This window comes from Musicola keenii, from assembly GCF_014855505.1.
In the GTDB taxonomy this organism is placed as follows: domain Bacteria; phylum Pseudomonadota; class Gammaproteobacteria; order Enterobacterales; family Enterobacteriaceae; genus Musicola; species Musicola paradisiaca.
In genome coordinates this window covers 57,672-115,342 of the sequence record NZ_JAAWVW010000008.1, presented here as the reverse complement: position 1 = coordinate 115,342, position 57,671 = coordinate 57,672, and the positions used below count along the sequence as shown (strand labels likewise).

The following is a 57,671-nucleotide window of genomic DNA, read 5'->3' as shown; positions in this document are numbered from 1 at the left end:
CTTCATACTTCTTGAACGGCTGGGCGTAGGAGAATACCAATGGCCCAAGCGGGGACATCCATTGTACGGCAATACCAGACGACATACGGATATTGCCCGCCTGGCTGTAATCAGGTATGCCGGCAGCAATCGAGGCCGCCGTGTTTTCCCAGTGGGTATCCCACACCGTCCCTGTGTCAACGAAGAACGAGGTACGAACGGAACTGGCGTACTTATCGCTGATAAACGGTGTTGGTACGATAAATTCAGCACTGGCAACCGCCATCGCATTCCCCCCTACCGCATCGCTAGACTTGGATACAGGACAGGTGGAGTAAGACGAATCCGAACTGGAACACTGGTAGTAAGCCGCCTTAGGACCGATGGTATTTGAGCGGAAACCACGCACAGTGCTTGAACCGCCGGCGAAGAAATTATCATAAAACGGCACTTCCTTACCGCCCAGACCATCCCCATAACCAACACGGGTACGTGCCATCAACACCCAGTTTTTGCTCTCAGTCAGTGGGAAGTAACTGGCTGAATCAAACGTCGCCTTGTAATACTCGTTATCCGAACCAGGCACCGTCACTTTGACGTTCAACGATGCACGGTTCCCTGCAGTCGGGAAATAGCCGCGATCCAGATCATTGTAGGTCCAGCCCGGCGTCAGGAAGAAGTCATTGGCGGCATAGTTGGAGGTAGACGAATTGCTGCTCGTCACAACTTCCGGATGCGTACCGACTTTATCCAGATAGCGCCACATCCCGACCTGAGGTTTCATGTCCGACAGGTCGTTATGTACATAATCCAGCGCCAGACGCAGCGAGTTGTTCTCGTTGATCGGGAAGCCCAACGTAGAGCCGACCCCATAGCTGCGGTTGGTATAATCCGCAAGATCAGCGTCATAAGCCTTAAAGTTGTTATAGAAGATACGGCCGCCCAGACTTACCCCATCCACAGTGAAATAGGGATCGGTCATCGACAGTTCGACATAGGTCTGGTAAGAGTTGCGCGTACCACTGATCCCGACGGAATTACCGGTACCCAACCAGTTATCCTGCTGGACACCCGCCTGGAAACTGATGCCGCTTTCCGTACCGAAACCAATGCCGAAATTCAGGCTACCGGTATTACGCTCTTTGACCTTGTACACCACATCGACTTGATCGGGAGTTCCCGGCACGCGCTGGGTTTCAACATCAACACTTTCGAAATACCCCAGGCGATTCAGACGCTCTTTACCTTGCTGAACCAGATCATTGCCTAACCAGCCACCTTCCATCTGGCGCATTTCGCGACGTAATACGGAATCTTTGGAGACATCGTTGCCCTCAAAGCGGATACGGTGCACGGTAAAGCGATTACCGGCATCCACATTGATACTGAGACGAACGGTTTTATCTGAATCATTAATTTCCGGCTGAGTCACCACGCGAGGATAGGCATAACCATAACGCCCCAGCAGCTTTTTGATGTCCTCTTCCATGCGGGTCACTTTCGTGCCGTTGTACAGCTCACCTGGCTGAATGCGCGTCAACCCCTCGATTTCCGATGCATGACCAGCCAGATCGCCCCGCACAACAACGCCGGAAAGTTTGTACTGATCGCCTTCGGTAATATTGATGGTGATATAGATGCCTTTCTTATCCGGCGTCAGGCTCACCTGGGTGGAGTCAATATTAAAACGCGCATAACCACGATCGAGGTAAAAACTGCGTAAGGTTTCCAGGTCGCCAGAGAGTTTCTGCTTCTCATACTTCCGATCGCCGACCACGTTCCACCATGGCACTTCGTCACGCAATTGGAAGCGGGAAATCAGTTCATCGGAATTGAAAGACTTATTACCGACGATATTGATCTGCTGGATTTTGGCCGAAATCCCCTCGGTAAAGACCAGTTTAAGGTCGACACGATTGCGGGGCAGCGGTGTGACAACCGCCTTGACGGTAGCGCTGTATTTACCAACGCTGTAATAAAAATCTTCGAGGCCTTTCTCAATATTCGACAGTGTAGTGCGATCCAGTGCCTCACCGACACGAACGCCCGATGCCTCCAGGTTTTCCTTGAGCATCTCCTCTTTCACCGATTTGTTGCCGGAAAAAGTGAGGCTGGCAATGGTCGGCCGTTCCTTAACCTGGATCAGCAGAGCATTACCGTCACGAAGAACGCGGACATCTTCAAAATTCCCGGTCGCAAACAGGGCGCGGATAATGTTACCGATATCTTCATCGGTAACGGTATCGCCAACCCTGACTGGCATACTGAGCAATGCCGCACCGACGGCAACCCGCTGCAGGCCCTCGAAATGAATATCCTTCACTACGAACCCGTCTGCACCGTATACGGTGGCGCTGCCAAACAGCAGCGACGCTATGAGCAACTTTTTCATCGCCATCGTTGTTATGCGTTTTTCCTAACTTAATCCACGCCTACAGGCGGGAGAAATCATTGAAAAGTGCAAGCCCCATTAACATCATCAGCAATACCGTGCCAATGCGATAACTAACGTCCTGCACACGCTCAGAAACCGGCCCGCCCTTCAGCTTCTCTACCGCCAAAAAGAGCAGATGACCACCATCAAGCACGGGCAAAGGGAACAGATTGATGATTCCCAGATTGACACTGATCAGCGCCAGAAACATCAGGTAATACACCAAACCATAATCCGCTGACATTCCTGCACCCTGTGCAATTGAGATTGGTCCGCTCAGGTTATTCAGTTTTACGTCACCAACTATCAGCTTGCCTATCATACTGACCGTCAACTTCACCAACTGCCAGGTTTTATCCCCAGCTTCATAAATGGCGTTGAACGGCCCGTACTGACGCACTGTTCTGTACTCGTCAGACAGCGGCGTTACTTTGGGCACCACACCGGCAAACCCCTCGTATCTACCCTTGCCTACCGATTTACTGTCTGGCGTAAGGGATAATGACTGCATTTTACCCCCTCTCTCAACCTCAACATCCAGTGTTCTACCTGGATTGTCACGTACAGCAAGCACAAACTGCTGCCACTGCGTCAACGGTTGATCACCGACTTTAACGATCCTATCCCCGACGTGCAAACCTGCTTTTTCCGCTGCTGAACGCGCCTGAACCTGTGTCAGAACAGCCTCTACTAACGGACCTTTAGGAACGATGCCCAATGAAACGGCCGGATCCTGTCGTTCCGGGTCAAAATGCCAGTTATGCAAATCGAGACGTCGTTGAGTACCGAAGGACACTCCCGGCGACATTGTGTCAATAACCACTTCCGGATCGCCAATTTTGCCCACCAACGCCAGACGAACGCTATCCCAATCAGGCGTTTCGATACCGTCGATCGCTTTTAGTTCCATGCCTGAAGAAATTTGCGCTTGGGCAGCGATCGAACCGGATAATACTTCGCCGACGACCGGGCGCACGCCAGGCACGCCAATCATGAAAACCAGCCAGTAGGCAAACACGGCGAACACAAAGTTCGCCACCGGCCCCGCAGCCACGATCGCCGCCCGCTGCAAAACCGTCTTATTATTGAAAGCCTGGTGTGCAAGTTCGGAGGGAACATCGCTCTGGCGACCATCCAGCATTTTCACGTAGCCGCCAAGTGGAATCAGGGCGATCACATATTCCGTGCCATGATGATCACGTCGACGCCACAGCGCTTTACCAAAGCCGATGGAAAAGCGCTCCACGCGAACACCACAACGCCGGGCGACCCAGAAATGGCCAAACTCATGGACTGTAATCAATACACCCAGAGCAATAATAAACGCCGCCAAATTCCAGAGAACACTCAACATAGATATCCGCCCCGTAACAGCCCTAAACAGCCTTGAACAACAATAGCATCAGGCAGGAAAATATCGGAATAGCCGCCGTCAGGCTATCAATACGATCCAGAACGCCTCCGTGTCCGGGAATCAAATGGCTACTGTCTTTAATGCCCGCTTCGCGTTTAAACATACTTTCGGTCAAGTCACCGAGTACCGACGCCAACGCCGCTATCACCGAACAGATAAGCAATGTCCGGGTGGAAATGGCCAGCGGCATATAATAACTGAAGAGCAGTGCGATAACGGCCGAAGTCAGCAAACCGCCCACAAAACCCTCCCAGGTCTTCCCCGGAGATACCCGGGGTGCCAGCTTGTGTCGGCCGAATAATTTACCGAATAGATAGGCTCCGCTGTCAGCCCCCCAGACCAGCAACATGACATACAACAGCCACCATGCACCGGTATACGGATTAACGTCATAATCGAACTGGCGCAAGGAAACCATCCCCCAAAAAAAAGGCACGATGGTAAACAGGCCGAAACCGAGACGCAGCAATCGCGACTGCCGCCAGAGCGCGGCGGATGTGGGATAAAACAACACCAAAATCAGCGCGCCTATCCACCAGACCACTGAGACCCAAAGAGAAATAGCGATGGGAAGTGTTGATGCCGAATAGTGATAATCAGGAAGCGTCAATAACATCAACGCCAGGATAAAACCGCAGATAATGGACAACCACACCCGCTGAGTATTGGAGACAAAACCAGCAAACTGTCCCCATTCCCAGGCAGCCAGCATACACACAGCCAGAGTGACCAAAGCAAATCCCAACGGCGACAGAAAGAACAGGGCGGCAATCACCAATGGGATCAATATGACGGCAGTGATTAGGCGATACTTCAGCAAAAGAGCCCCCTACGACGCACGCGCATCAATAGCTTCGGTTCCCCCAAAGCGACGCTCTCGTTGAGAAAAGGCATTAATAGCACCTTCAAAGGTTTGTTCATCAAAATCGGGCCAAAGCACATCCGTAAAATAGAGTTCGGCATAGGCAATCTGCCACAGCAGGAAATTACTGATTCGATGCTCTCCTCCCGTTCTGATCACCAGATCAACCGGTGCAAGATCGCTGAGGCAGACATAGCTGCACAGCATTGACTCATCGATATTATCAGGTCGAATGACGCCTTCCTGTACCTGCTCGGCAATTTTTTTAACGCCGTTGATGATATCCCAGCGGCCGCCATAGTTCGCAGCAACATTCAATGTCAGCCCGCTATTCTTCTCGGTCAGGGATTCGGAACGACGAATACGCTCCTGCAAACGAGCGCTGAAGCGGCTGATATCGCCAATCACACGCAGCCGTACATTATGCTTGTGAAGACTTTTTACTTCACTGTCTAGCGCACGAACGAAAAGCTCCATAAGTGATGCCACTTCCTGTGCCGGCCGGTTCCAGTTCTCACTGCTGAAAGCGTATAGCGTTAACGCTTCCATATGATGACTGACCGCATAGCTTACCGCCCGCCGTACCGATTTCACTCCTGCCTGATGGCCGAAGATCCTCAACCTTCCCCGCTGCTTAGCCCAACGGCCATTGCCATCCATAATAATCGCAACATGCCTGGGACCTTTGGGTAACAAGTTCTGACTGTCTTGTTGATTTTCAGAAGGCATAACGTGTTTTGATTTCCCCAAGCAAGAAAACAATAAATTGCTGTAGCTACCGAGTCTGATGCCATAAAAAAAGCCGTGAACCCGCACAGCTTTTCATCACCGTGATTTTACTGGCATCACTACCGGTATTGCGGCGCAGACTATACCATTTCAAGGGCATGTGAACAAACATGCCGACATCCGCTTATTGATAATGCTGCAACGCTTTATTGGCGTATTTCCGTGCCCAGCCGTCGATCGCCAGCACATCCTCAACACTGTCCGGCTCCGGCAACGACAAGCGCTCCAGAACATGACGATTTACCGCCGCAATATCCGTAAACCGTATTTCTGAGCGTAAAAATGCCGCGACGGCAACCTCATTGGCCGCATTCAACGTCGTTGTTGCTGCCTGCCCTTGATTACAAGCCTCAATAGCCAAATTCAGGCAAGGATAACGTTGATAATCCGGGGCCGAAAAAGTTAATGCGCCGATCTGGCAGAAATCAAGCGTTGCCGCACCCGAAAAAAACCGTTCAGGGTAAGCCATGGCATGAGCGATAGGAATGCACATATTCGGCGAGCCCAATTGCGCCAAAACGCTACCATCACGGTAACGCACCATCGAATGAATGACAGATTGGGGATGGATGATAACTTCCATCTCAGCTTCCGATGCATTGAACAACCACCGGGCTTCGATATATTCCAGCCCCTTGTTCATCATGGTGGCGGAATCTACGGAAATCTTGCGTCCCATGGACCAATTGGGATGCGCGCAGGCCTGATCTGGCGTAACCGAAGTCAGCGCCGCTACCGGTGTTTCACGAAATGGCCCGCCGGAACCGGTAAGAACAATCCGCTCAACCCCGTGTAACGCCAAAGAAGCAAAACCCAAGTGGCGTTGTACCGGTTCGGGCAGCCCCTGGAAAATGGCATTGTGTTCGCTGTCGACAGGCAATAACCGAGCACCATGCCTCTGGATCTCATCCATGAACAAACGCCCGCAGGTCACTAGAGACTCTTTATTGGCCAACAAGATCTGCTTCCCAGCCCGAATAGCGGCAAGCGTCGGCATCAGCCCGGCAGCGCCGACAATCGCCGCCATGACCTGATCCACATCCGGTAACGCAGCCAACTCGCAAGCGGCCTGTTCGCCTGATAACACCTCGGTATGGCACCCTTGCTGCCGCAGACATTGCCGCAACTCTCTTGCATCTGATTCATTAACCATTGAAGCGAAAGCAGGTTGAAATTCCAGACACTGCTCCAACAGGCGGGAAACATTACGGCCAGCTGCCAGCGCCTTTACCGAAAATTTGTCCGGATTGGCCCTTACCACCGCCAGGGAGCTGACGCCAATAGAACCAGTGGAACCAAGAATGGTCAGTTGCTTCATGAGTATGCTCTGAGAAACTGCGTTTGATTACGGGCGTTGAGCCAGTCTGTAGCGCAAGCGTCGAACTGTCGACTTCTCACATTCTGAAATGCGTGGCGTTACACAAAACGCAAGTACGGGAAACGAAAAAAACAAAGCGCCGTGGAAGGAAGGCACACAATTCCCTTCCCACCAACGGCGCACCGGACTACATCAATTAGAAGTCCATCAACTCTTTTTCTTTATCGGCAAGTGCCGCATCGACTTTCTTGATGAAGCTATCGGTCAGTTTCTGGATTTCATCCTGAGCACGACGTTCTTCATCCTCACTGATAGTTTTGTCTTTTAACAATACCTTCAACTTGTCGTTGGCATCGCGGCGAACATTACGAACCGAGACTCGACCCTGTTCGGCATCGCCACGCACAACCTTAATCAAATCTTTACGACGTTCTTCCGTCAGCGGCGGCAGTGGAACACGGATAACCGTGCCGGCAGACATCGGATTCAGACCCAGATCGGAAGCCATGATGGCTTTTTCCACCGCCGGCCCCATAGTGCGGTCAAAAACCGTCACCGCCAGTGTACGGGCGTCTTCAACTACGATATTCGCCAGTTGGCGCAGCGGAGTCGCACTGCCGTAATACTCGACATGGATACCATCCAGCAGGCTGGGAGAAGCGCGGCCGGTACGGATTTTACCGATCTGGCTCTTGAAAGCCTCTACGCATTTATCCATGCGTGTTTCAGCATCTTTTCTGATTTCGTTAATCACGTTTATGAGCCCTTGAAAACTGATTGGCCTGTCAGGTCACGCTTCGGCATGACCCGGTGAATCATTTCCGCCAGCATGACTGGCGATGCCTGGCGCCGCATTATGTCGCCAAAACAGGATATTACCTTAAAATAGACGTCAGCCGTTATTACTGATCAACGTCCCTTCTTTTTCGCCCATCACGACACGTCGCAGAGCACCCGGTTTATTCATGTTAAAGACCCGGATCGGCAGGTTATGATCGCGGGCCAGAGTAAAGGCGGCCAGATCCATCACTTTCAGCTCTCGCTCCAAGACGTCCTGATAAGTCAGAAAATCATGGAGGACTGCGGAGGGATCTTTCACCGGATCAGCGGAATATACGCCATCGACCTTAGTGGCTTTCAACACAACGTCAGCTTCGATTTCAATACCGCGCAGACAGGCGGCGGAATCCGTCGTAAAGAACGGGTTGCCGGTTCCCGCAGAAAAAATAACCACACGGTTGTTGCGCAACAGGCTGATCGCCTCCGCCCAACTGTAGTTGTCGCAAACGCCGTTCAGCGGAATGGCGGACATCAGGCGGGCGTTCACATAAGCACGGTGTAAGGCATCACGCATCGCCAAGCCATTCATTACTGTCGCCAGCATACCCATGTGGTCGCCCACAACACGATTCATCCCCGCCTTGGCCAGGCCCGCGCCGCGAAACAGGTTGCCCCCGCCAATCACTACACCGACCTGAATACCCAGTTCAACCAATTCTTTAACTTCCTGAGCCATGCGATCAAGAATGCTCGCATCAATACCGAAACCTTCGGTTCCCTGCAGCGCTTCGCCACTGAGCTTGAGCAGGATACGTTGATATACGGGTTTTGCATTGGTTGCCATGGTGTATTTGTCCTAACAGGCTGTCATCGTATTGGGGATTTGTTACTGCCATACCCGGCGAAGGAGAAGGGATCGCCAGATATATGAAATTCAGTTTGGCTGGATAAAAAGGAACCGCCAACTGGCGGCCCTTTTTTTGCATCTTAAGACTGCTTGCTCATCGCCGCGACTTCGGCGGCAAAATCAACTTCAGCTTTCTCGATGCCTTCACCCACTTCGAAACGCACGAAGCTGGTAACAGACGCATTGCTTTCTTTCAGCAATTGGCCAACGGTCTTGTTCGGATCCATAACGAAGTTCTGGCCGGTCAGAGAGATCTCACCGGTAAACTTACGCATACGGCCTTCAACCATTTTTTCTGCGATTTCACGCGGTTTGCCGGACTGCATGGCGATATCCAGCTGAATCTGGTGTTCGCGAGCAACCACATCGGCCGGTACGTCATCTGCATTAACGTACTCGGGTTTGCTGGCGGCAATGTGCATGGCGATGTGTTTGATCAGCTCTTCATTGGCGCCGGAAGCAGAAACCAGAACGCCAATGCGCGCACCGTGCAGATAAGCCCCCAAAGCATCGCCAGTCTGAACGGTGATACGACGAATGTTGATGTTTTCGCCGATCTTAGCCACCAGAGCGGTACGCTGTTCTTCAAATTTCGCTTTCAACACTTCGACGTCGGAAACGCGCTCATTCAGAGCAGCGGTAGCCACTTCTTCGCCAAAGGCTTTGAAGCCGGCATCTTTGGCTACGAAGTCAGTTTCGCAGTTCAGTTCAAGGATGACGCCGTATTTGCCGTCTGCTGCAATTTTAGTCAGGATGATACCTTCGGCAGCGACACGACCTGCTTTTTTCGCAGCTTTAGCCTGGCCAGATTTACGCATGTTGTCGATAGCCAGCTCGATGTCGCCATTGGCTTCAACCAGAGCTTTCTTACATTCCATCATGCCTGCGCCGGTACGTTCGCGCAGTTCTTTTACCAGGGCAGCGGTAATTTCAGCCATTATCTTTTCCTCGGTTATCTCGCGTGAGAGATAAGTAAAAAAGGGGGCCATAACAGGCCCCCTAACCAACATATGTATACCTGGTTAATAAGGGCTCAACAGAGCTGGCCTTATTATTCGGCTTCGACGAAGCTCTCTTCAGCCTGTTCAGCCAGATCCTGAGAACGGCCTTCGCGAACAGCGGTAGCCACAGCGCTCAGATACAGGGTGACAGCACGGATGGCGTCATCGTTACCAGGGATAATGTAGTCAACACCATCCGGATCGGAGTTGGTATCGACGATGGCGAATACCGGAATGCCCAGGTTGTTTGCTTCTTTGATGGCGATATGTTCGTGATCGGCATCAACGACAAACAGTGCGTCAGGCAGGCCGCCCATATCCTTGATACCACCCAGGCTGTTTTCCAGCTTATCCAGTTCGCGAGTACGCAGCAGCGCCTCTTTCTTGGTCAGCTTGTCGAACGTGCCATCCTGAGCCTGGGTTTCCAAATCTTTCAGACGCTTGATGGACTGACGAACGGTTTTCCAGTTAGTCAGCATACCGCCCAGCCAACGGTGGTTCACGAAGAACTGATCACAGTTGACGGCCGCTTCTTTTACCGCTTCACTGGCTGCGCGCTTAGTACCAACAAACAGAATCTTGCCCTTACGGGAAGCAATTTTGCTCAATTCAGCCAAAGCTTCGTTGAACATCGGTACCGTCTTCTCAAGGTTGATGATGTGAACTTTGTTACGAGCACCGAAGATGAACGGTTTCATTTTCGGGTTCCAGAAACGAGTCTGGTGACCAAAGTGTACGCCCGCCTTGAGCATATCGCGCATGGAAACAGTTGCCATGATTACCTCTATAAATTAAGTGTGGGGTTATGCCTCCACGTATCCCATTCGCCGACCCTGATAAAACGCCACCTGGGCACCCCGGCGGATGTGTCGATACGTGTGTGTTATACACATAGTGAGTTCAGTTCGAACCAGCAGATAAATCCAGACCGAAGCCAGAAAAATAGCCGCCGGATCACCGGCGCGCTTTATACCATAAACCATCACCAGACACCAACTTTTGTTGTATGTTACCGAGCGATAGGGCGAGTCATATGACAACCGCGTGAAAGAATCATGTTTGGCAGCATCCGGCAGGGCTGATACCATAAATCACTAACTTACCGATTTTTCGTTTTCGATGAAGAAAACGACACCTGCGGACAACGTTCAATGGCAATATCAATCAAAACCTCTGAAGATATCGAAAAAATGCGTGTGGCCGGCCGGTTGGCCGCCGAAGTGCTTGAAATAATTGAACCCCATGTAGTGCCGGGCGTCAGTACCGGGGAGCTGGACAGACTCTGCCATGAGCATATCGTCAATAAGCAGCAAGCGGTTTCTGCCTGTCTGGGATACCACGGTTTCCCGAAATCCGTGTGTATCTCCGTCAATGAAGTAGTCTGCCACGGTATCCCCAGCGACGACAAAATTCTCAAAGACGGCGATATCGTGAATATCGACGTCACCGTCATCAAGGATGGTTTTCACGGCGACACCTCAACCATGTTCATCGCCGGCAAACCGACTATCCTGGGAGAACGGCTTTGCAAAGTCACGCAGGAAAGCCTGTATCTGGCACTGCGCATGATCAAACCCGGCATTCGTCTGCGTTCGCTGGGGCGCGAAATCCAGAAGTACGTAGAAGCTCATGATTTTTCCGTAGTGCGCGAATACTGCGGCCACGGTATCGGCAAAGGATTCCACGAAGAACCGCAGGTACTGCACTATGACGCCGATGACGGCGGCGTGGTGCTGCAACCGGGCATGGCGTTCACCGTGGAACCAATGGTTAATGCCGGCGACTACCGCATTCGCACCATGAAAGACGGCTGGACGGTAAAAACCAAGGATCGCAGCTTGTCGGCGCAGTACGAGCATACTATTGTGGTGACAGAAAACGGCTGCGAAATAATGACGTTGCGAAAGGACGACACCATTCCCAACATCATCACGCATCAGGAATAAAACTAAGCCGGCGTCCGCCGGCTTTTTTATAACCATAATCCTGGCTGCCTTCCCGCCGGCCGTATACGGCAAACACATCCACACGACTCCTGGCCATCTTAACGAGCTGTATATCATGATCGACAGAGACCTTTCGCATGAACTTCCCGGCACCACGGGTTCGATCAATCCCCCGCCCGCCTCACCGTTGACGTTCAGCGACGACATGCTGGAATGCCAAATACTGAGGCAACATCTGGAAACGTTCCAGAACTGGCTGGCCGACGAATTCAAGGCCGGCATCAGCGCCGAAAACTTGGTGGACGCACGCACCCTGTTTATCGATCACCTGATGCAGCGCCTGTGGCGATTCTACGGTTTTGAACATGTGCCACAGACGGCGTTGGTGGCCGTCGGTGGTTACGGACGCGGCGAGCTGCACCCGCTCTCGGACATCGACTTACTGGTGTTAAGTCAGCACAAATTGACTGAAGCCCAATCGCAAACGATTGGCGCCTTCATCACCCTGCTGTGGGATCTTAGACTGGAGGTCGGGCACAGCGTGCGCACACTGGAAGAGTGTCTGCAGGAAGGCATCGCCGACATTTCCGTAGCCACCAACCTGATTGAGTCCCGCATGATATGTGGCGACGTGGCGCTGTTCCTTTCCTTGCAGAAACAGATATTCAGCGACGATTTCTGGCCTTCGGAAACGTACTTTCCCGCCAAAATCGCCGAACAGCGGGAACGTCATCAGCGTTACCACAGCACCAGCTACAATCTCGAACCTGATATCAAAAGCAGCCCCGGCGGGCTGCGGGATATCCATACGCTGCTCTGGGTCGCTCGCCGCCACTTCGGCGCCACCTCGCTCAACGAGATGGTGGGTTTCGGTTTTCTTACCAAAGCGGAACGAAACGAACTGAACGAGTGCCAGAGTTTCCTGTGGCGTATCCGTTTCGCCCTGCACCTGATACTGAACCGCTACGACAACCGCCTATTGTTCGATCGCCAGTTAAACGTCGCTCAACTCCTGCAATATCAGGGGGAAGGCAACGCACCGGTCGAACGGATGATGAAAGATTTCTATCGCGTCACCCGCCGAGTGGGCGAGTTGAACCAAATGCTGCTGCAACTGTTCGACGAGGCGATCCTGGCGCTGGAGACCAGCGAAAAACCGCGCCCGCTGGATGACGAATTCCAGCTCAGAGGCACGCTGATCGATTTACGCGACGCCACCTTGTTCGAGCACAAGCCCGAATCCATTATGCGTATGTTCTATCTAATGGCTCGCCATCAGGAGATCACCGGTATTTACTCCACCACGCTGCGTTTGCTGCGCCACGCGCGTCGCCACCTCAAACAGCCGCTGTGTACCATCCCGGAAGCACGCAATCTATTCATGACTATTCTGAGTCACCCTAAGGCTGTCAGCCGGGCGCTGTTGCCGATGCACACGCACAGCGTACTGTGGGCCTATATGCCGCAGTGGGGAAATATTGTCGGCCAGATGCAGTTCGATCTGTTTCATGCCTATACCGTGGACGAGCACACCATCCGCGTATTATTGAATCTGGAAAGCTTCTCCGAAGAAGCCACCCGCAAGGAACACCCGCTGTGCGTTGAGCTTTATCCGCGGCTACCGCAGCCGGAGTTACTGTTGCTGGCCGCCCTGTTCCACGATATCGCCAAGGGTCGGGGCGGCGATCACTCAGAGCTGGGCGCGAAAGACGCCCTGGAATTCGCTGCGCTGCATGGCCTCAACTCCCGTGAAACACAGTTGGTTTCCTGGCTGGTGCGCTGCCACCTGCTGATGTCAGTCACCGCGCAACGCCGTGATATTCAGGATCTGGCGGTCATCCAGCAATTCGCCGAACAGGTACAAAGCGAAACCCGTTTGCGCTACCTGCTCAACCTGACGGTAGCGGATATTTGCGCCACCAACGAAACATTGTGGAACAGCTGGAAACAGAGCCTGTTGCGCGAACTCTATCTGGCGACCGAAAAACAGTTGCGCCGCGGGATGCAGAACTCCCCGGATCTACGGGAGCGCGTGCGGCACCACCGTCTGCAGGCCATGGCGCTACTACGGATGGACAACATCAACGAAGAGGCGCTGCATGCCATCTGGAGCCGTTGTCGGGCAGACTATTTCCTACGGCATTCGCCGAATCAGTTGGCCTGGCACGCTCGCCATCTGCTGGAACACGATGCCAACAAACCGTTGGTGCTGATCAGCCATCAGGCCAGTCGCGGCGGCACGGAGATCTTTATCTGGAGCCCCGACCGCCCGTATCTGTTTGCTGCGGTGGCCGGCGAGCTGGATCGCCGCAATCTGAGCGTTCATGATGCCCAGATCTTCACCAGTCGTGATGGTATGGCGATGGATACGTTCATCGTGCTGGAGCCAGACGGCAGCCCGCTGGCCCCCGATCGCCATGACATGATCCGGCATGCCATCGAGCAAGCGTTGACGCAGCGGGACTATCAACACCCCCGCATTCGCAGGCCTTCCCCCAAGCTGCGTCATTTCAGCGTGCCGACCGAGGTCAGCTTCCTGCCGACGCATACCGATCGCCGTAGTTACATGGAGTTGATCGCGCTCGATCAGCCCGGCCTACTGGCGCGGGTAGGCGAAGTCTTCGCCGACCTCAATCTGTCGCTGCATGGCGCCAGGATTTCTACCATAGGGGAACGAGTCGAGGACTTATTTATTCTGGCAGATGGAGAAAGACGGGCATTAAGCCCCGAATTACGTCTCAAACTGCAGCAACGGTTGACAGAAGCCCTCAACCCAAACGATAAATGATCCCTGACTTGAATGTCTGGCCGCGCCCGGTATGAGATGCAACTTGCGACTCATGCATGACGTGGCCTGTTTTTGTTAATTACGAAAGAGAAACAGGATGCAGCAATTACAGAACATCATCGAAACCGCGTTTGAACGTCGCGCAGAAATCACTCCGACCAGTGTGGACAACGTAACGCGAGAAGCGATCAATCAAGTTATCAGCCAGTTGGATAGCGGCGTGCTGCGTGTGGCTGAAAAAATCAACGGTCAATGGGTCACTCACCAGTGGCTGAAGAAAGCGGTTCTGCTCTCTTTCCGCATCAACGACAACCGTCTGCTGGAAGGTGCGGAAACTCGCTACTATGACAAAGTGCCGATGAAATTCGCCGACTACGACGAAGCGCGCTTCCAGCGCGAAGGGTTCCGCGTCGTACCTCCCGCTAGCGTACGTCAGGGTGCCTATATCGCTCGTAATACCGTATTAATGCCCTCCTACGTCAACATCGGCGCTTATGTTGACGAAGGCACCATGGTAGATACCTGGGCGACTGTCGGCTCTTGCGCGCAGATTGGTAAAAACGTTCATCTTTCCGGCGGGGTCGGCATCGGTGGCGTACTGGAACCGTTGCAAGCCAATCCGACCATCATCGAAGACAATTGCTTCATTGGTGCACGTTCCGAAGTGGTGGAAGGAGTGATCGTAGAAGAGGGTTCCGTCATCTCCATGGGCGTATTCATTGGTCAGAGCACCAAGATTTACGATCGCGAGACCGGCGAAATCCATTACGGTCGCGTACCGGCGGGCTCCGTAGTGGTTTCCGGCAACCTGCCCTCCAAAGATGGCAACTACAGCTTGTACTGCGCGGTAATCGTGAAGAAAGTGGACGCCAAAACCCGCGGGAAAGTGGGAATTAATGAGTTATTACGCACCATCGACTAAACTAATTGGCGGGTAATAACCCGCCATTTTTTACGGCCTCAGGCCATCACACCCACACGGCGTTCAGCCATTTAGCTTACGGCCAACGAAAACAAAAAAGGTGGTGCTATGTACGACAATCTGAAAAGTCTGGGGATTACCAATCCGGAAGATATTGATCGCTATAGCCTTCGTCAGGAAGCCAGCAACGATATTCTTAAGATCTACTTTCGCAAGGACAAAGGGGAGTTCTTCGCTAAAAGCGTCAAATTCAAATATCCGCGCCAACGAAAAACCATTGCAGCAGACAACAATGGCCAGGGTTATAAGGAAATTGACGAGATCAGCCCCAACCTACGTTATGTCGTCGATGAACTGGATCAACTCTGCCAGCGCGATCAGGCTGAAGTGGATTTAAAACGCAAAATCCTGGCGGATTTACGCCATCTTGAAAACGTTGTCACTAATAAAATCAATGAAATAGAATCAGATCTGGAAAAGCTGACCAAACGCTGAGACGGCATCGAACTACCGTGTGAGGCACCACACCACGCCTCACACGAATCCTTCCACTTGTTGATTTTACGACACCAACGATGCCCAGCTTTCTACCCACGGACAAGAAATGACCTCCGGCTCAGGGTGCTCCGTCGCATCAATTTCCAGCACCTCGCCGACACGTTTGGCGCCCATTTCCTGCAATTGAGCATCAAACAAACGGCCTCCGCCGCAGAAATGTTCATAGCTGCTATCGCCCAGTGCAATCAGGCCGTAGCGGACTTCAGGCTGATAACCGATTTTGTCGCGCAGCGCGCCATAAAGAGGAATGAGGGATTCCGGCAATTGCCCCTGCCCAGTAGTAGAAGTCACGACCAGAATGACGTCATTGCGATAAGCCATCCAGTCATCAAGCGCAGCCTCCTCAAAGACTTTCACTTCATGTCCGTGCTCGCGCAGAATATTCTCCGCCTCCTCCGCCACCAGCAACGCATTGCCGTAGACAGTGCCAACAAAAATACCGATTCGCGCCATAACGCCTATTCTCCCGTTTTATGCTGACGTCAGCCCGCTATCCTGCCGCCAGTCAGATCCAAACTCAACCCTTTCAAGATCAGGGATACCGCCCTGCCAGCCAAACTGCGACATAACCCCCTGCCAGCGTTGATCCCAGCGGGCATAAATATCCAGAGGAACATGGGTGATCGGATGGTTCAGACACAAACGGCTGGCGTGCAGCATCAGTCTGGAACAGGAAAAATGCGTGGCCATACCGCGATTCTGGCGCAGATCGCCGTGCGTGGTATCGCCGATAATCGGGTGGCGGATATGCGCCATATGACGCCGTAACTGATGCTTGCGGCCAGTTTTGGGGTGGAGTTCAAGCAGACTGTAACGGGAGGTCTCATACCGCCCAATCGCAACCGGCATTTCGGCTCTCGCCAATGCGCGATAAGCGCTGACGGCAGGCTGAGGGGCTTTATTCGGATCCGCGTACTTATCCGCGATGCGATCCAGCTCCTCGGTCAAGGCATAATCGATGATCCCCTCATCCGCCACATATCCGCGCACAACGGCATGATAGGTTTTCTCCATCTGATGCTGCTCAAACTGTAACGCCAGCATCCGAGCCACTTCCGGCGACAAAGCCATCAACAACACACCCGATGTAGGCCGATCGAGACGATGAACCGTAAACACATGCTGACCAATCTGATCGCGCACGGTCTGCATGACAACCACTTTCTCTTTGCGATCCAGCCAGCTCCGGTGCACCAGCCATCCGGCCGGCTTATTAACGGCGACCAGATAGTCATCCTGATAAAGTATTTCCAGCATCGGCTTACCCAGTAAACAAGTCGTCAAACCGACGCAGCTCAGCCAACAGTGGCGTGATACTTTCGGTTCGGCCGTCAAATGCCGCTTCGAAATACGGCAGAATCGCGACACGTTCAGGCAGTGGTGCATCACCGTCCAGCAGCGCGTGCATTCTTGGCAGGAGCACCCATTGTAGCCACTGTTCCGCCTGCATACTGTCAAGACAAAAAGGTTGAATGCTGGTGAAAGCCGCGTCGTCCGGCGGGACACTCTGCCATAAAAGGCTCGCTTTCAGCGCTTGTTCAATACCAAACAGGGATTGCCGAACCTGGATTTTGGGATTACTCATGCGGGATCTCATCGAGCTGAAAAGGCGGCAGAGCATAGCACTATTCATGTTTTCAGACATACTGAAACAGAAAAAAGGGGGTACTGAATCAGTACCCCCTTTTAGTCTGCTGCTTTACAGCACTCCCGCTATAAAATTGCGTCCCTGCTCATCCTTGAAAAAAATCTCCTTTTGGTTTTCCTAACCCGCGATCCTTGCTGACGATCCTTCTTTCATCCTGACAATCGATCCTTCTTGATCATCCATGACCTCATTCCCTTTTTAGGCTCCTGCCCCACCGGCATTCCCAAACCGGCTCTCATTCTCCGTCCTGGAGGTGTCCCTTATTTCATCCTGAAAAAAGAGTCTGGTCGTAACCAGGCACCTCACTCATCATCCTGATGAAACCAGAGATACTTCGTTACTGTGTTACGAAACTGAATAATAAGATGTATTAATTGAATCGAATCGGCAAGCCACCTAAATAGCGCAATCTCCCGTTGAAAGAACGTATCAGAGGCTAACTATCATTAATTCATTAATTAATAATAAAAAATTAAAATCTAAACCTTAGCTTAATATTAAATATGAGAGATCGCTTACACACAATGTGAGAGATCTCTTACAAACAGAAAAGCGAAACACGATTCCGGATTACATAATTATTGGCTGAAGCTTATACAAAAAGTCAGTCAGGCTGGGAGCAAGCACTTGCCGCTGAGACGTACCGAACTCCTCCAACAGCACCTCACCGCTGATATTACACAGAGAGATAAGCGTCATTTCTGAATCCGTACTGGCAAGAAACAGTGTCGGCGACAATTTAAGGCGTTTTTGCGTTAGCAGGTGGCCGATAAGATTTTCCTGCATACGTATAAAATCCCCTTCGTTCCAGGCTTGCAGCAACGAACAGCGGATATCGCCGAACTCGGCATCCATGTCACCGGCATATTGGTAGGAGAAGAACGTATGCGCGTCAGGATGCACGCTAATGTCCAATGCCCGCTCCACGCCATCAAGGCAGTATGTGGCGACCGGTAATTGCGGCAACCAGAAAACGCACTCATCGCCGTTGTCCGTTATGCAGGGAGAAGGAACGCCATATAACGCCGCGCTGGCCGGAGGATGCCCGGTTTCCCGACGCCACAATTCGATATAACGTTGGGTAAACGCCTGCAGTGCCTGTGATACCTGATGTTCCATTAAGTCCCTCGTCAATTTACCCGCACCCTTTCATCAGGCGGAACCGCCCGCAGCAATCGCCCCATTCGGGAGCACGAAAATCATTTTATCCCGACAACACCCGCCAACGTCGACAAATACCATGAGAAAATGCGCAGCGTCGCGCAACTTTATCGGCCGAACTTTGCTTCCCTTGGCAAAAAGGTCTGCCGCACGTTAAGGTGAAGGGGTCGATCCGACTCGTGTTGGACAACGGCCGAAACACATTGCGTTATCAGGGAGTAGCATGATTACACATATCAGCCCGTTGGGTTCCATGGATTTACTGTCGCAGCTGGAAGTAGATATGCTGAAAAAGAGCACAACCAGCAGCGATCTTTATCGATTATTTCGAAATTGTTCTCTCGCCGTACTGAACTCCGGCAGTCAGACGGACAACAGCAAAGAGTTACTCTCCCGCTACGAGGACTATGACATCAACGTGTTGCGTCGCGAACGTGGCGTAAAACTTGAATTGGTCAACCCACCGGAAGACGCCTTCGTCGACGGTGAGATCATCCGCGCATTGCAGGCCAACCTGTTCGCCGTCTTGCGGGATATTCTGTTCGTCAACGCGCAGATCACCACCTCAGGCCGCTACCAGAACCTGGAACTGGATCCGGAAGACTCTGTTCACATTACCAATCTGGTGTTTTCGATTCTGCGCAACGCCAGAGCACTGCATGTGGGTGAAGAGCCTAACATGGTCGTATGCTGGGGCGGGCATTCCATCAATGAAACGGAATACCTTTATGCCCGCAAAGTCGGTAGCCAGTTAGGTTTGCGCGAACTGAACATATGTACGGGTTGCGGCCCGGGCGCGATGGAGGCGCCGATGAAAGGCGCCGCTGTCGGGCATGCCCAGCAGCGCTACAAGGATGGCCGTTTCATCGGGATGACCGAACCGTCGATCATTGCGGCAGAGCCACCAAATCCACTGGTGAATGAATTGGTCATTATGCCGGATATCGAGAAACGCCTTGAGGCATTCGTTCGTATCGGCCACGGCATCATCATCTTCCCTGGCGGCGTGGGAACCGCAGAGGAGTTCCTCTACCTGCTGGGGATAATGATGAATCCGGAGAACAGCGAACAGGTACTGCCGATCATTCTCACCGGACCACAGGAAAGCGCCGATTACTTCCGGGTACTGGATGAGTTTATCGTCAGCACGCTGGGCCGTCAGGCTCGCCGCTATTATTCGATCATTATCAACGACGCGGCGGAAGTCGCGCGGCAGATGAAGAAAGCCATGCCGTTGGTGAAAGAGCATCGCCGTCATACCGGCGACGCTTACAGTTTCAACTGGTCTTTGCGTATCGCACCGGAACTGCAATTGCCGTTTGAGCCGACCCATGAAAACATGGCAAGTCTCAATCTGCATCCGGATCAACCCTCGGAGCAGTTGGCGGCGACGTTGCGTAAAGCGTTCTCCGGCATCGTTGCAGGTAACGTCAAGGAAGCGGGCATTCGTGCCATTGAGAAACTGGGCCCTTACAAACTGCGCGGTAATGCGGAAATCATGAAAGAAATGGATCGTCTACTGCAAGGCTTCATGTCTCAGCAACGGATGAAGCTACCGGGCAGCATATACGTTCCCTGTTATGAAATCTGTGCCTGATTTCTTCCCCTATCGGCAGCGGTGATTTCCCGCTGCCATTTCACTGCGAATGCCGGATTATGCCTGTACACCTGCTGATTGTTGATGCCCTTAACCTTATCCGTCGGATCCATGCCGTGCAGGGCTCACCTTGTGTGGCCGCTTGCCAGCATGCGTTGAAACAGTTGATTCGGCACAGCCGGCCTACCCACGCAGTCGCAGTCTTTGACGACGAACAGCGCACGCAAAGTTGGCGGCATGAACTGCTGCCAGACTACAAAGCAGGCCGTCCGTCTATGCCGGAGAATCTGCATCAGGAACTGCCACAAATCAAAGACGCTTTTCTGGGGCTAGGCGTCGATAGCTGGCACTCGCCGGGTAACGAAGCAGATGACCTGGCGGCTACACTGGCCAGCAAAGTCGCGGCACAGGGCCATCAGGCGACGATCATATCCACCGACAAGGGTTACTGCCAACTATTGGCGCCGACCATTCAGATTCGCGACTACTTTCAGAAACGCTGGCTGGATGTGCCCTTCATCAGGCAGGAATTCGGTGTCGAACCCAGGCAGTTGCCGGATTACTGGGGGCTGGCGGGGATAAGCAGCAGTAAGATCCCCGGCGTGAGCGGCATTGGCCCCAAAACCGCAACGAGCTTACTGCACCAAGCTGGATCACTGGATGCGCTGTACCAGCAGTTAGAACAAATCCCTGAAAAATGGCGACGCAAACTGGTGGAACAACAGGAGATGGCGTATCGCTGTCGTCAGGTCGCCACGTTAAAAATCGACCTGGAACTTAATGGCAACCTGCAACAGCTCAGGTTGCCAATCGGGGAATGACACACACTCAGCGTTCGTCGCGACGCCCGGGAATCGCACTCCAAATCCGCCGCACATGCACCGTCACCTCTTCTCGGTCATGGTACAACTGCTTGGCGTGAATCTCTGCGTTAATGCCGCCCTCCAGTAAACGCTGAGTCAATTTTTCCAGATTCAGCGCGACTTCTTCATAGCGCTTTTTCATCGGCAGTTTGAGATTGAAAATCGCTTCCCGGCACCAGCCGTTTACCAACCAGTCAGCCATGCGGCTGGTGACTTTAGCCGGTTTTTCCACCATATCGCACACCAGCCAGTAGATGTTATTGCGCGGCGGCTCAAAGCGAAAACCATCCGCCTGATGATGAATAACCTGTCCGGTATCCATCAGGCTCTGCGCCATCATGCCGTTATCCACGGCATGCACCATCATACTGCGCTTCACCAGTTGATAGGTCCATCCGCCCGGACAAGCGCCGAGATCCACTGAGTACATTCCACTTGCCAGCCGCTCATCCCACTCATCCGCTGGAATAAACACATGAAATGCCTCTTCCAGCTTAAGCGTCGACCGGCTTGGCGCATCGGAGGGAAACTTCAGACGGGGGATCCCCATGTAAAACGGTGAATGGTTGTTGCTGTAGGAGTAGCCGACGTAACAACAACCAGGGGCGATAAACAGTACATGAATCACTGGCCGGTTAGGTTTCTCCTGCGCCAGCAGAATCTTGTCGTTCCGCAGCGCGGTGCGCAGTGGAACCGTAAACTTGCGGCAAAATTTCATCAGTTCCTTGCACTCATTGGTATCAGGAACCTCGACCCGCAATTCTCCCGCGCGATCCACCACGCCAGTCAGCATACCTACGATGGGTGTAATGCGATCTTCCGACGGCAGATCGCGCAGCAACTCGCCACACACCATCATTTGACGAGCAAAAATCAGATCGCGGAAAGGTAATTCACGCACCAAACGATCAGCGTCTTCATGCTGATAACACTCGAAAATTACATAACCGCTGTTATCTTTTACCCGCACAAAACCATAAATATCGCGGCGCCCCGCTTTGTCGGTAATCTCCGCCGCGCACTCTTTCTCAAATCCCGGCCGACAATACAAAATCACTTTATTCATGCTACTCAGCCTTCTTCTTCAGGCGAAACGCCCCAATCAGCAGCAAAAGCCACCCAGTCAGAAAACAGACGCCGCCTACCGGCGTAACAAATACCCACATTCTCAAGCTGGACAACGCCAGGCAGTACAGGCTGCCGCTGAACAACACAATACCCAACGCCAGGGAGACCGAACTCCAGTAAAACCACACGTTGGCGCGTTGGCTCATGGCGACAGAAAGCACCAGGATCACCAACGAATGAAAGGCCTGATATTGCAGGCCGGTATGCAGCCAGCCCATTTCGGCGTCCCCCAAAGACTTACTCAATACATGGGTGCCGAACGCGCCTAACGCCACGTACACAAAACCGCTGACGGCGGCAAATATCAGCATGAAACGACTGTTCATCAAGCGCTCCATTATTAAAAAAAGAAGCTGAGCCCGGGAGCTCAGCGTGAACCGTTATCGTAGCGAAAGCGAAACTTCTCCTGTTCGCCGGCCGCTCGCGCCAGAATCCACTGGCGAAAGGCGGCTATTTTACCCAGTTCAGCCTGACTGTCATGACAAACCAGATAAAACGCATTCTTGCTGACCAGCACATCGTTGAACGGGCAAACCAGACGACCGGCTTCAATCTCAGTCTGGGCCATCACGTTGTTAGCCAACGCCACCCCTTGCCCATGAATAGCCGCCTGCAACACCATCGCACTATGGCTGAAAATCGGCCCTTGCTGGACATTAATCTGCGAAATGCCCAACTGCCGGGTATAAGCCAGCCAGTCACGTCGGGAAGCATCGTGCAACAATGTGTGCCATGCCAGATCCGCCGGTGTCTTGAGCGGATGTTCACCGGTCAGCAGCAAAGGTGAGCAGACCGGCAGCAGATACTCGGCATACAATTTTTCCACTCTTAATCCCGGCCAGTTGCCGCGTCCGTAGAAAATCGCCACATCCACATCATCCGATAAACGCTCCTCCTCCCGATCGACAGCCTGAATCCGCACATCAATGCCCGGGTATTCGGAATTAAAACTCGACAGGCGCGGCACTAACCAGTGGATCGCGAAGCTCGGCAGCAAGCTGACTGTCAGCGCGCCTTTGGCGCTACGAGCCTGCAACTTGCGAGTCGCCTCATTTAAAGCAGAAAAAATTTCTTTTATATCAAGAAAATAACTTTGTCCTTCTTCCGTCAACAGCAACGAGCGATTGCGTCGACGGAACAGCTTCAACCCGAGAAAATCTTCCAGGGATTTGATTTGATGGCTAACGGCAGCTTGTGTCACAAACAGCTCTTCTGCCGCTTTGGTAAAGCTGAGATGCCGGGCCGCGGCATCAAAAACACGCAACGCATTAAGCGGCGGTAATCGTTTCGACATACATCAGATTCTTTAAGCAGGGCCAACTTCAGACGGAGACAAACGTGGTTTGCCATTAGTTTTTATAATCCGAGGCATTATAAATTGTCCGTTGAGGATGCACCAGCAAATACCTATAGTAGCGCCACTTCCCTGAGCCGGAACGAAAAGTACCGATGATTGCCTGACGTGCTTTTGGCTTGTGGTTGTGATGTTGTGTTTGCTATTTGTTTATTGTCTGCATTTCAGACGCGGTAGCCTAGCTACCTATATTTCCTGTACATTTACCCTGTCTGTCTTAAGTCTTTATACAGCACCGCATTTGCGGTGCTTTTTTTGTTTGTGACAACCCTATTTCACCCTCTCAATCTGCTTCACATTGTCTTTATTGAGCTGCTGTTGACGTCCCCAGGCATCAGTAAAAGCGATCATACCGGTCTCTTCGTCAACTCTGGGTTTGCCTTCGGCGATAATAGCGTCGCCGTCCTGGGTCGTCAGCACATAGTTACTGGCACAGCCAGCGATTAGGAATGGAGCCATCAGCACCACAGCAGTCAATACTTTATGCTTCATAAAGTTCCACTTTCCATTGCTAATTTCAGTAAAAATAAAATTTTTGAGATAAAATTTCACTATTAAGCATAGCAACGTCTTCGTTGCTCGCAGCAGAATCAGACTAGGGATCGTCCTAAACTTGTTTCAGCCGATAAAATGGGACAGGATCGAAGCCTCAACAGAGGACAGCCATGACACCGTTTAACCTTCACCATTTCCGCCAGCAGTTTCCTGCGCTTCAGCACCCCGGCGTTTATCTTGATAGCGCGGCAACTGCATTGAAGCCGACTGCGGTAATCGACGCCGTTCGGGATTGCTATGCCAGCCCATCCGGCAATGTGCACCGCAGCCAACACCATGCCGCTCGCGCGCTTTCCGATGCTTTCGAACAGGCGCGAGATGATGTCGTCAGGCTTCTGGGCGCAGAGAGTCGCCGCAATATTATCTGGACGCGCGGCGCAACGGAGTCCATCAATCTGGTTGCCCAAAGTTATGCCCGCACCTACCTTCAACCCGGAGATGAAATTCTGGTCAGCGAAGCGGAGCATCACGCCAATCTGGTTCCCTGGCTGCTCATCGCGCAGCAAACCGGCGCCAGGGTGATTAAGCTGCCGTTGGATGACCGCTATCTGCCTGATATCCGCCGTCTACCCGCTTTACTGACGGAAAAAACCCGACTACTGGCCATCACGCAGATGTCCAACATCACCGGCGGCATGCCTGATTTGCACCAGGCCGTCACGCTGGCGCATCAGGCAGGGGCAGTGGTCATGGTTGACGGCGCGCAAGGGATAGTACATGGCGCAGTGAACGTCGCCGAGCTGGATATTGATTTCTATGCTTTTTCTGGCCACAAGTTATACGGCCCTACCGGAATTGGCGTCTTGTATGGCAAATCCGAATTGCTGGAACAAATGCCCCCGTGGCACGGCGGCGGAAAAATGATGTCCAGCGTCTCCTTCGAAGGGTTCGAAGCCTTGACAGCACCACAGCGTTTTGAAGCTGGAACGCCGCATATTGCCGGTGTGATCGGTCTGGCGGCTGCGATTAACTGGTTGCAACAGCAGGACAGGCCTGGCGCAGAACGGCACAGCATCGCCCTGGCCGAAAATGCCGAACGCCAGCTAAGCCAACTGCCCGGTTTTCGCAGTTTCCGCAGCCCGGACGCCAACCTGCTGCCTTTTATCTTTGAAGGCATCCACCACAACGATCTGGCGACGCTGCTTTCAGAGGAAGGTATCGCTCTGCGGGCCGGGCATCATTGCGCGCAGCCGATGACGGCTGCACTGGGCGTTACAGGCACGGTTCGTGCCGCCTTCGCGCCTTATAACAGCACCGAAGATGTCACTCGGCTGGTTGCTGCGACACGCAAAGCGCTTGAATTACTGATGGACTGAACCAATGACCACCCACACCCCGCAACACCCATTCGGCACTGCCGTTGACGAAAACTCGCTGCTGGAACGCTTTGGCGCCTGCCGTTCCTGGGAAGAACGTTACCGGCAGATTATCCTATTGGCTAAAGCCTTACCGACGATGGCGGATGAATACCGGCAGGAGCAGATTGCGCTTTCAGGCTGCGAGAATAGGGTCTGGCTGGGCTACGAACGGCGTACCGACGGCACGCTGCATTTTTATGGCGACAGCGATGGCCGTATCGTACGCGGCCTGCTCGCCATTCTGCTCACCTCGGTGGAGGGCAAAACCGCTGCCGAACTTCGCCAGATGGACCCACTGGCGCTGTTTGAACGCCTGGCGTTGAAACAGCAGCTCAGCGCATCCCGCGCCGGCGGGCTAGCGGCGCTGGCCGCCAGGGTCCGCGATATCGCCGGCCAGGAAGACTAGCGGCGTTCAACGGTGGGGCTAGCGATTACCCGCTGCTGCCCCATTGCATCCTCTCAACTCTCAACCGCCGATTTCTCACCTGATTATACGGTTCGTTAAGCCCAATTGCGGCTACATATCGGCAGAACAACGCCAATTTCAGGCAACGCCGGTCTCCGATAACGCCTGCCGTTGTGCCTTCGCCATCATTTTTTTCAGCGCGTGGGACACCGCGACAAAACCAAACGTCGCGGTCACCATAGTGGCGGCGCCAAAACCAGCGGCGCAATCCATCCGTTTGACGCCGTCGGCCGTACTGCGGGATGCGCAAACCGAACCGTCCGGCTGCGGGTAAACCAGCGGCTCGCTGGAAAACACGCAGTCAATACCCAGTTTGCCCTTGCTGTTCTTCACGATGTTAAAGTCATGTTTCAGTCGCTCGCGCAGCTTGGCGGCCAGGGGATCCTGAATGGTTTTGGCCAGGTCGGCGACGTCAATCCGGGTAGGGTCGATCTGCCCGCCAGCGCCGCCTGTCGTCACTACCGGCACCTTGTTGCGACGACACCAGGCCAACAGTGCCGCTTTCGGACGCACGCTATCAATGGCATCAATAACATAACTGAAATGCTGATCGAGCAACGTCTGAACGTTATCGGCGGTAATAAAATCATCCACACACGTCACCCGGCACTCCGGATTAATCGCCAGAATACGTTCGGCCATCACTTCCGTCTTCGGCTGGCCGGTATGCTGACGCAGAGCATGGATTTGCCGGTTGGTATTACTTACACACACATCATCCATATCGATCAGGGTAATCGCGCCAATGCCGGTTCGGGCTAATGCTTCCGCCGCCCAAGACCCCACGCCACCGATGCCAATCACACAAACATGGGAATCGGCGAACAACGCCAGCGCCTTTTGACCATACAGCCTCGCCGTTCCGCCAAAACGTTGCAGATAGCTTTCGGATAATTGCGTACTCATACACCACCTTCACTCGGTCACAAACGGCAGCGATGATACCCCAGCCGCTAAAAATTGCAGAGAAAATTGCCGTATCGGGAATCATGCTCGCATTTCATAACACGATGCGGCGATACACCTTTATCTTCAGCGAATAATTGCGACACAATCGGCGCTGTGGCAACGTAAATGGTCATTGTTAACGGAGAAGATTATGCACCTTGAGCTGCTGCCGGCCACCGAGTCCGACATCAACTATCTGCTTCATCTGAGAACATTGACGATGAAGCGCTACCTGGAAGATGTCGGCGCGCCAACCGATAAGGAAACCTTCCTGCAACGCATCCGCCATGAGTTTGCACACGCCAATATCATCATGGTAGACAGTCAACGCGCAGGGCTGTTCAAATACCGCTTCATTGCAGAGCAACAACACTGGTATCTGTTGCAAATTCAGGTTCACCCCGACTATCAGCATCGGGGCATCGGCGGCATGCTGATTAGCGATGTTATCGCCCGTGCTGCCAAGCATCACCATCCCGTGGTGCTGAGCGTGCTGAAAAGCAATCCGGCCAGAAAGCTCTATGAACGACTCGGCTTTCGTATTACCTCGGAAGGCGCACAGGAATTCATCATGACCCGCACACCGGACGACTCCGCTGCCGCAAGAGAACACACATGAACATCGCCATACTCGATGACTATCAGGATACCGTTCGGCATCTCTCCTGCTTCTCGCTGCTGAGCGGCCATCACGTACACATATTGAACCAGAGTTATGCTGATCCCGCCGCCCTGGCGGATAAACTGCGTGATGTCGATGCGCTGGTTCTGATTCGGGAAAGAACCCGCATTACCGATGAACTGCTGTCCCGTCTTCCCAGGCTGGCGCTGATCAGCCAGACCGGGAAGATAAGCAACCATCTGGATATCGACCTGTGTTCAAGTTATGGCGTCGCGGTCGCGGAAGGTACCGGCTCACCGGTGGCACCGGCTGAATTGTGCTGGGCGCTGATCATGGCCGCGTCGCGCCGTCTGCCGCAGTATGTTTCCCAATTGGCCACCGCGCGATGGCAACAAAATGGCGGGCATCAGCTGGGGCGCTCGCTGGAGGGCCTGACACTCGGCATTTGGGGGTACGGTAAAATAGGGCAGCGCATCGCTCGTTACGCTCAAGCCTTCGGGATGAAAGTAATCATATGGGGTAGTGAATCCTCAAGGGCTCTGGCTAAACAACACGGGTTGTTGACCACCGAGAATAAGGCCGATTTTTTCAGGCAGGCGGACATACTGTCATTACACCTACGTCTGAACGCAGCCACCCGCCACTGCGTGGCTTATGAAGATTTGGCGCTAATGAAACCGGATTCGCTGTTCGTCAATACCAGCCGGGCTGAACTCATCGAATCCGGCGTACTGTTACGCATACTGCAAGAACACCCCGGCCGGATGGCGGCGCTGGATGTTTTCGACTATGAGCCGGCCACCCCCGACGTCGAACCGCTGCTGTCGCTACCGAACGTATTGGCGACTCCGCATATCGGGTACGTGGAACAAAACAGCTACGAATTGTACTTCAGAACCGCATTCGAGAACGTCAACGCATTTGCCGAGGGGCATGCGCAAAATCTGGTCAACGGCGATAGCCTTAGGCAATGCGCTCAGTTTGAAATAATTCACAGACCGGAGCAGCGATGAAGCACCAAGCTATTACGATAAGAAAAGCACGCCGGGATGATGCGCCGGCAGCATTTGATATCCGCAATCGCGCTATCCGGCACGGCTGCCGCAATGATTATTCTGCGGAACAACTGCAACGCTGGACAGACGGCCCGCTTAGCGAAGGATTTGCCAATATTGTTACTCACCATTTTTACGTTGCTGAAATCACAGGCGTCGTCGTAGCCACCGGCATGATCAACCTTTATACCGGCATGATTGATGCCCTATTCGTCGAACCGGAGGTGATGGGAAAAGGCGTCGGCAAACAAGTGCTGCATCATTTGGAAACGCTGGCCCGCACCGCAGGGCTGAGGGAAGTCCGGCTCGACGCATCCTTGAATGCCGCGCCGTTTTACCGTGCCCAAGGCTTCTCAGGCGAAAAAACCAGTCTATACCATTCACCCAGAGGATTTTCACTACCTTGCATCCCGATGATCAAAAGTATCGGCTGACACTTCACGTTAACTTGTTATTCTGATCATTCCGTTATTTCATCGCCGGGGAAGCCATGAAAGAAATAATCATCAGAAGGGCGGAAGCCCAGGATGCCGCCGCCGTTGCTCGTATCTATAGCGGCATTCACGCCTATTCCGGAACGCTGCAATTGCCATATCCCTCGCCAACCCAATGGGAAGCCCGTCTTGGCAAGCTCCCAGACAACATATATGCGTTTGTCGCGGAATCCGACGGAGAACTGGTCGGCAATTTGGGTTTCGAAATCTTTAGCAACCCGCGTCGACGCCATGTCGGCACTCTCGGCATGGGCGTCAGAGACGACTATCAAGGCCGGGGCATCGGCAGCGCGTTACTGGCCGCACTGGTGAACCTGACCGATAACTGGCTGAATATTCGTCGTATCGAACTGACGGTTTATTGCGACAATCTGCCGGCGCAAGCGCTATACAAAAAATTCGGCTTTATCGTTGAAGGGGAATCCAAAGACTATGCGTTTCGTGACGGTCGTTACGTTGATGCTTTCCACATGGCGAGAATACGCCCGGACAGATATACATAATCCGACGATTAACAGGCGCGGGCATATCCAGCGCCTGATGCATATTCATCAATTGCTTTGTGGGGATAGTACCTCTCCGGCATTGGCGCTGAACAACATCCCGCTTTGCGCCTGCGCATTACGCAGCACCCAAACCCGACCATAGTGGTTATAGTACCCTGCCGCATGGCCGGCCTCTGGCCCAATCCCTTGATAAATATCAAAATGCTGCCCCTTGATGGCGCCACCGACATCCAGCGCAACCATCAACCGCATCTCATACTGACCGGTGAATTTACCCTGATTATCCAGCAGCGGCACCTCCGCCAACAGCGTCGTACCCGCCGGGATCAGCGATCGATCGGATGCCACCGACGCCTTAGCCACCAGCGGTACGGCACTCGCCCCCTTTACCGGCATAGATGCCATGGGTTTGAAAAACACAAACGACGGGTTCTGCTCCAGCAACCCACGCACTTCCGTTTCCGAGTGCCGTTCCGCCCACTGGCGAATAGCCTGCATGGACATCTCTTCTTTCGGCACTTCGCCCCGGTCGATCAATACTTTGCCGATGCTGCGATAGGCATGACCGTTCTTACCGGCATAACCGAAGAACGTCAATGGGCTGCCATCGCCAAAATCGACATAACCGCTGCCTTGCACTTCCATCATGAAGTTATCCATCAGCGAATTGGTCCAGGCAATCGCCAGGTTGTCACTCAAGGCACCGGAATAAATCGCAGCGCGATCGGGCAGTCGATGATTACGCGACGTTCTCGGCATAGCATAAAGCGGATAACGAAATTCGCCCTGACGATAATGACGCGCCTGCACCACCGGCGTGTAATAGCCGGTAAATTGCACGTTACCGAAGTTATCGACACCCTCCATCTGCCAGGCATTCAGACCGAATCGCGACAATTCGCGCGTATCGCCGCCCGCCTGAACCCAGTTACGAATGGCCTGAAACGTGTCGCTATTGCGATAATAAAGGCTGGGAGAGGCACTCTGAATTTGGCTGATCTGATGGGTAAAATCACCGGCATTAACCGGTTTGCCATTGGCGTTCGGCTCGTTAACCAGCGCCAGCGGCTGGTTCAGATGCCCATCTTTATACTGCTGCCCGCGATCGGTGGGCCGCGACTGACATCCCGCCAGTACCACGATTACCACGCCGGTCAACACATATTTTCTCCACCATCCTTTCATCTGCGTTCTTACTCTCTCTGACCATCAATAGCGAAATAACGGAGGGAACGATAACAAACCCCCCTGGTGAATTAAACGCATCAGGGTCAAAAGCAGAATCAATCCGTGCAAAAAAACATCCTTGCGGCGATAAATTCACCACAACCAAACAAAATAACAAACTATTTGCAAAAAGAGGTTGCATCACCGCTCACGGGGAGTATAGTGCGCATCCACGGACGCGGGGTGGAGCAGCCTGGTAGCTCGTCGGGCTCATAACCCGAAGGTCGTCGGTTCAAATCCGGCCCCCGCAACCAATTGAAAAAAGAAGCAATTTGTCAGAAAGACGCTACGGACGCGGGGTGGAGCAGCCTGGTAGCTCGTCGGGCTCATAACCCGAAGGTCGTCGGTTCAAATCCGGCCCCCGCAACCAAACAAGAACACCCTAACGGGTGTTTTTTGGTTTTTAGGGTATCCTCCCGGCAACCCCATCCGAACGCAGTGAGCATGTTGCCGACGCTTTCTATGCGTACATCTTGGAGCGTTCCCGGCAAGTCAACATGAACGTCGTTGAAAACGCGCCCCACGTTCTTAATTCCATCGCCGGTGCCTGGGTCTCTATCTTTTTAACGCCGCAAAATACGCTTTGATGCCTTCCAGCAAGGATTGTGCAATCTGCTGTTGGAAACGACTGGTACGCAACTTACGTTCCTCATCAAGATTACTGATAAACGCCGTTTCCACCAGAATCGATGGAATGTCCGGTGCCTTCAGTACCGCAAACCCAGCCTGATCTACCTTATTTTTATGCAGATAATTGATTTTCCCCAGCCTGCTCAGGATCTCTTTGCCGAACTTGAGGCTGTCGCTGATAGTCAGGGTCTGCACCATGTCGAACATCGTGTGATCAAGATAACGATCGCCGCTCATGCTGACCCCGCCGATCAGATCCGACTCGTTTTGAGTCTGCGCTAGAAAACGCGCGGCCGAACTGGTCGCGCCTTTTTTTGACAACGCGAATACCGATGAACCACGCGCGGCCGGGCTGGTAAACGCATCGGCGTGAATAGAGATGAATAAATCGGCCTGCTGCCTGCGCGCCTTGGCAACACGCACCTTCAACGGAATAAACACATCTTCATTGCGCGTCATATAGGCTTTCATCGTCGGCTCCCGATCGATCATGGCCTTCAAACGACGAGCAATCTGCAATACTACATCCTTTTCCCGCGTCCGCTGGCGCCCGATGGCACCGGGATCTTCACCACCATGTCCAGGATCCAGCATGACTACCAGCGGACGCCCACGCCTGGCGCCGCTCTCTTTTATCGGCGACTCGGGCGGCAACGAGCGTTCAAGCTCTCCCCGGTTGTAATCCTCGAGCAGCGCCAACAACGGATCCTCCGCGTTATCGTAACGGCCGACAACCGGATACAGATCCATTACCAGACGATTGCGAAAACCCGCCACCGGTGCCAGCGTAAACAGGCTCGGATTGATTTTCTGCCGTAACTCCAGCACCAGCCGAACGGTATTCTGGTCAAACTGCCCCGCCCGCGCGGTTTTGATAAAGGGATCGTCAGGCGCAAACTGCCGGTTGGCGTTTTTCAATACACTGTTCAGCGATGCGTTTTCGATATCGACGACCAATCGATCGGGATTGTCCAGCAAGAATTGCCGGTATTTGAGCGGATGGCTGGATTCCAGCGTCACTCGGGTATAGGCGGAAGAGGGCCAGACACGGACAGCGATAATCTGGGGCACCGCAGCCATACCAGCCCCGCTGATGCTTAGCAGCCAGGTAGCCGCAGCTCCCTGCAAAAGACGTCGGCGACTCAGAGGCGTTTTTGGATCGAACATGTCACTCCGGTTTACTTGCTATGAAACGGCAAAACCATCCGACACGCTCCATCATTGTTTCACGCCGGGCAGCATGGCGGTAACAGTCATTACCACGTGGGGAAGCGCGCCGTCAGGCTAGGGCGCCAAAAACTTTAACCAATCAGTCTCTGACTGTCATGAAAAAATCACTGTCACCCTTTATAACGGCGTTAGAGCGTCGCACCGCACAAGCAACCATTCAGGAAAGTTATCACTTGCCTTTTCACCAATGAAGAATAAAAATACGGAAATATCGAATAAAAATTCAAGAGGGCTCGCAGTGAAGGAACGTAGTACAGAACTGGTTCAAGGCTTCCGCCACTCAGTTCCCTATATCAACGCGCATCGCGGTAAAACTTTCGTGATCATGCTGGGTGGAGAGGCCATCGAACATGAAAATTTTGCCAATATCGTCAATGATATCGGGCTGCTGCACAGCCTGGGAATCAAATTGGTGGTGGTCTACGGTGCCCGTCCCCAGATTGACGCCAATCTGACGGCCCATAACTACGAACCCTATTACCACAAACATACTCGTGTTACCGACAGTGCCACGCTGGAGCTGGTCAAACAGGCCGCCGGCACGTTGCAGTTGGACATCACCGCCCGTTTGTCGATGAGCCTGACCAACACGCCGCTTCAGGGTGCGCACATCAATGTGGTCAGCGGTAATTTTATCATTGCACAACCGCTGGGCGTGGACGATGGCGTCGATTACTGCCATAGCGGCCGTATCCGTCGGATTGACGAAGAGGCCATCCACCGTCAGTTGGACAGCGGCGCGATTGTGCTACTGGGGCCTGTCGCCGTCTCCGTGACGGGAGAAAGCTTCAACCTGACCTCCGAAGAAGTCGCCACGCAGCTAGCCATTAAACTCAAAGCCGAGAAGATGATCGGCTTCTGCTCCACTCAGGGCGTCACCAATGACGACGGCAATATCATTTCAGAAATGTTGCCGGAAGCGGCTCAGCAGCGCATTCAGTCTTTGGAAGAGTCCGGCGACTATAATTCGGAGATCGTGCGTTTCCTGCGCGGCGCGGTCAAAGCCTGCCGTAGCGGCGTCCAACGCAGCCACCTGATCAGCTATCTGGAAGACGGCGCCCTGTTGCAGGAACTGTTCTCCCGCGACGGCATCGGCACCCAAATCGTTATGCAGAGCGCCGAACAAACTCGCCGGGCCACCATCAATGACATCGGCGGCATTCTGGAGCTGATTCGTCCGCTGGAACAACAAGGTATTCTGGTGCGTCGCTCTCGCGAGCAGTTGGAGATGGAGATCGACAAGTTCACCGTCATCGTGCGGGACAACCTGACGATCGCCTGCGCGGCGCTTTATCCTTTTGTCGAGGAAAGCATCGGCGAGATGGCCTGTGTAGCCGTGCACCCGGAATACCGCAGCTCATCACGCGGCGACCAACTGCTGCACCATATCGCCGCACAGGCCCGCCAGCAGGGGCTAAAACGTCTGTTCGTGCTCACCACGCACAGCATTCACTGGTTCCAGGAAAGAGGTTTCCTGCCTGCGGAGATCGCTGTGCTGCCCCGCCGCAAACAGGAATTGTACAACTACCAGCGCCGTTCAAAAATTCTGGTGACAGACCTCTAAACTTCCGAGTCTTCCCGCTCCCGCATACTTTGTGCGGGGGCCGTTTCCCGACTAGCACCGACATTCCTTGCAGTGGTGGAAAAACGCTACTGCGCCAGCATTAGAATACGCTGCGCCAGGCCGCTATAACGCCGGGTAGCGGCGCACACGGACTGACACAAAATGTCTTCGTCGGCAAATATCGACAACTGCTGGCGTGCGCGAGTTATCGCGGTGTAAATCAATTCTCGGGTCAGCAGAGGCAGCATCATGTTGGGCAACACTAATGCTGTATGTTCAAACTCAGACCCTTGCGATTTATGCACCGTCATGACAAACGCAGTTTCATGCGCGGGCAAACGACTGGGCGGCACCGGTTTGACGCTGCCATCCGGCAACGGGAAACAGACCCGCAGTTCACCCTGCGCATTCAGCAATGTGATACCGATATCGCCGTTAAACAGCCCCAGAATAGTGTCATTACGCGCGATCATCACCGGCCTTCCGACGTACCAACGAGAGCCATTGGCGGGTAACGCGGGGAGCAACCTGGCGCTGCGCAATGCCTGCTCGATTCCCTGATTCAACCCCTCTACGCCGAACGGCCCTTCCCGCAGCGCGCAAAGCAGGCGAAATTGCTGGAACGTGCGCAGTACCACCACCGGTTCCGCGCCGTCGTCGATCGCCTGTAGATAGCGTCGATACTCCGTCACCGCCAGCGTCAACAACTGTTGATAATCCGACGCTTCCCGCAACGGATGGCATCCGACGTCGCTATAGCCGCCGTGCCAAACGTCTTTCACCCGCCGTTCATCTCCCTGATTCACCGCCTGCGCCAGCAACCCGATGCCTGACGATGCGGCAAAACGGTAGCTTTTACGCAACAGGCAGATGCTATCCGCCACGCTGGACGCCTTTGGCGATGGCGGCGGCAACGCACACCCGGTCAAACGTTGTAGTTGTTCGGTACGAGCCGGGCTATACCCCTGCCCGGTGAAATGACAGATATCGCCCAGCACCGCGCCCGCCTCCACGGACGCCAACTGATCGCGATCCCCCAGAAAGATAACGCGGGCATGCGCAGGCAACGCCGCCATCACATGCGCCATCATCGGTAAATCCACCATTGAGGCTTCATCCACCACCAACAGATCAAGATGCAGGGGATTCTCACGATGATGACGCAACTGCTGGCTATCCGGCATCGCGCCTAGCAAACGATGCAATGTGCATGCGGCTTGCGGAAAACTGCGCAACTGCGCCTCACTCAGCGTCAATTGGCTAAGCGCAACGCCCAGAGATTCCGTCAGACGGGCGGCAGCCTTGCCGGTCGGCGCAGCCAGTTGGATACGCAATGGCTGGGCGTCGCCACGCAACTGAATCAGCGCCGCCAGCAGTTTGGCGACCGTCGTGGTTTTCCCTGTACCGGGGCCGCCGGAAATCACCGCCATGCGGCTGGTCAACGCCACGGCAGCCGCAATCTTCTGCCAGTCGACCTCTTTTCCCAACGTCGGGAACAGAACATCTAGTACCTGACGGATATGACGCTCATCTATATCCGTCGTCAGTTGTCCATTGGCGATAAAATGCGCTACCTGACATTCGTTCCGCCAACTGCGCTGTAGATAGAGCATATCCCTCTCCAGCACCAACGGCGTCGGCCGATGACCATCGTCGACCGGCTCACACCGCTGCAACTCGCTACGCCAGCGCTCCACATTTGGAGAGCCGAGCAACTGCATTATCTGACGAGTCAACACGGGGTCACGTCCGTCAAATAAACGATCACCCTGTAACTGCTCCAAAGGCAGGCAGACATGCCCCGCCCCGGCATGATTGCTCAGACATGCCGCCGCCAGCAGCAGGTAGGGTTCATTCCCGGCCAGCATGTGGGCGAACTGCACATCCAGCGGGCGCAACAGATGCCTGCGCTGAGCCTCAAGCAGTAACTCAAGCATTACCGGCGCCCTCGTCGTCCATCATCGTCATATCGCCCTGAAACAGCAGATCCAGCCCATCCACCAGTCGCTGCGCCGGTTTGGTAAAAAACACACCATGTCCCGGATACGCTGCGCTGATTCCACGCAAAAACAAATAGATAACACCGCCAAAATGGCGCTGATAGTCATAACCAGGAACACGATGGCGGAGATAACGGTGCAATGCCAACGAATAAAGCTGGTATTGCAGATCATAACGATGCTCGACCATCGCCCGGTGCATAGCCGGCTGCGTGTAAGCACCCGCATCCGGCCCCAGCCAGTTAGATTTGTAATCCAGCAGGTAATAACGCCCCTGCCAGAAAAAAACCAGATCAATAAAACCTTTCAGCATGCCTTTCACCTGCTGAAAATCGAGTGCAGGACAATCAGCCGACAACGGATCGTGAGTTTTCGCCAGTCGATCCAACTTACCGGCATCCAGCATCGAGGCTATCGGCAGGTAGAATTGCAGTTCGGACTGACGGAAACGGCTTTCCAGTGCCGACAGCTGGATATGCTCCGGCGTCAGCGGCGTATTCAGCACGGTTGCCAACCACGTTTTCACAACAGGTTGCCACTCCTCCGCCATACCTTGCTGCCGAAGTTGCTCCAACAGCCATGGCTCATCAATGGCAGCTGTAAACTCCAGTTGTTCAAACAGACTGTGTAGAAAAGTGCCGGGCGCTGCGCCGCGCGGAAAGGTGTGCGGCGTGAATGCCTCGTCCGACTCCTGCGCCTCCTCGCCCTTCGTTTCAAGATCCAATCGGGGAAACAGTTCCTGTATCGCCGATGCGCCGTGTTGCTGTAACCCGGAATAACTGGTGACTCGCCAGCGATCGTGCAATTGCCGATTATTCTGACGCACCTGCAGTAAAGGCGCGGTTTCCAAAGCTGGGTGCCAGGGCTCCCCGTCTTCAGCCGCCACATCGGCGATATCGATGTCATCCCCGGCCATCGCTTCCAGCGCCGCCACCAACACATCGGCTGGCGCTGCGGCCCCCCGTTGCAAGAGATAACCCAGCGCACTCGAATGCATATCGCTGTTTCCCTCTTTCTTCTGCGAGCGTAAGTAGAGCGGAGCCACCCCCACTGCACAGTGGTAAATGGAGCGGGTCAGCGCGACATAAAGCAAGCGCAAATCTTCCGCCAAACGCTCTTCTTCCGCCAACGTGCGGCTCTCCTCGCCGCCATCGAGATCCAATGTCGGCAGCAAGGTTTGGCGATCGTGGTAAACACCCTGTGGCTGCGCCCTAAAATTGCAAATAAACGGCAACCACACCAGCTCATATTCCAACCCCTTTGACTTGTGGATCGTCACGATCTGCACCAGATGGCGATCGCTTTCCAGTCTCAATTGTTGGCTTTCCGACTGATTATTAGGTTGGGCAATCTGTTGCGCCAGCCAGCGCACCAGCGCGTGTTCGCTATCCAGCGCGGCGGAAGCTTCCTGCAATAATTCGCCAATGTGCAAAACATCCGTCAAGCGTCGTTCGCCTTCCGGGCTGGCGAGCAGGTTTTCCGCCAGCCGATGCTGCTGCATCAACCGTCTTAGCATGGGCAAAACACCGCGTTGCCCCCAAATATGCCGATACCCGGCGAACTCATCGACCAACGCATCCCACTGCGATTCATTGCGGCATAGTTCATCCAGCGCCGCAGCATCCATCCCCATCAGGCTGGTCGCCATCGCACCACGCAGCAACCGCTCCTGCTCCGGTGCCAACACCGCCTGTAACAGCCACAACAATTCAGTGGCCTCAGACGCGGCAAATACGCTATCGCGATTAGAAAGATACACCGAAGGAATATTCAGCCGTCCCAGCGCCTGGCGGATGAGCGCCGCTTCATAGCGGCTGCGCACCAACACCGTGATATCCGACGCGACCACCGGCCGACGCATTTCACCACGAGTTAACCAAGCCTCACCGCGCTGCCCGGCGCTGAGCCAACTACAGATACTGTCGGCGCACTGGCGCGCCATCGCCTGTTGGTAATCGCCAACGCCCACGCCTTCCCGGCCAGTCAGCCAGAATCGCATCGCCGGCATGCGACTCCCCTGGTATTCAAACGTTAGCGAGCGGTTCTTATCAGCGGCATTGACCGGCAAAAACGGGATCTGCGAAAACACAAACGGTGTGTCGGAACATTGAAACAGGCGGTTGACCGCATCGACCATCCCAGGCGTCGAACGCCAGTTGGTATCGAGCGTATAGTGCGACGGCACGTCTTCCCTGGCACGCATATAAGTGAAGATATCTGCGCCACGAAAGGCATAGATTGCCTGTTTGGGATCACCGATCATCAGCCAGCCGCACTGTGGCTGGTCGGCATAAATGGTACTGAAAATCCGGTATTGTTGAGCATCGGTGTCTTGAAATTCATCGATCATCGCAAGCGGATAACGCTCACGAATCGCTTGCGCCAACGCCTGGCCGGCGTCCTGTTGCAACGCCTCATCCAATCGGGATAACAAATCATCAAATCCCAATTCGGCTCGGCGCTGCTTTTCCTCACGGATCGACAATCGCACCTCGGACAATGCCAGACTGATCGCCAGATCGCGTAGCGTCAGCGATGACTGCAGCAGGTCATCCACAGCCAGGAAGATAGCGTGTTGCGGCGGTTCACCCTTGATGGTTCGCTGATTCAGTTCCCGTTGTCCAAAACGCTCCAGCTCTTTGGGCACCTGATAATTGCACGTCGGCTGCTGCGCCCATGCCGTTACATTGCTTAGCCACAACGGCAGATAGCGGCTGCTGTAACGCCGCTTGTCGACGCCGGAACTCCCGATCAACGCATCCAGCTCTTTCGCCACGCCCAGCCAGGCGCCCTTGAACGTCTCCAGTCTGGCAATAATATTCTGATGCCGCGCCAGCAGAGTTTCATCCGGGTCAGGGGGCCGACGCAATAACGGCATCTCGCCATGTAAATAAGGCATCAAGTCCTGCATCAACGCATCCGGCCCCGCCCATTCACGTCCCAACTCACTGGCCACCGATAACGGCAACGGATAGCAAAATCGACGCCAGAAATCCGCACATGCCTGACGGTAAAGCGGCGTTTCATCCTCCACCAACTGTTGTTCGAACAAAACCCCGGATTCAAAAGCGTTGGTCGCCAGCATACGCTGGCAAAATCCATGAATGGTGTGGACAGCCGCTTCGTCCATCTGCCGTTCCGCTCGTAGCAAAACCTGAGCCGCCTCAGCACGAAACGCATCCGGAATTTCCGCCAATAACAGCTTGACCAGCGGTTCATCACTTTCATTGCGCAAACAGGCGAGATACAAACTGTGAATCTTATCCCGGATACGATCCCGCAGTTCCTGCGTCGCTGCTTCGGTGAACGTCACAACCAGAATCTCTTCCACCGATAAAGGCCGCGGATAAGCGTTTTCTCCCCCCAGCCCCAGCAATAGCCGGAGATAAAGACCCGCAAGAGTATAGGTTTTCCCTGTTCCCGCCGACGCCTCTATCAACCGCTCGCCCAGCAGCGGTAACGTCAACAGGTTTAACGATTCTGACCGACGTTCGTTCATTGCGACACCGCAACGACGGCTGTTTCCGGTTTGGTCGGCGGTGATGACGGCAGTACCGAGACTACAGCGCCTTCCGTGCGGATATTCAGCGTCTGCTGTAGCGCCGAAGTGGTGGCATAAGTTCGCCAACCAGCAGGCATGGCATAATCAGACCGCCCCTGGCTACTGCCCGAAACCTGCGACAAAATCGCCAACCCCTGCGGCTGTAGCGCCTGCTGAAAGAAATTCGCCAGTTGATCCACTGTAATCGCTGACAGACGGGTAATCAGTTGCTGACGGGTATCGAACGCGAAGTTCTCGCGCTCCAGGTCGCCGCGCAGACGCCCAACCTCTTCCTCTAGCGTTTGCGGCGGCTGACTGATGGTATTAATCAGGCCCTGCTTATTCTGCGCAAAACTCTCCGGACTCATGGCCCGCAAACGCGGAATGGCTTTAGCGAAAAAATCCTGATAGCGCTGATACAAATAGGCCGGCTGCTGACTGTTGCTCTGCATCAGAAACCCAATCCCCCACTGCCGATCAACCATAATCGGCATAGCAAACACCGCATAACCTAACTGTTCCTCCGTGCGCAATTGATTGAAAAACCAGGGATGAATAATCTGCCCCAGCAATTTACTGTAGGCAGCGCCCTGAATCTCGTCATACCCGGTTGGGATATATGCCGCCGCCAGCGCCGAATCTGTACTCGCGCCCATCTTTTGCACCAGTGCGCGCTGCGACTGATCAATGCTAATCTCCGGTGCCTTCCACCAGACCGTGCCGCCGCAACCGAGTCGCTCACGCAGCATCCGCGCCAGAGCCGTTACCCGTTCCGCCGGCAGATTACCCACAACCAGCATCTCCGGCGCGGCGTGCTGCAGCAATTGAGCGCGATACGCCATCAATTCCTTAAGCGTAATGTCATTCAGTAGTTGTCGACGCTCAGAACGTTCACTGTAAGGCACCCGAGACAACCCCTGTATCGGATGCATCGCCTGTTCATAGGCTTTGGCCTTGTCTGCAGCATCCAGTTGCTCGGCATACCAGGATTTCGCCTGAGTCAGTTGCTCTTCGGTGATGCTAAAACCGGCATACTCACTAACCAGATTAAGCAGCAGTTCCGGCAAATGCTGGGTATAGCCACTGGCTTTCATCACCAGCCCGTTATTGATTCCGGTGGAAAAATTGATCCCGCCCACAGAGGCCTGATAGCTCAACGCATCCAGCGCCAGCCCGGCAAGATAGTCATTTAGCGCAAACAGCACCTGATGACGGGCAGTATCACTGGAGATCTGATTGCGCAACATCAGTGTGATATCGGCTTTGGGTTCGTTGGCGAAATAACGGCTCGGCATATAAAACAACCGTAGCCCAGGTTCATTGATCAACACACTCGGATGGGTGATGGCCGCATCGGCGGTGATCAGTGAGAAATCATCCGGAATATAGGGATTCGTCGCCGGCAGGTTGAGCGCAAGTGTCTTTTCCCGTTGCCGCCACGCTTCGATACGCGCCGTACTAATGCGATCCACCTGATAAGGAGCATCAACGAAATAGGCGACCCGATTGTGCGGCTGTTCAGGGCTTATCACCCAGATACGGGCTTTTTCCGGCGTCATGTCATCAAGCCGGGCGGCTACCGACGCCGGGTCGAACTTATCGGCGAGGTAAGGTGCCGCCAGCGTATATTCGACCGGTACGCGCAGCATAGTATCCACCAGCCATTCAACATACCCCATGTCACGACTGATGGACGGGTAACGAAAATCGACGTTCAGCATTCGGGAGATTTCATCAAAATAGCGCTGCTGGATACCGTCCCGGCGAATCTGCTTCAGATAACCGAACACGGCGGCGATCACGTCATCCTGCTGCGCCAACCCTTTGTCCGTCAGATCCACCGTAATGGTGAATACGCCGCTGTTGCGCTCGGACATAGGATCCGCGCCGGCATAAACGGATTCGGCCAACCCCTGTTTCTGCAACCATTCAGACAGCGTGTTCTGGCTGCGGTTGCCAATCAGATAACTGATGTAGCCATCTGTTTTACTGCGGAAAAACGGGCTGTTGTCATCAATACGGAACTCAAGCCGCAATTGTTTGTTCGGACGGGCGGGCACGTAATGAATGAACAAGCCGCGTTGCTCGTCGGTCACTACCGGCACCGCCATTTTAGGGACGCTGGCCTGCCGATTGGGGATACGGCCAAAGGTTGAAACGGCAATCGACGCCATTTGCGGCAAAGGCAGATTGCTGTAGATAACACCTTTCATCAGATTGGCTGAGTAGTAGTGCTGGTAAAAACGCAACAATTCATCATGCAGCTTGCTGCCCGGTTTATCGCTCAGCGTTTCCAGATTTCCACCGGCAAAGCGCGAGCCGGGATGGGCGGGATTGATGGTTTCCGCCCCTACCTGCGCCATACGCAAACCATCGCGGGAACGGGCCATGGTCAATTCGGCATTGACCGCGTTGCGTTCTTTATCTGCATTAACGGGGTCAAGCAGCGGCTCGGCTATTGCATCGGCCAGACGGTCGGTCGCTTGTTCCAGCGCGGCGTTTTCCACTTCCAGATAAAATGCGGTGCGGTAGGAGGCCGTGCTGGCGTTATGGCTGCCGCCGTGCATTTTCAGAAACTCCGACAAACTTTCCGGCTGAGGGTAACGGTGTGACCCCATCAGCAGCATATGTTCCAGGTAGTGCGCCAGCCCAGGCTGCTGAGGCGGGTTATCCAGCGAACCGATAGGTAATGCCAGCGCAACCAGCGACTTGACGGCCTGCGGGTCCGACACCAGCAATACCGTCATGGCGTTATCCAACCGGATAGCCTGATATTGACGCGGATCCTGCTCACTTTTCCGGATCGTTTCAGGCAACGGTTGCCACCCTTCGGCCGCCTGGCTGAACGGCATCCAGAACAACAACAGCGCCAGGCTCACCCAGCTAACGGACTTTCGCATGCCTTTCTCCACTCGCTTACACCTTTTATGACCGACAACCACTCGTTACCCACCCCATTGCGGGCTGTGCGAAAATCGCCGCCCGCTACGCCATCCGTTTTATACACAGGCGGTCGCCCACTGCGCGAATAAGCCGGATCATGGCCCAACACAGCCTAACACTGATTCATTCTCAGCGGCGGCAGTAGCCAGATTTTTGCCGCGTCCATCACCTGCACGATACGTTCGTCATCCATAGCGCGAACAATACGCCGCAGGTAGTAATCTTCACTTTCACCACTGACTATCTGATTTCCCTGCCAGGCATCCAGCAACTTTTGCCGTGCTTTGCGTTGCACCGTTTCATCCTCAAGCATACGGTCAGTATCGCGATCGTAGACTGCCTCCAACCAGGCGCCGCCAGTACGATTAAGCAACAACAACGGCCGGTTCATTCCCTGACGGTAGCCGTCGATCAATGACGCCATCTCATCCCCGGCCTGCTGCTGGGACATGGCGGGGAAACGCCACCCCGTCGATTGACGACCATAGATTCGGCTTTCACCCTGCCCGCCGGCCAGGCACCAGGCAAGATGCTCCAGCCATAGCATCATGCCGTCCGTCATGGACAATTTCCCGGGCCGCCAGCGCAGCAGTCCGTCGTCCTGAACCTGTTTTAACCAACCGCTGAGCCTGACGCCGTTTATCGTCAGATTCAGCTCGCGTGTGTGGTGGGTTTCCGGCCGCCACTCTCCCCGCACCCGCTCTGCCAGTTCTCGGATGTCTTCCTGCTGGGTTTGCCAGTAGAGCTCACCGAACGCGCCATACGGCAAACCACCCGCCGCGCGCATGCGTCGATACAAAGCATCCGTATCACCTTGTTCTATCAACACATTAAGCAACTGTACATTCATCTGATAACGGCTGAGGCTATCCACCTCGAAAGGCTCTTGATCCTGCATTTCCTGATCGTCGAGCTGAAAATAAACGCCAAGGCGTAGCTGAAAAAATGCGCGTACCGGATGACGATAAAATCGTTGCAGGTCATCCAGCGTGATGTCGCTGTCATAACGCTCCGGCAAGGCGCGATCGAAATCAGGTTGGCATACCCCCTTGCCTCCGGCAGCCGGCAGCCATTCCGCCGCGAAACTTTGCGGCTCCGGGGCACAAAAACCGGCGGGATCGAACGGCATACGCGCGTGCTCATGACTCAGCGCCTGAATGACGCGCTCGCTGCTGGCGTCAAGATCCAGGCTTTCATCTCCCGGCAAGCAGTAGCTTTGGCCGATATAATTCATCAGTTCCGTTACCAGCACTGAAGGGTAACGCTGGGTGTTGTCCTGTATTGAATGACCCATGAAGCTGATGTAGAGACGCTGCCCAGCGGACAAAAGCGCCTCCAGAAACAGGTAGCGATCGTCTTCGCGGCGGCTGCGATCCCCCCGCCGACGGGAGCGCGCCATGAGATCGAACCCCAGCGGCGGCAGGACACGCGGATACACGCCATCGTTCATGCCCAGCAGGCATACCACCCGAAAGGGAATAGAACGCATCGGCATCAGAGTACAGAAGTTGATGGCACCGGCGAGAAAACGCTGGCTGAGGCGTTCACTCTCCAGACGAGCAGCCAGCTCGTCGCGCAACGTACCGACAGGCACATTCTGCGCGTATCCCGTCAACATGGCGGTAGACAGAATTTGTTGCCATTGGGTTTCAATCAGCGTCAACGCCGCTTCGGTATCGGCATCCGGCAGAAAAAAGCAGTCTAACAACTGGCGGCATAACGGCTGCCAATCCGTCAGCGAGCGCGCTTCCTGCAAACGCTGTTTCCACTGACTGAGCTGCATCAGAAAATCCGCCAGATTGCCGGCCAGTTCAGCAACAAGACCACTCGATTCGTCGTAAGGCAACACACCTAACCAATCACCCGCTCGACTCTCCATCGCGTAGCCCAGCAACATCCGGGTCAGGCCGAAGCGCCAGGTGTGCTGCCCCGTCACCGGCAACATCAGCGCTTGTACATTGTCATCATCCAGTCCCCAACGTACACCGGATTCGGCCACCCACATCCTTAAGCGCCGTAGCCCTTCTTCGTCGATGGTGAATTTGCCCGCCAACGACGGCACCTCCAGTAATGCCAACACCTGTTCGGCCGTGAAACGGCTATCCGGCAACGCGAGCAGCGACAACACCGCCTGCAGCGCAGGGTGAGCGTGACGCGCACGCTGATCCGACAATGCAAAGGGTAAATAGCGATTTTCCGGCGCATTGCCGAACACCGCCTGAATAAAAGGGGAATAGCTATCGATATCCGCCACCATCACAATGATGTCCCGCGGCATCAGGGTACTGTCCTCCGCCATCATCGCCAGCAATTGATCATGCAACACTTCCACTTCGCGTTGCGGGCTGTGGCAAGCGTGCAACGACACCGAGCGATCCGCTGGCGAAAGCGTGCGTTTACGGCTGCTGCTCGCCAGCGTTATGCCGTCCGTAGCGATAATGCGGCTATCCTCCAGTTCCAGAATATCCCTCTGCAGCGAAGCCAACAGCGTATCGGAACCCATGTCGGCAAATGCATCAATGCCTACTGTTTCGTCCAGTTGCTCCAGCAGAAACAGATTATCTCGCCCCAGTTTTCCCCACGATGCGAGCAGTGGATTGCCCATCTGTTGTTCGCCGTCATCGCCGAATAGCCCATCGGCACACTCCGGCTGACGAAACAACGGCCGCACATCCGATGTCACCTGTTTTTCGCGATAACGCTGCCACTGCCGCGTTTTCAAGCGGGAAAGGAAAGACTCATCCTGAATATCTCCCCAATAGTAGCGACATGGATTGGTGAACAGCAGGTGGATATCGATGTGTTTGCCCAGCGCTTTCAAGGCTTGCAGATAGATGGGCGGCAAAGCGGCAATACCGCAGATGAACACCCGCTCTGGCAAACCAGGCGGGCAAGTATCAGCCCGTTCCAGACGACCGATAAACTGCTGATACAGGCTGGAATGGTGCCACTCCGGTTGCCCAAGTTGATGGGTATGCGCGACCAACGCCCGCCACAGTGGTGCTTGCCAGCGCTGCGCCTCTCCGGCGTCCTCCACCCATGCGCCGCGTTGCCAGGCGTTAATCCAGTCGGGCCGATAAATCAGATACTGGTCGAACAGATCCGCCACGCGGGCGGACAATTGATGCAATTTGCGCCCGTCGGCATCATCCCGCAGGTAGTTGGCGAGCAGCGCAAAGTCAGGCTCCGCAAGCTGTTGCGGCAGCAGGTGCATCAGCTTCCAGCCCATCGCCGCTTTACTGAATACGCTCTCTTTGGGGATATCCGGCATTAGGCGTCGGCACATATCCCACAAAAAGACCCCCGGCAGCGGAAACTGAATATTAGCGGCAATGTGAAAGCAATTCGCCAGTTCAATCTGTAGCCATTGCGCCATACCGGGGCTTTGCACCAGTATCATTTCAGGCTCGAACGGATCCCTGATCGGATGCCGTTTCATCAGCTCAACCATCAGTTCTTTCAACACATCGAGTTGATTTGAGTGGTAGACCCTGAACATGCAAACTCCCGACCCTGCGGTCACTGTGATGATGTTTCCGTTTCCGGTGCCGCGACAGGCGGCGTTTCGCAAAACCAGCGCCCAAGTCTGGCCTGATAGTGATAAGGCGTCGCTACCGTGATCGTGATTTTACGGCAGCCTGCCGAAACCCGTGTTTCGCTCTGCTTTACCGTCCAGCCGTCCGGCGCCTGCATCAGTGCATCAGCGCCGCCGGCCTCATAAACCTCCAGGTACTGATGGGCCAACCGCCAGGCCTGCCGTTGCAGCCGCAGATGCTGCCAGGACTGCTGGAGCACCTGATGATATTGCAATAACCCTGCCAGAGAAACTGCGAACAACAACGCCGCCGCCAATGTTTCCAGCAAGCTGAAACCTCGCTGCGCATGCGCCGTCGACAGACTATTCTGCCGGCCCACAATTCTGCGCTCCCGCTACCGGACACACATCCAGCCAGCCGCCGGCGATCGGCTGTATGATCGGACGATCGTTGATGAGCGCAGGCACTACCCGATAGTAAAACGCCGCCGGGCGCGCCACTCCGGCAGCGAGACGTTCCCCTCTCAGCAACCCGATTCGCCCTCCTGCGTTCAAACGCAGGCAAGCCCGTAAAGCATCGACACCGGCGGACTGACATTGCCATCCATCGTCATCAATACGCCATTCCAGTGTGAGCCCCCATTTCAGTGCGGAACTCGCCAGGTTAAAGTCCTCCAGCGCCCGTTGTTCATCCCGATCCTGCAGCATTTGCGCCTCCAACTGCCGTTGCAGCCCACTCAATATCAGCATCCCGATGACCAACATCAGCATCGCCATCAATACGGTGCTCCCTCGTTGCGGATTAACCGGCATCGTTTCTCCCGGCAACCCAGCGGGTGACGTTGAGGCTTATCGCCGGGTGAGACGTCCAATGCCCTTCCAATGTCAGGAAATACAGCCTCTGATGCTCACCGGCCTGCCGTTGCACGATAAACCGGGTTAGCTTAATTTCGGCCGGATCCAGCAGTTTTTCCCAGCGGCTCCCCTGGCAGCCGGCGCCACCGGTTTGTACCTCAAGAGCGCCGTTGCGTAGACGGTAGCCATAATGCTCCGCGTCGCCTTGCTCCCCTTGTTCCCACTGGCCGTTGGCGTTGATGTCATACGCCAGTGAAAAACATAACGGTTGCCCATCCTCCCCTGTATTCAGCGTCACGGGTAAGCCGCCGCACGCCCCTGCGCAAAAACCGGCTCTGCGAACATCCTTTTCTATGGTGAACAGCGCCTGACTAAGCGCCTGTTCCAGACGAAAATAGCTCGCGCTGCTCTGAACTCGTGCGTGCAATACCGGCAATACGCCAGCGGCGGCCAGTATGATCAGGCTGCCGAACCCCATAGCCAGCATCACTTCCGGCAAGGTAAAACCCCTCTGTTTTTTCATAACGTTCAGCATGCGGGAATCGCCAACAACAGGCCGGACTCGCCGCACAACCGCAGGCGGCCACGAACCGAAACAACCAAACGTACCCGACCAGCGCCGTTGCCCAGTGTGATATGCCCAGACTGCGAGGTATTGCGGACACCATAGAACACCAACCGCTCGCTGGTTGTTTCCACTAGCGCGACTGTTTTCTCCGGACGTGTGAATGTCCGGTTGCCGTCCGGCGGGCACTGCAATGGCGGTTCGCCGCTCCCCACACACCAACGTTCAGGCTGACGGAACAACCACAGGGTCTCGTTGCGGTTATACCAGTAAGCGCTCATCTGTACCCCGGACATAAAATGCAACAGCTGACGCGCCTGCTGTTCTAGCGTTATCGCTTGCTGCTGCGCCAGCCACCCACGAACGCCGATGTTTAGAACCAGTGCGACGATGACCATCACCATCATCAACTCCGCCAGGGTGAACCCCTGCTGCCATCTATGGTTTCTTTTCATGGCGTTATTGTAGACAGCAGGTGATGACAAAGAAGTTCGGTGATGGAGATCCCTGAAGCGCTTCGCAACCTATCGTTGCGGGGTGGAGAAGCATGCATAAAATTGCGGAACGCTTCGCACCCCGAAGCCAGCGGAAAATATCTCAGCGAAGAAAGAGGGATAAGTCGGGAAAAATCCTCCCCAGAAAATGGGGAGGGGGGAGAGAACGGACGAGTATGTACCGCGCCTTATCGTCAGGCCGCTAAATTGTCAGATGGCAACCGGCGCCTTGATCGCCGGGTGCGGGTCGTAACCGTCGATGTCGAAATCATCGAACTGATAGTCAAACAGCGATTCGGGGCGGCGTTTGATGACCAGTTTCGGCAATGGACGCGGTTCACGCCCGAGTTGCAGGCGCGTCTGTTCCAGATGGTTGCTATACAGGTGCGTATCGCCGCCCGTCCAGACGAAATCACCCACATCCAGATCGCACTGTTGCGCCATCATGTGCACCAGCAACGCATAGCTGGCAATGTTGAACGGCAACCCTAGGAAAATATCGCAGGAACGCTGATAAAGCTGGCAGGACAGCTTACCGTCCGCCACGTAGAACTGGAAAAACGCATGACAGGGCGCCAGCGCCATCTGATCCAGTTCGCCGACGTTCCAGGCAGAGACAATAATCCGGCGGGAGTCGGGGTCTTGCTTCAGTTGACGCAACACCGTCTGCAACTGGTCGATCTGACGTCCGTCCGCAGCGCCCCAGGCACGCCATTGTTTGCCGTAGACCGGGCCTAGGTTGCCGTTTTCATCCGCCCATTCATCCCAGATAGAGACCTGGTTATCGTGCAGATAGCCGATGTTGGTGTCCCCATTCAGAAACCACAGCAGTTCATGGATGATGGAGCGTAAATGGCAGCGTTTGGTGGTAACTAGCGGAAAACCTTCCTGTAGATTGAACCGCATCTGATGGCCAAAAATCGACAGCGTGCCGGTGCCGGTGCGATCGTTCTTCGGCGTTCCCTCTTCCAGCACCTTCTTCATCAGATCCAAATACTGTTTCATACCACCTCACCTACTTTATTTTGTTATGCGCTATTTATTGCCGTACCGGCTGACGGCGATAGGCCCAGAGCATCATGAGCAAACCGATCAACACCATCGGCACCGACAATATCTGCCCCATGCTGATGCCGCTGAACAACCCCAGTTGGGCGTCCGGTTGACGGAAGAATTCGATAATAATGCGGAAAATGCCATATCCAACCAAAAACAGCCCGGATACGCTGCCCATCGGACGCGATTTGCGGATGAATACATTCAGGATGATGAACAACACAACCCCTTCCAGCAGCATTTCATACAGTTGTGACGGGTGACGGGGCAACATACCGTACTGGGCAAAAATCGGTTGCCATTCCGAATGGGAGGCTGCCAGCGCCATGTCTTCGCCGCGCGCGCCAGGAAACAACATCGCCCAAGGCGTGTCCGTGGTGACGCGCCCCCACAATTCGCCGTTGATAAAATTCCCCAGACGCCCGGCGCCTAGACCAAACGGGATTAACGGCGCAATGAAATCGGAAACCTGGAAAAAAGTTCGGCGAGTGCGATGGGCGAACCAAGCCATTACGGTAATCACGCCCACCAATCCGCCGTGGAAGGACATTCCGCCATCCCACACCCGGAACAAATACAATGGATTATCAAGGAACAGAGGAAGCGCGTAGAACAGAACATATCCCAGACGCCCGCCGACAAATACCCCCAAGAAACCGAAATACAGCAGATTTTCCACTTCATCTTTCGTCCAGCCGCTGCCCGGTTTATTGGCCCGTCGCACCGCCAACCACATGGCGAAGACAAAACCGACCAGATACATCAGCCCATACCAATGCAGAGCAGCCGGCCCTATCGAAAAAATCACCGGATCAAACTGCGGAAACACCAAATAGCTCGTCGTCATCGATCACCACATTCGTTATTTTGTCACTGATTTCAGGGCGATTTACCCACTAAGCGCAGAGTCATACCCGCCGTTGTTCGCGGCTGCGCATGATACCACAGAGCAGGCTACATGATGACGACAGCAGGAAAAGAACTGTAAACAAATATCGACAGGTTTAGCGGCCGCCGCGGATCAAACCGCCCAGACCACGTTCCTCAATAAAGATGGACACCCATTGGCGCACTTCGCTGGCAGTTTGCGCATTAAGCACCTTGAGTGCCAGTTGCTGCGCCTCATGCTGACCGATGCGCCGCAGCAGATATTTGATGCGGGCCACGCTGCGACCGTTCATGCTGAGCGTCCGATAACCGAGGCCAATCAGCAGCAAAGCCCCCATAGGTTCCCCCGCCAGTTCGCCGCATACGGATACCGACAGCCCATGCTGTCGACAAAGCGTCACCACCATGTTCAACGCCTGTAAAACCGCAGGATGCAAGCTGTCGTACAAAGACCCTACATGCGGATTATTGCGATCCACCGCCAGCAAATACTGCGTGAGGTCGTTCGTTCCCACGGAGACGAAATCAATACGGGAAGCCAAATGCGGCAACATAAATAGCACCGAAGGCACTTCAATCATGATCCCGATACGCGGCCGTGGCTGCGGAGCCCCAAGCATCTCTTCGACTTCCCGCGCGGCACGGTCGATCAGCCGCCGGGCCTCGTCTATCTCATCCATGCTGTTGATCATCGGCAGCAGGATACTCAGATTGCCGACCTGAGCATTGGCGCGCAACATCGCCCGCACCTGGATCATGAAGATCTCCGGCTGATCGAGCGTAACGCGGATGCCACGCCACCCCAGACAGGGATTTTCTTCGCTGATGGAAAGATAAGGCAACTGCTTATCCGCGCCGATATCCAGCGTGCGCAGCATCACAGGACGGGAAGGATACAGCCGCAGCATCGCCTCATACTGGGAGACTTGTTCTTCTTCAGAAGGAAAGCCGCTTTGCAGCATGAAAGGGATTTCCGTGCGATACAATCCCACGCCATCCACCAAATTGATAAAGCGCTTTTCATGTTCGGAACTCAAACCGGCATTCAGCATCACCTCGACCCGTTCGCCGCTTTTCAGTTCAGCCGGGCATGAAACATTGTCCTCCGCCAGCCGGGTCAACTCATTCTCTTCACTGAGCAAACGCTGATACTCTTGCACCAGCACGGGTTCCGGATCCACCAACAATTCGCCGCGATAGCCATCCAGAATCAGCAAACGCTGATGCAACAATTCAGGCTGAATATCCGCCCCCATTAGCGTGGGAATACCCATGGCACGCACGATAATGGCGGCATGGGAATTAGCGGCGCCATCGTAGGCGACAACACCGGCCAGACGATCATGCGGCACCTCAGCCAGCAGCGTAGCCGTAAGTTCATCGGCCACCAAAATGAATCGTTCCGGCCATTGAGCGCTGTTTTGTGCATTATCGCCAAGATGGAAAAGCAAACGCTGCCCCAATGCCCGCAAGTCGCCGGCCCGTTCCCGCAGGTAGGTATCCTGCAAACTGGCGAACTGGGCGGCAAACCGCTCGATCACGACTTTTACCGCCCACTCCGCGACACTGCCGGTATCAATCTCCTGCAGCAACTCGCGTTTCAGCCGCGCGTCATTCAACAGATGAATGTAGAAATCGAAGATAGCGGCGCTTTCTTTCTGCGCGCTGGCGCTGAAACGCTTGCTAAAACGCCGGAATTCAACGCCCGCCTCGCCAATCGCCGCCAGTAGCCGGGCTCGTTCCCGATCGCTGTCCAGACTGGAGGCGGGAAAAACCAGTTCCAAAGAGGGTTGACTGCGATCCTGCCAGCCGGTGGCAATCGCTACGCCAGGCGCAGCAGGCAACGCCTTGATGCGCGTCTGACGATATTGCCCAAACAGGGCTTTCATCTGTGACTGCGACAGGGTGGCGGCCATCTGGGTCGCCAGCGTCACCATGAAGGATTCTTCGTTTTTATCGAACTGACGGTGCTCACGCTGTTGCACCACCAGCACGCCCAACAACTGACGTCGGTGGATAATCGGCACGCCGAGAAATGAACGGAAATGCTGCTCGCGCACGGCAGGAATGAACTTAAAACTGGGATGGCTTTGAGCATCCGCCAGATTGATGGGCTCAGCGCGTTCCCCCACCAACCCCACAACCCCCTGGCCAAACGCCAGGGTAATGATGCGCCCGCGCGGTTTCTTCAGCCCGCGCGTCGCCATCAGGTAATAACATTGACGATCATGATCCGCCAGATAGATGGAACAGACTTCCGTATCCATCGCCAGGCAAATCTCGTTCACCAGAATCTCCAGCGCATCGCTCAGCCTGGCTGTTGCCGCAACCTTTTCAATGATTTCTCGCAGTCGCGTGAGCATGATGTGCCAACCTATCCTCTTTTTCGTCGCGGGCCTGATGACATCCGGGCAGCCGTATTCTCCTGTAGCTGTATCACTGAGGTGACGAACTCCTTCATCACCTTCCGGTAAACATCACGCTTGAAAGACACCACCTGACGCACCGGATACCAATAACTGACCCAGCGCCACCCATCGAACTCCGGCGTACCGCTGCTCTGCATATTGATGTCTGATTCGTTACACATTAACTGTAGCAGAAACCATTTTTGCTTCTGGCCGATACACACCGGTTTTGTATCCCAACGCACCAAACGTTTTGGCAATTTATAGCGCAGCCAGCTTCGGGTTGAAGCCAGAATACGAACATCCTTTTTCCGCAGCCCCACTTCTTCGAACAGTTCGCGGTACATAGCCTGTTCCGCGCTTTCTCCGGGATTAATCCCTCCCTGAGGAAACTGCCAGGAGTGCTGGCCATAACGACGGGCCCACAATACCTGACCCTGCCGATTACAAATTACGATACCAACATTCGGGCGGTAGCCATCATCATCGATCACCGGACTACCTCGATAAACTGAAAATGCAAGATGACTTGATTGTTTCACACTCCCGCAAAACGGTAAACTCCCGCTTCACATTGGGTTCTTTCTAATAAGATGACGTTAACCCACAGATAAAATCGAAGTTATGAACACGCTCAGGTAATCAGCGGCAGTTTATTCACTTTTTCTGTGGACATCTTTGTGCAGAACGTCATGAAAAAGTGAGTAAAACTCCTCGCATGTCACATACCCCAAAAATAGACCAGAGAAAATAGTTATATATTTTCAAACAATTAAACCACTTTTCCCCATATAACGCCTCTATACACAACAGCCTTGAACAGGATCTTTCTCAGAGTGGCGAAAGATCGCTCTACCACGATGTTATCCACAAGACCGTTGCGCAAACGAGCTAAAAAATCAACGAAACCAGCAAAAAAGCGTGACGTCAAGGCTGTAAATGGAAACAGTGCTCTCAAATTATCCCGGTTATCCCAAAAAACTGTGGATAACATGGTGTAAAATCCTGTTCATTCCCGGTGTCTTATCATGAACAACATGCCGGGCAAAATCTTTCTCTCGCAACAAGATAAGAAAAAAACCAGCATAATCATGCTATTATTATTTTTTTCATCGAGAATTAATAGGATCAGGGTTATCCCCGCCCGACACTGTTCCTTTTTTAATCACATCATGGCCCGGCATACATGAATATTCCAATGATCCACAATGACTCACCGCACAGCGAGCAGGCGTTGGCGCAACGCGCGCAAGCGCTGGCAGGCTACACGCTGGGGGAACTGGCGCGCATCGCACAATTACCGATCCCGCCGGATCTGCGCAGAGATAAGGGATGGACGGGGATCTTGCTGGAGCGTTTTCTCGGCGCCAGCGCCGGCAGTAAACCAGAACAGGATTTTCCCGATATCGGCGTGGAGTTGAAAACCATCCCCGTAGACAACGAAGGAAAACCGCTGGAAACCACGTTCGTGTGCGTAGCGCCGCTAACCGGCAACAGCGGCGTAACCTGGGAGAACAGCCACGTCCGCCACAAACTTGCGCGAGTGTTATGGATCCCGGTAGAAGGCACCCGTTCAATTCCACTGTCGCAACGCCATGTCGGTACGCCGCTTCTCTGGAGCCCCAGTCAGAAAGAAGAAGAGCAACTCCGTCAGGATTGGGAAGAACTGATGGACCTGATCGTATTAGGGAAAGTGGAAAGCATTACCGCGAGACACGGAGAGGTATTGCAATTGCGCCCCAAGGCCGCCAACAGCCGCATACTGACTGAAGCCATCGGCGAACACGGCCAACCGATAATGACGCTGCCACGCGGTTTTTACCTGAAAAAAACCTTTACCGCGCCGTTACTAGCCCGCCACTTTCTGCTTTAATGCCCAACATCGGTTTTTTACCCGTATCCCCGGTTATGTATAATCGGCGTTTACTCTTCGTTTAAGGTACATGGATAGCATGTTCGCTTGGATCGTTGATCCCAACGCCTGGTTGGCGCTAGGGACTCTTACCATTCTGGAAATCGTTCTCGGCATTGACAACATCATCTTTCTGTCACTGGTTGTCGCCAAACTCCCTAAAGCGCAACAAAACAAAGCGCGACGTCTTGGGCTGTTGGCCGCCATGCTGATGCGTCTGGCACTGCTGGCGTCTATTGCCTGGGTGATCAGGTTAACCAATCCGTTATTCACACTCTTTGGGCAGGATATTTCACTGCGGGATATGATTCTGTTTTTTGGTGGTCTATTCCTGATTTGGAAAGCCAGCCGTGAAATCCACGAAACCATCGAAGGCGGTACCGAAGAACATACCTCCCAGGTTCATTCATTCTTCGGCGCTATCCTACAAATCATGCTGCTGGATATTATCTTCAGCCTGGATTCCGTCATCACCGCCGTTGGCCTGTCCGATCATCTGTTTATCATGATGGCGGCAGTGGTCATCGCTGTGGGTGTCATGATGTTTTCCGCCCGCCCGATCGGCGAATTCGTCGAGCGCCACCCGTCGGTAAAAATGCTGGCCTTGTCTTTTCTAATCCTGGTGGGCTTTACCCTGATTCTGGAAAGCGTCGGCATTCACGTACCGAAAGGCTACATCTACTTTGCCATGTTCTTCTCCATGTCGGTGGAAACACTCAATCTACTGCGTGGGAAAAAATCAAAAGAAACAGTGTAATGGCTATCGGGGAACGGCTTTTAACCGTTTCCCGAGATTTTTTACCTGTTCTACCGGATTTTGGCTTAAATCTTAATTCCCACTCGCAAAGGCTCTGCTAGACTGGCTCGCATTTGTCAATTTTTTTGCGTGTACGATAGGTAGAACGCCCATGACTTCCCGACTCAGACTCTACTCCGCCTTTATATTGGCAACCCTGCTTACAGGCTGTTCCAGCCACTACGTCATCGCCACCAAAGAGGGGCAGATGCTATTGACCCAAGGGAAACCCGTGATCGATCCCGCGACAGGAATGCTCAGTTATACTGATGAAGAGGGTGTCAGGCATCAGATCAACACCAACAGCGTCTCTCAGGTAATTGAACGTTAGTCTCTCAGGTAATTGAACATTAAATGACGACGCCATAATGGCCGTCACCCCACAGTACAAATACGCTTCCCCCCTTGCAATCGCTTGGTTATAGTCGGAAAAGAGGTGCGCGAGCGACCGCACCTGCCATCCCATGATAAAAAGGAAGCTGGCATGCAATATCACCGTATTCCACACAGCAGTTTAGAAGTCAGCGTATTGGGTCTGGGCACCATGACCTTTGGTGAACAAAATAGCGAAGCTGAAGCCCACGCCCAGTTGGATCACGCCGTTGCCGCTGGGGTCAACCTGATTGATACCGCTGAGATGTATCCCGTTCCGCCCCGTGCGGAAACTCAGGGGCTGACCGAAAGCTATATCGGCTCCTGGCTGAAGAGCCGTGGCGGACGCGAGAAACTGATCATCGCCACCAAAGTCTCCGGCCCTTCGCGCGGTTCCGATAACAGTATCCGTCCCCAGCAAGCGCTTGATCGCAAAAACATTCGGGCCGCACTGGAAGATAGCCTGAAACGGCTGAATACCGACTATGTCGACCTCTATCAATTGCACTGGCCACAGCGCCAGACCAACTGTTTCGGGAAATTGAGCTACCAGTACACCAGCGAAAAACCCGCAGTTACGCTGCTGGAAACACTGGAAGCATTGAATGAACAGGTTCGCGCCGGGAAAATCCGCTATATCGGCGTGTCGAACGAAACACCGTGGGGGGTGATGCGTTACCTGCAATTGGCGGAAAAACACGACCTGCCGCGTATCGTTTCCATCCAGAATCCTTACAGCTTGCTCAATCGCGGCTTTGAAGTCGGTCTGGCGGAAATCAGCCAGCACGAGGGCGTCGAACTGTTGGCCTATTCAGGCCTGGCATTCGGCACGCTGACCGGGAAATACCTCAATGGCGCCAAACCGGCCGGTGCGCGCAATACACTGTTCAGCCGTTTTGTGCGCTACTCGGCACCGCATACCCAACAGGCGATTGCCGAATATGTCGCGCTGGCTCGGCAACACGGATTGGATCCGGCCCAGATGGCGCTTGCGTTTATCCGCCGTCAACCATTTGTCGCCAGTACGCTGCTAGGCGCTACGTCGATCGCACAATTGCAAACCAACCTGGACAGTCTGCATTTAACACTGAGTGATGACGTCATCACCGGGATCGAAGATATTCACCGCCGCTTCACCATCCCAGCACCTTAAGAGCCAGGCAAAAAATCCCCGCGGCAACACATGATGCAGCGGGGATTGCCATACACAGAGTATCCCATTCAGTATGTCAATATGCTGCAATACCGCCCTAATCCAGTACACCGCACATACCCTTGTCATCCACGTTGTCCACCTCGGTAGGAGAACTCGCACGGGAAGTACGTTTACGTTGCAGCCGCCCAAGATAGAACGCCAGAATATCGCCAAAAATGAATGACGATAAATCGGTGGTCAAATGGTAGAGATTCATAAAAAACAACGCCCTGATGATCACTCATCAGGGCGCCGACTATCAGAAACACGTTTCCGTTCTTACATTAACTACTGGTTGGCGATGTCTTAATCGACTGGAGCAACGTTTTGCGCTGATTTTCCAGCGAAATAACACGATTGCACACCTCATGGCCGAAACGTTGAAAATCCGCTTCCTGATTATTCCATTCAGATTTGAGAGCGCCCTGTAACCCTCCTAGGTTTCCCATCAACGCCTGCAACGGATTACCGCCACTACTCAATTGCCTGGATCCCATTTCATTGAGGCTATCCTGCAACACGCCGCCCAGACTCTGTTGAACGATCTGCCGCCCGTCCTGTTCCACCTGTTTGATGGCCCGATGATGGAATGCCAAACCGTCATTGCGGTGCTCGATGATGCGGTTCATCTGCTGTTTGAGTTGACTATCCAGCGACGTCAAACGACCACGGACGTTACTGTCGCTACCCAGCTGCTGCACGATAACCTTGTCCAGCGCCTGACGTGCTTTTTCCAAATGCTCGCGCGCGCCTTCATCAATCCATGGCAGTTGCTGGCGCAGATCGGCCTGATAAGCTCTGGCCTGCTGGCGTTGAACATCGCTGAGCTTAAGCGGCGTACCGTTACGAACGACGTCGCCCTGCGGGGAAAGTTGCAGATCGCCGCTCACGCCGGCCACTTTCACGCTCTGCGATGTGATGATGATGTCATCCTGCGGCTGAACACTGCACTGGTACTCCGCCTGTGCCTGCCAGGCCAGCAACATCAATGCTCCCAGGGTCATTCT

At 54.1% G+C, this 57,671-nt stretch carries 52 protein-coding genes and 2 tRNA genes (2 of these 54 cut by a window edge); 19 read left to right on the top strand and 35 right to left on the bottom strand.

Going from position 1 to position 57,671, the window contains the following annotated elements:
• The 9 genes from bamA to rpsB form a co-directional block, all read right to left on the bottom strand.
• Positions 1-2,377, bottom strand: the 5' portion of a protein-coding gene (gene bamA, locus HEP82_RS10850) for an outer membrane protein assembly factor BamA (RefSeq protein ID WP_192458096.1). It extends 47 nt beyond the left edge of the window; the window shows 2,377 of its 2,424 coding nt (coding positions 1-2,377); its start codon is at positions 2,375-2,377; its stop codon lies beyond the left edge, outside the window.
• A gap of 34 nt (positions 2,378-2,411) precedes the next feature.
• Positions 2,412-3,767, bottom strand: a complete 1,356-nt coding sequence (gene rseP / locus HEP82_RS10845) for a sigma E protease regulator RseP (protein ID WP_192458095.1) — start codon at positions 3,765-3,767, stop codon at positions 2,412-2,414.
• A gap of 22 nt (positions 3,768-3,789) precedes the next feature.
• A complete protein-coding gene (cdsA, locus tag HEP82_RS10840; protein ID WP_192458094.1) occupies positions 3,790-4,647 on the bottom strand; it encodes a phosphatidate cytidylyltransferase in 858 nt (285 codons plus the stop codon).
• Between the two features lie 9 nt (positions 4,648-4,656).
• Positions 4,657-5,418, bottom strand: a complete 762-nt coding sequence (gene ispU, locus HEP82_RS10835; RefSeq protein WP_192458093.1) for a (2E,6E)-farnesyl-diphosphate-specific ditrans,polycis-undecaprenyl-diphosphate synthase — start codon at positions 5,416-5,418, stop codon at positions 4,657-4,659.
• Positions 5,419-5,602: 184 nt separating this feature from the next.
• Positions 5,603-6,796 carry a 1-deoxy-D-xylulose-5-phosphate reductoisomerase gene (gene ispC / locus HEP82_RS10830; protein ID WP_192458092.1) on the bottom strand — a complete coding sequence of 398 codons (1,194 nt, stop codon included), beginning with the start codon at positions 6,794-6,796 and terminating at the stop codon, positions 5,603-5,605.
• A 196-nt stretch (positions 6,797-6,992) separates the two neighbouring features.
• Positions 6,993-7,550, bottom strand: a complete 558-nt coding sequence (gene frr / locus HEP82_RS10825) for a ribosome recycling factor (protein WP_015854654.1) — start codon at positions 7,548-7,550, stop codon at positions 6,993-6,995.
• A gap of 138 nt (positions 7,551-7,688) precedes the next feature.
• Positions 7,689-8,420 (bottom strand): UMP kinase, encoded by a 732-nt coding sequence (gene pyrH, locus HEP82_RS10820; RefSeq protein WP_015854655.1) that lies wholly within the window; start codon positions 8,418-8,420, stop codon positions 7,689-7,691.
• Between the two features lie 143 nt (positions 8,421-8,563).
• Positions 8,564-9,421, bottom strand: coding sequence for a translation elongation factor Ts (gene tsf / locus HEP82_RS10815; protein WP_192458091.1), 858 nt, complete (start codon positions 9,419-9,421; stop codon positions 8,564-8,566).
• 113 nt (positions 9,422-9,534) lie between these two features.
• The gene (gene rpsB / locus HEP82_RS10810; protein ID WP_015854657.1) at positions 9,535-10,260 is read right to left on the bottom strand and encodes a 30S ribosomal protein S2; all 726 of its coding nucleotides are present in this window, start codon (positions 10,258-10,260) and stop codon (positions 9,535-9,537) included.
• A 375-nt stretch (positions 10,261-10,635) separates the two neighbouring features.
• Between rpsB and map the strand changes: the two genes are divergently transcribed.
• From map to HEP82_RS10790, 4 genes are all read left to right on the top strand, one after another.
• On the top strand, positions 10,636-11,430 hold the full coding sequence (gene map / locus HEP82_RS10805; protein WP_192458090.1) for a type I methionyl aminopeptidase: 795 nt from the start codon (positions 10,636-10,638) through the stop codon (positions 11,428-11,430).
• Positions 11,431-11,545: 115 nt separating this feature from the next.
• Entirely contained in the window at positions 11,546-14,218 is a 2,673-nt protein-coding gene (gene glnD / locus HEP82_RS10800) for a bifunctional uridylyltransferase/uridylyl-removing protein GlnD (RefSeq protein ID WP_192458089.1), read from the top strand.
• A gap of 97 nt (positions 14,219-14,315) precedes the next feature.
• Positions 14,316-15,140, top strand: a complete 825-nt coding sequence (gene dapD, locus HEP82_RS10795) for a 2,3,4,5-tetrahydropyridine-2,6-dicarboxylate N-succinyltransferase (RefSeq protein WP_192458088.1) — start codon at positions 14,316-14,318, stop codon at positions 15,138-15,140.
• Positions 15,141-15,248: 108 nt separating this feature from the next.
• A complete protein-coding gene (locus tag HEP82_RS10790) occupies positions 15,249-15,635 on the top strand; it encodes a DUF3461 family protein (RefSeq protein ID WP_192458087.1) in 387 nt (128 codons plus the stop codon).
• A 66-nt stretch (positions 15,636-15,701) separates the two neighbouring features.
• Here the strand turns inward: HEP82_RS10790 and HEP82_RS10785 are convergent, their stop codons facing one another.
• From HEP82_RS10785 to syd, 4 genes are all read right to left on the bottom strand, one after another.
• Positions 15,702-16,151 (bottom strand): flavodoxin, encoded by a 450-nt coding sequence (locus tag HEP82_RS10785; protein WP_192458086.1) that lies wholly within the window; start codon positions 16,149-16,151, stop codon positions 15,702-15,704.
• 18 nt (positions 16,152-16,169) lie between these two features.
• Entirely contained in the window at positions 16,170-16,955 is a 786-nt protein-coding gene (gene truC, locus HEP82_RS10780) for a tRNA pseudouridine(65) synthase TruC (RefSeq protein WP_192458085.1), read from the bottom strand.
• A 4-nt stretch (positions 16,956-16,959) separates the two neighbouring features.
• On the bottom strand, positions 16,960-17,283 hold the full coding sequence (locus tag HEP82_RS10775) for a YqcC family protein (protein ID WP_192458084.1): 324 nt from the start codon (positions 17,281-17,283) through the stop codon (positions 16,960-16,962).
• 633 nt (positions 17,284-17,916) lie between these two features.
• Positions 17,917-18,465, bottom strand: a complete 549-nt coding sequence (gene syd / locus HEP82_RS10770; protein ID WP_192458083.1) for a SecY-interacting protein — start codon at positions 18,463-18,465, stop codon at positions 17,917-17,919.
• A gap of 265 nt (positions 18,466-18,730) precedes the next feature.
• Here syd and ppnN point away from each other — a divergent pair, with 265 nt between their 5' ends.
• Together ppnN and xni are read left to right on the top strand one after the other, a co-directional pair.
• The gene (ppnN, locus tag HEP82_RS10765; RefSeq protein ID WP_192458082.1) at positions 18,731-20,104 is read left to right on the top strand and encodes a nucleotide 5'-monophosphate nucleosidase PpnN; all 1,374 of its coding nucleotides are present in this window, start codon (positions 18,731-18,733) and stop codon (positions 20,102-20,104) included.
• Positions 20,105-20,163: 59 nt separating this feature from the next.
• Positions 20,164-20,925, top strand: a complete 762-nt coding sequence (gene xni / locus HEP82_RS10760; protein WP_192458081.1) for a flap endonuclease Xni — start codon at positions 20,164-20,166, stop codon at positions 20,923-20,925.
• Positions 20,926-20,932: 7 nt separating this feature from the next.
• Here the strand turns inward: xni and rlmM are convergent, their stop codons facing one another.
• The 4 genes from rlmM to HEP82_RS10740 all read right to left on the bottom strand — a co-directional run bounded on the left by rlmM (position 20,933) and on the right by HEP82_RS10740 (position 23,941).
• Positions 20,933-22,033, bottom strand: coding sequence for a 23S rRNA (cytidine(2498)-2'-O)-methyltransferase RlmM (gene rlmM, locus HEP82_RS10755; protein ID WP_192458080.1), 1,101 nt, complete (start codon positions 22,031-22,033; stop codon positions 20,933-20,935).
• A 1-nt stretch (position 22,034) separates the two neighbouring features.
• A complete protein-coding gene (locus tag HEP82_RS10750) occupies positions 22,035-22,421 on the bottom strand; it encodes a DUF423 domain-containing protein (protein WP_015854669.1) in 387 nt (128 codons plus the stop codon).
• A gap of 41 nt (positions 22,422-22,462) precedes the next feature.
• Positions 22,463-23,389, bottom strand: coding sequence for a transcriptional regulator GcvA (locus tag HEP82_RS10745; RefSeq protein ID WP_192458079.1), 927 nt, complete (start codon positions 23,387-23,389; stop codon positions 22,463-22,465).
• Between the two features lie 330 nt (positions 23,390-23,719).
• Positions 23,720-23,941: a YgdI/YgdR family lipoprotein gene (locus tag HEP82_RS10740; RefSeq protein ID WP_192458078.1), complete on the bottom strand. Its 222-nt coding sequence runs from the start codon at positions 23,939-23,941 to the stop codon at positions 23,720-23,722.
• Positions 23,942-24,114: 173 nt separating this feature from the next.
• On the opposite strand from HEP82_RS10740, the gene csdA reads away from it, so the two are divergent.
• Together csdA and csdE are read left to right on the top strand one after the other, a co-directional pair.
• Positions 24,115-25,320 (top strand): cysteine desulfurase CsdA, encoded by a 1,206-nt coding sequence (gene csdA / locus HEP82_RS10735; protein ID WP_192458077.1) that lies wholly within the window; start codon positions 24,115-24,117, stop codon positions 25,318-25,320.
• A 4-nt stretch (positions 25,321-25,324) separates the two neighbouring features.
• Entirely contained in the window at positions 25,325-25,768 is a 444-nt protein-coding gene (gene csdE, locus HEP82_RS10730; protein ID WP_192458076.1) for a cysteine desulfurase sulfur acceptor subunit CsdE, read from the top strand.
• A gap of 138 nt (positions 25,769-25,906) precedes the next feature.
• Here the strand turns inward: csdE and tcdA are convergent, their stop codons facing one another.
• On the bottom strand, positions 25,907-26,734 hold the full coding sequence (tcdA, locus tag HEP82_RS10725; RefSeq protein WP_192458075.1) for a tRNA cyclic N6-threonylcarbamoyladenosine(37) synthase TcdA: 828 nt from the start codon (positions 26,732-26,734) through the stop codon (positions 25,907-25,909).
• 193 nt (positions 26,735-26,927) lie between these two features.
• Between tcdA and HEP82_RS10720 the strand changes: the two genes are divergently transcribed.
• From HEP82_RS10720 to HEP82_RS10705, 4 genes are read left to right on the top strand one after another with little or no spacing between them, the layout of a single operon-like run.
• Positions 26,928-27,395 (top strand): GNAT family N-acetyltransferase, encoded by a 468-nt coding sequence (locus HEP82_RS10720; protein WP_192458074.1) that lies wholly within the window; start codon positions 26,928-26,930, stop codon positions 27,393-27,395.
• Positions 27,392-28,411 (top strand): D-2-hydroxyacid dehydrogenase family protein, encoded by a 1,020-nt coding sequence (locus HEP82_RS10715; protein WP_192458073.1) that lies wholly within the window; start codon positions 27,392-27,394, stop codon positions 28,409-28,411. The genes HEP82_RS10720 and HEP82_RS10715 overlap by 4 nt, the downstream gene beginning before the upstream one ends.
• Positions 28,408-28,887, top strand: coding sequence for a GNAT family N-acetyltransferase (locus HEP82_RS10710; RefSeq protein ID WP_192458072.1), 480 nt, complete (start codon positions 28,408-28,410; stop codon positions 28,885-28,887). Before HEP82_RS10715 ends, HEP82_RS10710 begins: the two co-directional genes overlap by 4 nt.
• A gap of 56 nt (positions 28,888-28,943) precedes the next feature.
• Positions 28,944-29,450 (top strand): GNAT family N-acetyltransferase, encoded by a 507-nt coding sequence (locus HEP82_RS10705; protein WP_192458071.1) that lies wholly within the window; start codon positions 28,944-28,946, stop codon positions 29,448-29,450.
• Between the two features lie 48 nt (positions 29,451-29,498).
• Here the strand turns inward: HEP82_RS10705 and mltA are convergent, their stop codons facing one another.
• Positions 29,499-30,638 carry a murein transglycosylase A gene (gene mltA, locus HEP82_RS10700; RefSeq protein ID WP_192458070.1) on the bottom strand — a complete coding sequence of 380 codons (1,140 nt, stop codon included), beginning with the start codon at positions 30,636-30,638 and terminating at the stop codon, positions 29,499-29,501.
• A 219-nt stretch (positions 30,639-30,857) separates the two neighbouring features.
• Here mltA and HEP82_RS10695 point away from each other — a divergent pair.
• Both HEP82_RS10695 and HEP82_RS10690 read left to right on the top strand, forming a co-directional pair.
• Positions 30,858-30,934, top strand: a tRNA-Met gene (locus tag HEP82_RS10695).
• A gap of 39 nt (positions 30,935-30,973) precedes the next feature.
• A tRNA-Met gene (locus HEP82_RS10690) sits at positions 30,974-31,050 on the top strand.
• Positions 31,051-31,235: 185 nt separating this feature from the next.
• On the opposite strand, the gene amiC is transcribed toward HEP82_RS10690, so the two are convergent.
• A complete protein-coding gene (gene amiC, locus HEP82_RS10685) occupies positions 31,236-32,477 on the bottom strand; it encodes an N-acetylmuramoyl-L-alanine amidase AmiC (RefSeq protein WP_192458069.1) in 1,242 nt (413 codons plus the stop codon).
• Positions 32,478-32,727: 250 nt separating this feature from the next.
• Here amiC and argA point away from each other — a divergent pair, with 250 nt between their 5' ends.
• On the top strand, positions 32,728-34,104 hold the full coding sequence (argA, locus tag HEP82_RS10680) for an amino-acid N-acetyltransferase (protein WP_192458068.1): 1,377 nt from the start codon (positions 32,728-32,730) through the stop codon (positions 34,102-34,104).
• 86 nt (positions 34,105-34,190) lie between these two features.
• Here argA and recD read toward each other — a convergent pair whose 3' ends face one another.
• From recD to HEP82_RS10615, 13 genes are all read right to left on the bottom strand, one after another.
• Positions 34,191-36,041, bottom strand: coding sequence for an exodeoxyribonuclease V subunit alpha (recD, locus tag HEP82_RS10675; protein ID WP_192458067.1), 1,851 nt, complete (start codon positions 36,039-36,041; stop codon positions 34,191-34,193).
• Positions 36,034-39,603, bottom strand: coding sequence for an exodeoxyribonuclease V subunit beta (gene recB, locus HEP82_RS10670; RefSeq protein WP_192458066.1), 3,570 nt, complete (start codon positions 39,601-39,603; stop codon positions 36,034-36,036). The genes recD and recB overlap by 8 nt, the downstream gene beginning before the upstream one ends.
• Entirely contained in the window at positions 39,600-42,545 is a 2,946-nt protein-coding gene (ptrA, locus tag HEP82_RS10665) for a pitrilysin (RefSeq protein WP_192458065.1), read from the bottom strand. Before ptrA ends, recB begins: the two co-directional genes overlap by 4 nt.
• Positions 42,546-42,700: 155 nt before the next feature.
• Complete coding sequence (gene recC, locus HEP82_RS10660) at positions 42,701-46,087, bottom strand: exodeoxyribonuclease V subunit gamma (RefSeq protein ID WP_192458064.1); 3,387 nt, start codon at positions 46,085-46,087, stop codon at positions 42,701-42,703.
• A gap of 20 nt (positions 46,088-46,107) precedes the next feature.
• The gene (locus HEP82_RS10655; RefSeq protein ID WP_192458063.1) at positions 46,108-46,503 is read right to left on the bottom strand and encodes a prepilin-type N-terminal cleavage/methylation domain-containing protein; all 396 of its coding nucleotides are present in this window, start codon (positions 46,501-46,503) and stop codon (positions 46,108-46,110) included.
• Complete coding sequence (locus tag HEP82_RS10650) at positions 46,487-46,936, bottom strand: YgdB family protein (RefSeq protein WP_192458062.1); 450 nt, start codon at positions 46,934-46,936, stop codon at positions 46,487-46,489. The genes HEP82_RS10655 and HEP82_RS10650 overlap by 17 nt, the downstream gene beginning before the upstream one ends.
• Positions 46,926-47,513, bottom strand: coding sequence for a prepilin peptidase-dependent protein (locus tag HEP82_RS10645; RefSeq protein ID WP_192458061.1), 588 nt, complete (start codon positions 47,511-47,513; stop codon positions 46,926-46,928). Before HEP82_RS10645 ends, HEP82_RS10650 begins: the two co-directional genes overlap by 11 nt.
• The gene (locus tag HEP82_RS10640; protein ID WP_192458060.1) at positions 47,507-47,998 is read right to left on the bottom strand and encodes a prepilin peptidase-dependent protein; all 492 of its coding nucleotides are present in this window, start codon (positions 47,996-47,998) and stop codon (positions 47,507-47,509) included. The genes HEP82_RS10645 and HEP82_RS10640 overlap by 7 nt, the downstream gene beginning before the upstream one ends.
• 249 nt (positions 47,999-48,247) lie before the next feature.
• Positions 48,248-49,042, bottom strand: a complete 795-nt coding sequence (gene thyA, locus HEP82_RS10635) for a thymidylate synthase (protein WP_192458059.1) — start codon at positions 49,040-49,042, stop codon at positions 48,248-48,250.
• Between the two features lie 34 nt (positions 49,043-49,076).
• Complete coding sequence (lgt, locus tag HEP82_RS10630; protein WP_192458058.1) at positions 49,077-49,940, bottom strand: prolipoprotein diacylglyceryl transferase; 864 nt, start codon at positions 49,938-49,940, stop codon at positions 49,077-49,079.
• 157 nt (positions 49,941-50,097) lie between these two features.
• On the bottom strand, positions 50,098-52,344 hold the full coding sequence (gene ptsP, locus HEP82_RS10625; RefSeq protein WP_192458057.1) for a phosphoenolpyruvate--protein phosphotransferase: 2,247 nt from the start codon (positions 52,342-52,344) through the stop codon (positions 50,098-50,100).
• Between the two features lie 11 nt (positions 52,345-52,355).
• The gene (gene rppH, locus HEP82_RS10620) at positions 52,356-52,883 is read right to left on the bottom strand and encodes an RNA pyrophosphohydrolase (RefSeq protein ID WP_015854693.1); all 528 of its coding nucleotides are present in this window, start codon (positions 52,881-52,883) and stop codon (positions 52,356-52,358) included.
• A gap of 278 nt (positions 52,884-53,161) precedes the next feature.
• Positions 53,162-53,383, bottom strand: a complete 222-nt coding sequence (locus HEP82_RS10615) for a hypothetical protein (protein WP_192458056.1) — start codon at positions 53,381-53,383, stop codon at positions 53,162-53,164.
• Positions 53,384-53,575: 192 nt separating this feature from the next.
• On the opposite strand from HEP82_RS10615, the gene mutH reads away from it, so the two are divergent.
• The 4 genes from mutH (at position 53,576) to HEP82_RS10595 (ending at position 56,622) form a co-directional block, all read left to right on the top strand.
• Positions 53,576-54,262 carry a DNA mismatch repair endonuclease MutH gene (gene mutH, locus HEP82_RS10610; RefSeq protein ID WP_192458055.1) on the top strand — a complete coding sequence of 229 codons (687 nt, stop codon included), beginning with the start codon at positions 53,576-53,578 and terminating at the stop codon, positions 54,260-54,262.
• A gap of 79 nt (positions 54,263-54,341) precedes the next feature.
• Positions 54,342-55,058, top strand: coding sequence for a TerC family protein (locus HEP82_RS10605; protein ID WP_192458054.1), 717 nt, complete (start codon positions 54,342-54,344; stop codon positions 55,056-55,058).
• Positions 55,059-55,209: 151 nt separating this feature from the next.
• Positions 55,210-55,428 carry a YgdI/YgdR family lipoprotein gene (locus HEP82_RS10600; RefSeq protein ID WP_192458053.1) on the top strand — a complete coding sequence of 73 codons (219 nt, stop codon included), beginning with the start codon at positions 55,210-55,212 and terminating at the stop codon, positions 55,426-55,428.
• A 153-nt stretch (positions 55,429-55,581) separates the two neighbouring features.
• Entirely contained in the window at positions 55,582-56,622 is a 1,041-nt protein-coding gene (locus HEP82_RS10595; protein WP_192458052.1) for an NADP(H)-dependent aldo-keto reductase, read from the top strand.
• 97 nt (positions 56,623-56,719) lie between these two features.
• On the opposite strand, the gene HEP82_RS10590 is transcribed toward HEP82_RS10595, so the two are convergent.
• Together HEP82_RS10590 and HEP82_RS10585 are read right to left on the bottom strand one after the other, a co-directional pair.
• Positions 56,720-56,881 carry a hypothetical protein gene (locus HEP82_RS10590; RefSeq protein ID WP_192458051.1) on the bottom strand — a complete coding sequence of 54 codons (162 nt, stop codon included), beginning with the start codon at positions 56,879-56,881 and terminating at the stop codon, positions 56,720-56,722.
• A gap of 67 nt (positions 56,882-56,948) precedes the next feature.
• Positions 56,949-57,671, bottom strand: partial view of a YggN family protein gene (locus HEP82_RS10585; protein ID WP_192458050.1) — the 3' portion only. It continues 9 nt past the right edge of the window; 723 of the gene's 732 nt are visible here — the last part of the coding sequence; its start codon lies beyond the right edge, outside the window — the gene reads right to left on this strand; the stop codon is at positions 56,949-56,951.

What these genes read in the sequence shown, in the direction of transcription:
- ispC (WP_192458092.1), bottom strand. Translation starts at nt 6,796, where the DNA reads ATGAAGCAACTGACCATTCTTGGTTCCACTGGTTCTATTGGCGTCAGC.
- pyrH (WP_015854655.1), bottom strand. Translation starts at nt 8,420, where the DNA reads ATGGCAACCAATGCAAAACCCGTATATCAACGTATCCTGCTCAAGCTC.
- HEP82_RS10790 (WP_192458087.1), top strand. Translation starts at nt 15,249, where the DNA reads ATGTACGACAATCTGAAAAGTCTGGGGATTACCAATCCGGAAGATATT.
- HEP82_RS10615 (WP_192458056.1), bottom strand. Translation starts at nt 53,383, where the DNA reads ATGTTATCCACAGTTTTTTGGGATAACCGGGATAATTTGAGAGCACTG.
- HEP82_RS10720 (WP_192458074.1), top strand. Translation starts at nt 26,928, where the DNA reads ATGCACCTTGAGCTGCTGCCGGCCACCGAGTCCGACATCAACTATCTG.
- HEP82_RS10640 (WP_192458060.1), bottom strand. Translation starts at nt 47,998, where the DNA reads ATGAAAAGAAACCATAGATGGCAGCAGGGGTTCACCCTGGCGGAGTTG.
- amiC (WP_192458069.1), bottom strand. Translation starts at nt 32,477, where the DNA reads ATGTTCGATCCAAAAACGCCTCTGAGTCGCCGACGTCTTTTGCAGGGA.
- HEP82_RS10600 (WP_192458053.1), top strand. Translation starts at nt 55,210, where the DNA reads ATGACTTCCCGACTCAGACTCTACTCCGCCTTTATATTGGCAACCCTG.
- mltA (WP_192458070.1), bottom strand. Translation starts at nt 30,638, where the DNA reads ATGAAAGGATGGTGGAGAAAATATGTGTTGACCGGCGTGGTAATCGTG.
- glnD (WP_192458089.1), top strand. Translation starts at nt 11,546, where the DNA reads ATGATCGACAGAGACCTTTCGCATGAACTTCCCGGCACCACGGGTTCG.
- rseP (WP_192458095.1), bottom strand. Translation starts at nt 3,767, where the DNA reads ATGTTGAGTGTTCTCTGGAATTTGGCGGCGTTTATTATTGCTCTGGGT.
- HEP82_RS10605 (WP_192458054.1), top strand. Translation starts at nt 54,342, where the DNA reads ATGTTCGCTTGGATCGTTGATCCCAACGCCTGGTTGGCGCTAGGGACT.
- truC (WP_192458085.1), bottom strand. Translation starts at nt 16,955, where the DNA reads ATGCTGGAAATACTTTATCAGGATGACTATCTGGTCGCCGTTAATAAG.
- csdE (WP_192458076.1), top strand. Translation starts at nt 25,325, where the DNA reads ATGACCACCCACACCCCGCAACACCCATTCGGCACTGCCGTTGACGAA.
- ispU (WP_192458093.1), bottom strand. Translation starts at nt 5,418, where the DNA reads ATGCCTTCTGAAAATCAACAAGACAGTCAGAACTTGTTACCCAAAGGT.
- HEP82_RS10740 (WP_192458078.1), bottom strand. Translation starts at nt 23,941, where the DNA reads ATGAAGCATAAAGTATTGACTGCTGTGGTGCTGATGGCTCCATTCCTA.
- dapD (WP_192458088.1), top strand. Translation starts at nt 14,316, where the DNA reads ATGCAGCAATTACAGAACATCATCGAAACCGCGTTTGAACGTCGCGCA.
- HEP82_RS10710 (WP_192458072.1), top strand. Translation starts at nt 28,408, where the DNA reads ATGAAGCACCAAGCTATTACGATAAGAAAAGCACGCCGGGATGATGCG.
- xni (WP_192458081.1), top strand. Translation starts at nt 20,164, where the DNA reads ATGCCTGTACACCTGCTGATTGTTGATGCCCTTAACCTTATCCGTCGG.
- HEP82_RS10775 (WP_192458084.1), bottom strand. Translation starts at nt 17,283, where the DNA reads ATGAGTAATCCCAAAATCCAGGTTCGGCAATCCCTGTTTGGTATTGAA.
- recD (WP_192458067.1), bottom strand. Translation starts at nt 36,041, where the DNA reads ATGCTTGAGTTACTGCTTGAGGCTCAGCGCAGGCATCTGTTGCGCCCG.
- syd (WP_192458083.1), bottom strand. Translation starts at nt 18,465, where the DNA reads ATGGAACATCAGGTATCACAGGCACTGCAGGCGTTTACCCAACGTTAT.
- recB (WP_192458066.1), bottom strand. Translation starts at nt 39,603, where the DNA reads ATGAACGAACGTCGGTCAGAATCGTTAAACCTGTTGACGTTACCGCTG.
- recC (WP_192458064.1), bottom strand. Translation starts at nt 46,087, where the DNA reads ATGTTCAGGGTCTACCACTCAAATCAACTCGATGTGTTGAAAGAACTG.
- thyA (WP_192458059.1), bottom strand. Translation starts at nt 49,042, where the DNA reads ATGAAACAGTATTTGGATCTGATGAAGAAGGTGCTGGAAGAGGGAACG.
- lgt (WP_192458058.1), bottom strand. Translation starts at nt 49,940, where the DNA reads ATGACGACGAGCTATTTGGTGTTTCCGCAGTTTGATCCGGTGATTTTT.
- HEP82_RS10785 (WP_192458086.1), bottom strand. Translation starts at nt 16,151, where the DNA reads ATGGCGCGAATCGGTATTTTTGTTGGCACTGTCTACGGCAATGCGTTG.
- ppnN (WP_192458082.1), top strand. Translation starts at nt 18,731, where the DNA reads ATGATTACACATATCAGCCCGTTGGGTTCCATGGATTTACTGTCGCAG.
- HEP82_RS10590 (WP_192458051.1), bottom strand. Translation starts at nt 56,881, where the DNA reads ATGAATCTCTACCATTTGACCACCGATTTATCGTCATTCATTTTTGGC.
- csdA (WP_192458077.1), top strand. Translation starts at nt 24,115, where the DNA reads ATGACACCGTTTAACCTTCACCATTTCCGCCAGCAGTTTCCTGCGCTT.
- argA (WP_192458068.1), top strand. Translation starts at nt 32,728, where the DNA reads ATGAAGAATAAAAATACGGAAATATCGAATAAAAATTCAAGAGGGCTC.
- rpsB (WP_015854657.1), bottom strand. Translation starts at nt 10,260, where the DNA reads ATGGCAACTGTTTCCATGCGCGATATGCTCAAGGCGGGCGTACACTTT.
- HEP82_RS10745 (WP_192458079.1), bottom strand. Translation starts at nt 23,389, where the DNA reads ATGTCGAAACGATTACCGCCGCTTAATGCGTTGCGTGTTTTTGATGCC.
- tsf (WP_192458091.1), bottom strand. Translation starts at nt 9,421, where the DNA reads ATGGCTGAAATTACCGCTGCCCTGGTAAAAGAACTGCGCGAACGTACC.
- map (WP_192458090.1), top strand. Translation starts at nt 10,636, where the DNA reads ATGGCAATATCAATCAAAACCTCTGAAGATATCGAAAAAATGCGTGTG.
- tcdA (WP_192458075.1), bottom strand. Translation starts at nt 26,734, where the DNA reads ATGAGTACGCAATTATCCGAAAGCTATCTGCAACGTTTTGGCGGAACG.
- HEP82_RS10715 (WP_192458073.1), top strand. Translation starts at nt 27,392, where the DNA reads ATGAACATCGCCATACTCGATGACTATCAGGATACCGTTCGGCATCTC.
- HEP82_RS10595 (WP_192458052.1), top strand. Translation starts at nt 55,582, where the DNA reads ATGCAATATCACCGTATTCCACACAGCAGTTTAGAAGTCAGCGTATTG.
- HEP82_RS10645 (WP_192458061.1), bottom strand. Translation starts at nt 47,513, where the DNA reads ATGCTGAACGTTATGAAAAAACAGAGGGGTTTTACCTTGCCGGAAGTG.
- rlmM (WP_192458080.1), bottom strand. Translation starts at nt 22,033, where the DNA reads ATGAATAAAGTGATTTTGTATTGTCGGCCGGGATTTGAGAAAGAGTGC.
- mutH (WP_192458055.1), top strand. Translation starts at nt 53,576, where the DNA reads ATGAATATTCCAATGATCCACAATGACTCACCGCACAGCGAGCAGGCG.
- HEP82_RS10750 (WP_015854669.1), bottom strand. Translation starts at nt 22,421, where the DNA reads ATGAACAGTCGTTTCATGCTGATATTTGCCGCCGTCAGCGGTTTTGTG.
- HEP82_RS10705 (WP_192458071.1), top strand. Translation starts at nt 28,944, where the DNA reads ATGAAAGAAATAATCATCAGAAGGGCGGAAGCCCAGGATGCCGCCGCC.
- ptsP (WP_192458057.1), bottom strand. Translation starts at nt 52,344, where the DNA reads ATGCTCACGCGACTGCGAGAAATCATTGAAAAGGTTGCGGCAACAGCC.
- ptrA (WP_192458065.1), bottom strand. Translation starts at nt 42,545, where the DNA reads ATGCGAAAGTCCGTTAGCTGGGTGAGCCTGGCGCTGTTGTTGTTCTGG.
- HEP82_RS10650 (WP_192458062.1), bottom strand. Translation starts at nt 46,936, where the DNA reads ATGCCGGTTAATCCGCAACGAGGGAGCACCGTATTGATGGCGATGCTG.